Annotated in this window: 36 protein-coding genes, 2 tRNA genes, 1 rRNA gene, 1 other RNA gene and 2 pseudogenes; 16 read left to right on the top strand and 26 right to left on the bottom strand. The window is 72.4% G+C overall.

Annotated elements, in window-relative coordinates; all coding sequences use genetic code 11:
- Positions 1-165: 165 nt before the first annotated feature.
- Positions 166-1,626 (bottom strand): MFS transporter, encoded by a 1,461-nt coding sequence (locus tag ACFOW4_RS15660; RefSeq protein WP_377528253.1) that lies wholly within the window; start codon positions 1,624-1,626, stop codon positions 166-168.
- Positions 1,627-1,734: 108 nt separating this feature from the next.
- On the opposite strand from ACFOW4_RS15660, the gene ACFOW4_RS15655 reads away from it, so the two are divergent.
- Positions 1,735-2,391: an HNH endonuclease family protein gene (locus tag ACFOW4_RS15655; RefSeq protein ID WP_377528251.1), complete on the top strand. Its 657-nt coding sequence runs from the start codon at positions 1,735-1,737 to the stop codon at positions 2,389-2,391.
- Positions 2,373-2,867 carry a hypothetical protein gene (locus ACFOW4_RS15650; RefSeq protein ID WP_377528249.1) on the top strand — a complete coding sequence of 165 codons (495 nt, stop codon included), beginning with the start codon at positions 2,373-2,375 and terminating at the stop codon, positions 2,865-2,867. Before ACFOW4_RS15655 ends, ACFOW4_RS15650 begins: the two co-directional genes overlap by 19 nt.
- A gap of 60 nt (positions 2,868-2,927) precedes the next feature.
- Here ACFOW4_RS15650 and ACFOW4_RS15645 read toward each other — a convergent pair whose 3' ends face one another.
- The 7 genes from ACFOW4_RS15645 to ACFOW4_RS15615 form a co-directional block, all read right to left on the bottom strand.
- Positions 2,928-4,028, bottom strand: a complete 1,101-nt coding sequence (locus ACFOW4_RS15645; RefSeq protein WP_377528247.1) for an ABC transporter ATP-binding protein — start codon at positions 4,026-4,028, stop codon at positions 2,928-2,930.
- Positions 4,025-5,011 carry an ABC transporter ATP-binding protein gene (locus ACFOW4_RS15640; RefSeq protein WP_377528245.1) on the bottom strand — a complete coding sequence of 329 codons (987 nt, stop codon included), beginning with the start codon at positions 5,009-5,011 and terminating at the stop codon, positions 4,025-4,027. Before ACFOW4_RS15640 ends, ACFOW4_RS15645 begins: the two co-directional genes overlap by 4 nt.
- 43 nt (positions 5,012-5,054) lie before the next feature.
- Positions 5,055-6,014, bottom strand: a complete 960-nt coding sequence (locus ACFOW4_RS15635; protein ID WP_377528263.1) for an ABC transporter permease — start codon at positions 6,012-6,014, stop codon at positions 5,055-5,057.
- A gap of 65 nt (positions 6,015-6,079) precedes the next feature.
- Positions 6,080-7,087, bottom strand: coding sequence for an ABC transporter permease (locus tag ACFOW4_RS15630; RefSeq protein WP_377528243.1), 1,008 nt, complete (start codon positions 7,085-7,087; stop codon positions 6,080-6,082).
- Positions 7,088-7,186: 99 nt separating this feature from the next.
- Positions 7,187-8,863, bottom strand: coding sequence for an ABC transporter substrate-binding protein (locus ACFOW4_RS15625; RefSeq protein WP_377528241.1), 1,677 nt, complete (start codon positions 8,861-8,863; stop codon positions 7,187-7,189).
- Positions 8,864-9,091: 228 nt separating this feature from the next.
- A complete protein-coding gene (gene recR / locus ACFOW4_RS15620) occupies positions 9,092-9,685 on the bottom strand; it encodes a recombination mediator RecR (protein ID WP_377528239.1) in 594 nt (197 codons plus the stop codon).
- An 8-nt stretch (positions 9,686-9,693) separates the two neighbouring features.
- Entirely contained in the window at positions 9,694-10,002 is a 309-nt protein-coding gene (locus ACFOW4_RS15615; protein WP_334627955.1) for a YbaB/EbfC family nucleoid-associated protein, read from the bottom strand.
- Positions 10,003-10,160: 158 nt separating this feature from the next.
- Between ACFOW4_RS15615 and ACFOW4_RS15610 the strand changes: the two genes are divergently transcribed.
- Complete coding sequence (locus tag ACFOW4_RS15610; RefSeq protein WP_377528237.1) at positions 10,161-11,231, top strand: DUF2332 domain-containing protein; 1,071 nt, start codon at positions 10,161-10,163, stop codon at positions 11,229-11,231.
- Between the two features lie 124 nt (positions 11,232-11,355).
- Here ACFOW4_RS15610 and ACFOW4_RS15605 read toward each other — a convergent pair whose 3' ends face one another.
- Together ACFOW4_RS15605 and ffs are read right to left on the bottom strand one after the other, a co-directional pair.
- Positions 11,356-13,992 carry a DNA polymerase III subunit gamma and tau gene (locus tag ACFOW4_RS15605; RefSeq protein ID WP_377528235.1) on the bottom strand — a complete coding sequence of 879 codons (2,637 nt, stop codon included), beginning with the start codon at positions 13,990-13,992 and terminating at the stop codon, positions 11,356-11,358.
- Between the two features lie 181 nt (positions 13,993-14,173).
- Positions 14,174-14,263, bottom strand: an RNA gene (ffs, locus tag ACFOW4_RS15600) — signal recognition particle sRNA small type.
- An 82-nt stretch (positions 14,264-14,345) separates the two neighbouring features.
- On the opposite strand from ffs, the gene ACFOW4_RS15595 reads away from it, so the two are divergent.
- A tRNA-Ser gene (locus tag ACFOW4_RS15595) sits at positions 14,346-14,430 on the top strand.
- 251 nt (positions 14,431-14,681) lie between these two features.
- Positions 14,682-15,056 (top strand): PH domain-containing protein, encoded by a 375-nt coding sequence (locus ACFOW4_RS15590; RefSeq protein WP_377528233.1) that lies wholly within the window; start codon positions 14,682-14,684, stop codon positions 15,054-15,056.
- 12 nt (positions 15,057-15,068) lie between these two features.
- Here ACFOW4_RS15590 and ACFOW4_RS15585 read toward each other — a convergent pair whose 3' ends face one another.
- A complete protein-coding gene (locus ACFOW4_RS15585) occupies positions 15,069-15,260 on the bottom strand; it encodes a pentapeptide repeat-containing protein (protein ID WP_377528231.1) in 192 nt (63 codons plus the stop codon).
- A complete protein-coding gene (locus ACFOW4_RS15580) occupies positions 15,196-15,444 on the bottom strand; it encodes a pentapeptide repeat-containing protein (protein ID WP_377528229.1) in 249 nt (82 codons plus the stop codon). The genes ACFOW4_RS15585 and ACFOW4_RS15580 overlap by 65 nt, the downstream gene beginning before the upstream one ends.
- Positions 15,445-15,812: 368 nt before the next feature.
- On the opposite strand from ACFOW4_RS15580, the pseudogene ACFOW4_RS15575 reads away from it, so the two are divergent.
- Together ACFOW4_RS15575 and ACFOW4_RS15570 are read left to right on the top strand one after the other, a co-directional pair.
- A pseudogene (locus tag ACFOW4_RS15575) lies at positions 15,813-16,417 on the top strand (hypothetical protein).
- A 32-nt stretch (positions 16,418-16,449) separates the two neighbouring features.
- A complete protein-coding gene (locus ACFOW4_RS15570; RefSeq protein ID WP_377528261.1) occupies positions 16,450-16,932 on the top strand; it encodes a hypothetical protein in 483 nt (160 codons plus the stop codon).
- A gap of 56 nt (positions 16,933-16,988) precedes the next feature.
- Here the strand turns inward: ACFOW4_RS15570 and ACFOW4_RS15565 are convergent.
- Positions 16,989-17,075, bottom strand: a tRNA-Ser gene (locus ACFOW4_RS15565).
- 75 nt (positions 17,076-17,150) lie between these two features.
- On the opposite strand from ACFOW4_RS15565, the gene deoD reads away from it, so the two are divergent.
- Entirely contained in the window at positions 17,151-17,858 is a 708-nt protein-coding gene (gene deoD / locus ACFOW4_RS15560) for a purine-nucleoside phosphorylase (protein ID WP_377528227.1), read from the top strand.
- A gap of 141 nt (positions 17,859-17,999) precedes the next feature.
- On the opposite strand, the gene ACFOW4_RS15555 is transcribed toward deoD, so the two are convergent.
- The 4 genes from ACFOW4_RS15555 to ACFOW4_RS15540 all read right to left on the bottom strand — a co-directional run bounded on the left by ACFOW4_RS15555 (position 18,000) and on the right by ACFOW4_RS15540 (position 19,963).
- Positions 18,000-18,455, bottom strand: coding sequence for a nucleoside deaminase (locus ACFOW4_RS15555; protein WP_377528259.1), 456 nt, complete (start codon positions 18,453-18,455; stop codon positions 18,000-18,002).
- 196 nt (positions 18,456-18,651) lie between these two features.
- Complete coding sequence (locus tag ACFOW4_RS15550) at positions 18,652-19,179, bottom strand: tRNA adenosine deaminase-associated protein (protein WP_377528225.1); 528 nt, start codon at positions 19,177-19,179, stop codon at positions 18,652-18,654.
- Positions 19,180-19,297: 118 nt separating this feature from the next.
- Positions 19,298-19,465, bottom strand: a complete 168-nt coding sequence (locus ACFOW4_RS15545) for a hypothetical protein (RefSeq protein WP_377528223.1) — start codon at positions 19,463-19,465, stop codon at positions 19,298-19,300.
- A gap of 111 nt (positions 19,466-19,576) precedes the next feature.
- Positions 19,577-19,963 carry a hypothetical protein gene (locus tag ACFOW4_RS15540; RefSeq protein ID WP_377528257.1) on the bottom strand — a complete coding sequence of 129 codons (387 nt, stop codon included), beginning with the start codon at positions 19,961-19,963 and terminating at the stop codon, positions 19,577-19,579.
- Positions 19,964-20,030: 67 nt separating this feature from the next.
- Between ACFOW4_RS15540 and ACFOW4_RS15535 the strand changes: the two genes are divergently transcribed.
- A complete protein-coding gene (locus ACFOW4_RS15535; protein WP_377528221.1) occupies positions 20,031-20,792 on the top strand; it encodes a M23 family metallopeptidase in 762 nt (253 codons plus the stop codon).
- Between the two features lie 29 nt (positions 20,793-20,821).
- Positions 20,822-21,892 carry a PHP domain-containing protein gene (locus tag ACFOW4_RS15530; protein WP_377528219.1) on the top strand — a complete coding sequence of 357 codons (1,071 nt, stop codon included), beginning with the start codon at positions 20,822-20,824 and terminating at the stop codon, positions 21,890-21,892.
- On the opposite strand, the pseudogene ACFOW4_RS15525 reads toward ACFOW4_RS15530, so the two are convergent.
- Positions 21,775-22,949: pseudogene (locus tag ACFOW4_RS15525) on the bottom strand (DMT family transporter); the annotation flags it as partial. The gene ACFOW4_RS15530 and the pseudogene ACFOW4_RS15525 overlap by 118 nt on opposite strands.
- A gap of 212 nt (positions 22,950-23,161) precedes the next feature.
- On the opposite strand from ACFOW4_RS15525, the gene ACFOW4_RS15520 reads away from it, so the two are divergent.
- The gene (locus ACFOW4_RS15520) at positions 23,162-24,832 is read left to right on the top strand and encodes a DUF885 domain-containing protein (RefSeq protein ID WP_377528217.1); all 1,671 of its coding nucleotides are present in this window, start codon (positions 23,162-23,164) and stop codon (positions 24,830-24,832) included.
- A gap of 66 nt (positions 24,833-24,898) precedes the next feature.
- Here ACFOW4_RS15520 and ACFOW4_RS15515 read toward each other — a convergent pair whose 3' ends face one another.
- From ACFOW4_RS15515 to ACFOW4_RS15505, 3 genes are all read right to left on the bottom strand, one after another.
- Entirely contained in the window at positions 24,899-26,398 is a 1,500-nt protein-coding gene (locus ACFOW4_RS15515; RefSeq protein WP_377528215.1) for a DUF6114 domain-containing protein, read from the bottom strand.
- A 77-nt stretch (positions 26,399-26,475) separates the two neighbouring features.
- Positions 26,476-27,099, bottom strand: coding sequence for a DUF6230 family protein (locus ACFOW4_RS15510; protein ID WP_377528213.1), 624 nt, complete (start codon positions 27,097-27,099; stop codon positions 26,476-26,478).
- Positions 27,100-27,464: 365 nt separating this feature from the next.
- Positions 27,465-28,676, bottom strand: coding sequence for a DUF3068 domain-containing protein (locus tag ACFOW4_RS15505; RefSeq protein WP_377528211.1), 1,212 nt, complete (start codon positions 28,674-28,676; stop codon positions 27,465-27,467).
- 111 nt (positions 28,677-28,787) lie between these two features.
- On the opposite strand from ACFOW4_RS15505, the gene ACFOW4_RS15500 reads away from it, so the two are divergent.
- Positions 28,788-30,065 (top strand): acyltransferase family protein, encoded by a 1,278-nt coding sequence (locus ACFOW4_RS15500; RefSeq protein WP_377528210.1) that lies wholly within the window; start codon positions 28,788-28,790, stop codon positions 30,063-30,065.
- Positions 30,066-30,154: 89 nt separating this feature from the next.
- On the top strand, positions 30,155-31,351 hold the full coding sequence (locus tag ACFOW4_RS15495; RefSeq protein ID WP_377528208.1) for a glycosyltransferase family 4 protein: 1,197 nt from the start codon (positions 30,155-30,157) through the stop codon (positions 31,349-31,351).
- Here the strand turns inward: ACFOW4_RS15495 and ACFOW4_RS15490 are convergent.
- Genes ACFOW4_RS15490 through ACFOW4_RS15480 form a run of 3 tightly spaced genes read right to left on the bottom strand, consistent with a single transcriptional unit; the run spans position 31,336 to position 35,141 of the window.
- A complete protein-coding gene (locus ACFOW4_RS15490; protein WP_377528206.1) occupies positions 31,336-31,530 on the bottom strand; it encodes a hypothetical protein in 195 nt (64 codons plus the stop codon). The two genes, ACFOW4_RS15495 and ACFOW4_RS15490, sit on opposite strands and share 16 nt — an antisense overlap.
- Positions 31,531-31,565: 35 nt before the next feature.
- On the bottom strand, positions 31,566-33,263 hold the full coding sequence (locus ACFOW4_RS15485; protein WP_377528204.1) for a hypothetical protein: 1,698 nt from the start codon (positions 33,261-33,263) through the stop codon (positions 31,566-31,568).
- Positions 33,264-35,141 (bottom strand): hypothetical protein, encoded by a 1,878-nt coding sequence (locus ACFOW4_RS15480; protein ID WP_377528255.1) that lies wholly within the window; start codon positions 35,139-35,141, stop codon positions 33,264-33,266.
- Between the two features lie 167 nt (positions 35,142-35,308).
- Here ACFOW4_RS15480 and ACFOW4_RS15475 point away from each other — a divergent pair, with 167 nt between their 5' ends.
- Positions 35,309-39,676, top strand: coding sequence for an alpha-(1->3)-arabinofuranosyltransferase family protein (locus ACFOW4_RS15475; RefSeq protein ID WP_377528202.1), 4,368 nt, complete (start codon positions 35,309-35,311; stop codon positions 39,674-39,676).
- Entirely contained in the window at positions 39,673-40,926 is a 1,254-nt protein-coding gene (locus tag ACFOW4_RS15470; RefSeq protein ID WP_377528200.1) for a polysaccharide biosynthesis protein, read from the top strand. Before ACFOW4_RS15475 ends, ACFOW4_RS15470 begins: the two co-directional genes overlap by 4 nt.
- 6 nt (positions 40,927-40,932) lie before the next feature.
- On the opposite strand, the gene nudC is transcribed toward ACFOW4_RS15470, so the two are convergent.
- Positions 40,933-41,847, bottom strand: a complete 915-nt coding sequence (nudC, locus tag ACFOW4_RS15465) for an NAD(+) diphosphatase (RefSeq protein WP_377528198.1) — start codon at positions 41,845-41,847, stop codon at positions 40,933-40,935.
- A 157-nt stretch (positions 41,848-42,004) separates the two neighbouring features.
- Here nudC and ACFOW4_RS15460 point away from each other — a divergent pair, with 157 nt between their 5' ends.
- Complete coding sequence (locus tag ACFOW4_RS15460; RefSeq protein WP_377528196.1) at positions 42,005-43,825, top strand: VanW family protein; 1,821 nt, start codon at positions 42,005-42,007, stop codon at positions 43,823-43,825.
- A gap of 772 nt (positions 43,826-44,597) precedes the next feature.
- Here ACFOW4_RS15460 and rrf read toward each other — a convergent pair.
- Positions 44,598-44,714, bottom strand: a 5S ribosomal RNA gene (gene rrf, locus ACFOW4_RS15455).
- Positions 44,715-44,847: the final 133 nt, after the last annotated feature.

Below are 44,847 nucleotides of genomic sequence, written 5' to 3'. Positions count from 1 at the left end.
CCGTCACCAGCTAAGCCACCGCGTTGCAACGACCCCTCGAATCCGCCGCCTGGCGTTGTACAAGGGGCCCTTCTTAACGCGCAGCCGGAGGGTCGGTGCGCTTCGCCGAGGCGCCGGCACCCGATGCCGGGGTGTTAACAGGGGGCCCTTCCTCTACCGCAGGCGTTAACAGGGGGCCCTTCCTTTCACTTCTGCGGGTCGCTGGATCAGCACGGCGGCCAGCACCGCGCCGGTCAGCAGCAGCCCGGCGCACCAGGTCATCGCGGCCCGGAACGCGTCGGTCAGCTCCGCCTTCTGCTGGTACCCGCCACCGGAGAGGCCCACCAGCAGCGGCAGCGCGGCCACCGCCAACAGGCCGCCGGCCCGGGACGCGGCGTTGTTGAACCCGCTGGCCACCCCGGAGAAGCGGTCCTCGACCGCGGCGAGCACCGACGCGGTCAGCGGTGCCACCACCAGGGTGAGTCCGGCGCCGAAGAACAGCACCCCGGACAACACGTCCCGCCAGTAGCTGGCGCCCGGGTCGATGCCGCGCAGCAGCAGCAGACCGGCGGCGGCCAGCACCGGCCCGACGGTCAGCGGCAGCCGCGGGCCGATCCGCGCCGACAGCGCGCCGGCCCGGGCCGAGCCGACCAGCAGCAGCACCGTCAGCGGCAGCAGCGAGACGCCGGCGAGGAAGGCCGACCAGCCCACCACGTTCTGCAGGTAGACGGCGAGGAAGAAGGTGAAGCCGCTGAGCGCGGCGTAGACCACCACGGTGAAGACGTTCAGCACCGAGAAGAGCCGGCTGCGGAACAGCCCGAGGGGCAGCATCGCGGTGTCGCCGCGCCGCCGCTCCAGCAGCACGAAGGCCACCCCGGCCGCCACTCCGAGCAGCGCCGCCACCAGCACCGGGGCCGAGCGGTAGCCGCGTGCCGGCGCGTCGATCAGCGCGTACGTGACGCCGGCCAGCGCGAACGCGCCCAGCAGTGTCCCGGCCAGGTCGAACCGGCGGCGGGTGCGGCCCGGCCCCCGGGTACGCGACACGTTCTCGTCGCGGCTCTCCGGCACCCAGCGCAGGGTCGCCAGCAGCACCGGAACCGCCAGCAGCAGGTTGATGAAGAAGATCCACCGCCAGGACAGCGCGTCGATCAGCCAGCCTCCGATGAACGGGCCGAGCGCGGTGGACACCCCGGACAGCCCGGACCAGGCGCCGATCGCCCGTCCCCGGTCGTCCGGATGGAAGCTGGCCTGGAGCACCGAGAGCGACCCCGGTGTCAGCAGGGCGCCGCCGGCACCCTGGAGGAAGCGGGCGGCGATCAGCCAGCCGGTCCCCTGGGCCAGCCCGCACAGCACCGAGGCCGCGGTGAACCAGACCACCCCGAGCAGGAAGATCCGCCGCCGGCCGAACCGGTCGCCGAGATAGCCGCCGAGCAGGACGAACGCGGCCAGCATCAGCAGGTATCCGTTGACCGTCCACTGCAGATCGGCGACGTTCGCGCCGAGTTCCTCGCCGAGCCGGGGCAGCGCCACGTTGACGACGGTGCTGTCCAGGAAGACCATGCCGGAGGCGAGTACCGCGGCGAGCAGGGTGCCGCGACCGGCGGTGGTGCCCATCCGCAGTGCGGCCGCCGGTGGGGGTGCGTTCATGGTCACCAATCTGCCCTGCACCATGTGGGAGACGCCACGAAACGCCGAAACCCTGCCGGGGTACTGTGCGCAATCGCCGGGAGCCCGCAAGCTGGAGAGGTGTCGTCTGTGCGTACCAGATCAGGACCGCGCGTGGCGGTGGCCGCGCTCGTCGCGGCGCTGGCGCTCGGCGCGGCAGGCTGCGTCCCGTCGGACGAGCCGGACACGCCGCCGCCGAGCGGCGGTGGCAACGTCCTGCAGATGCTGGGCCAGCTGACCGTCGCGGGCGCCGGCTCGATGAAGGGCTACAGCCGGGAGCGGTTCCCGCACTGGCGGGACACCGGCAAGAACTGCGACGTGCGGGACAGCGTCCTGCAGCGCGACGGCAAGAACATCAAGCTCTCCGGCTGCAACGTGGTCGCGGGCCGCTGGGAGAGCGTGTACGACGGGCGCGTCGCGACCGATCCGTCCGAGGTGGACGTCGACCACATGGTGCCGCTGGCCAACGCGTGGCGCTCGGGCGCCGACGAGTGGGACGACGCGAAGCGCGGCGACTTCGCCAACGACACCACCCGACCGCAGCTCATCGCGGTTTCCGCGAGCTCCAACCGGGCAAAGGGTGACCAGGACCCGTCCCAGTGGAAACCGGCGAACCGGTCGTACTGGTGCCAGTACGCCGAGAACTGGGTGACGGTCAAGCATCACTGGCGGCTCACGGTGACCAGCGCCGAGAAGGCCGCCCTGACCGACATGTTGGAGGGCTGCACATGGGCGAGCAAGCCGTGACGGGGGCCGGGGCGAGCCCGGCCCCGGAGCAGGTGCCGGACGCGGGCGGCGACGACGCGGCCGCGGCGACCGGCAGCGCGCCGGCGGGGCCGGCCACCGCGGGCATGACCGTGGACGGCACGACGGGTACCGCCGCCGTGGTGCCGGGGGCCGGGATGAGTGCGGACGGCCCGAACCCGACCGCCGCCGCGTCGCCGGGCGCCGGGATGCAGGCGGACGTGGCCAGCGCCGGCACCCGCACCGCGGACCTCCTCGCGGGCCCCGGTGGGGTGATGACCGACGAGGTCGGCGTGGTCACCGGTGAGCTGACCCTGCGCAGCAGCTGGGCCGACGGGCGGGTCACGCTGAGCGTGCAGTACAAGGACGCCGACGAGTGGTACGCGGTGACCGGCGGTTCGGTGCCGCTGGCCGACCCGGCCGGGCTGGACGCGGTGCACGGCGTCGCGGTGGCCCTGCTACACCGCCCCGAGGGCTGATCCGGCCCGTCTAGCCGTACCGCGGGGGGCCGCCCAGGAAGTGGGCGACCCCCTGCGGCGTCACGGCGTCGGGATCAGCTCGCCCGGCGGGTCGACCGGGCCGGTGCCCTCGGCCGGGCGGACCAGCTCCACCTCGACCTCGTGCGGCCGGATCCGACCGGCTGCGATGTCCTCGGCGAAGTGGCAGGCGACCCGGTGCCCGCCGACCACGTCGCGCAGCGCCGGCCGCTCGTCGGCACAGCGGGTCGGCTGCGCCCACGGGCACCGGGTGTGGAACCGGCAGCCGGACGGCGGGTTGGTCGGCGAGGGCAGGTCGCCGGCGAGCAGGATCCGCTCCCGTCGGTCCTCCACCACCGGGTCGGGCACCGGCACCGCGGACATCAGCGCCCGGGTGTACGGGTGCATCGGCTCGCGGTACAGGTCGTCGCTGGACGCCTCCTCGACGAGCCCACCCAGGTACATCACGCCCACCGTGTCGGCGATGTGCCGCACCACCGCCAGGTCGTGCGCGATGATCAGGTACGTCAGGCCGCGCTCGTTCTGCAGGTCCTCCAGCAGGTTGAGCACCTGGGCCTGGATCGACACGTCCAGCGCGGACACCGGCTCATCGGCGACGATCAGGTCCGGGTTGAGCACCAGCGCCCGGGCGATGCCGATCCGCTGGCGCTGACCGCCGGAGAACTCGTGCGGGTACTTGCTCAGCGCGGAGGCGGGCAGGCCGACCGCCTCCAGCGTGTCGCGCAGCCGCCGGCTGGTCTCGGCCTTGTTGCCGGCCAGCCCGTGTGCCTTGAGCCCCTCCATCAGCAGCGACTCCACTGACTGGCGGGGGTCGAGGCTGGACAGCGGGTCCTGGAAGATCATCTGCATCCGTCGGCGGGCGTGGCGCATCGCCTCGCCCTTGAGCGAGCGCACGTCGGTGCCGTCGAAGACGATCTCGCCGTCGGTCGGCTCGACCAGCCGCAGCAGGCCGCGGCCCAGCGTCGACTTGCCGCAGCCCGACTCGCCGACCAGCCCGTACGTCTCGCCCTTGCGGATGCTCAGCGACACGCCGTCGACCGCGTAGACGTACCCGATGGTGCGGTCGAAGAGCAGCCCGCTCTTGATCGGAAAGTGGACCTTGACGTCGCGCAGTTCGACCAGGGGTCCGGTCTGTTCGGTCACGGGACCGCCACCTCCTCGGAGACGGGGTTGTTGCAGCGGAGGTCGCCGCCGGTTGCGGTGGGTTCGAGCGGCGGTGGGCCGTCCAGGCAGGCGTCCACGACGTTGTCGCAGCGCGGCGCGAACGCGCACCCCTCGGCCCACGGGATGTTGTCGGAGACCGACCCACGGATCGCGTGCAGCCGCTCGCCCCGGGGCGAGTCGAGCCGGGGCACCGAGCTGAGCAGCCCGTGGGTGTACGGGTGCCGCGCGTGCGCGAACAGCTCGTGCCGCCGGGCCCGCTCGACCACCCGGCCGCCGTAGAGGACGTTGACCGTGTCGCAGAGGCCGGCCACCACGCCCAGATCGTGCGTGATCATGATGAGCGCGGTGCCGGTCTCGTCGACCAACTGCTTGAGCAGGGTGAGGATCTGCGCCTGGATGGTCACGTCCAGCGCGGTGGTCGGCTCGTCGGCGATCAGCAGCCGCGGCTTGCAGGCCAGCGCGATGGCGATCAGTGCCCGCTGGCGCATCCCGCCTGAGATCTGGTGCGGGTACTCGCTGAGCCGCCGCTGCGGGTCCGGGATACCGACCGCGTCGAGCAGTTCCCGGGCCTCCCGCAGCGCCTGCTTGCGGTCCCGGCCCTGGTGCCGTTCCAGCACCTCGGCGACCTGGACGCCGATCGGAATGACCGGGTTCAGCGAGGAGAGCGGATCCTGGAAGATCATGCCGATCTCCCGGCCGCGCCGGTCCCGCATGTCGTCCGGCCGCAGCTTCAGCAGGTCGGTGCCCTCGAAGAGCACCTCGCCGGTGACCTTGTTGCCCCGCTTGGGCAGCAGGCCCATGATGGCGAGGCTGGTCACGCTCTTGCCACAGCCGGACTCGCCGACCAGGCCGACGGTCTGCCCCGGTTCCACGGTGAAGCTGACCTTGTCGACGGCGGTGAAGGGCCGCTCGCCGCGTCGCTGGAACACGACGCTCAGGTCTCGGACGTCGAGCAGGCTCATCGGATCACTTCCTCACTGCACAGGTCGTTCGCTCGCACCGTCGTCACCGCCGGTTCTTCGGGTCGATCGCCTCACGCATCGCCTCACCCAGCAGGGTGAAGCCGAGCGCGACCACGACGATCGCGAGCGCCGGGTAGTACGCCAGTTCCGGGCGGACCTCGAAATAGCGCTGGCCGTCCACGCCGAGCATCAGGCCCCACTCGGCGCGGTTGATGTCCGGGTCACCGAGGCCCAGGAAGGAGAGCGCCGCGGCGTCCAGGATGGCCACCGCGAAGGTCAGGGTGGCCTGCACGATCACCGCGGTCAGCGAGTTGGGCAGCATGTGCCGGAGCACGATGTTGCGCTCCTTGACGCCGAGGGCCCGGGCGGCGAGCACGTGGTCGCTCTCCCGCTGGGCCAGCATCGAGCCGCGCAGCAGCCGGGCGAAGATCGGCACATTCACGATGGCCACCGCGAAGATCACCGTCCACTGGCTCGACCGGCTGGCCATGGCGACCAGGGTGATCGCCAGCAGCAGGCTCGGCAGGGCCAGCATCACGTCGGTGAGCCGCATCAGCAGCACGTCGACCCAGCCGCCGAAGGCGCCGGCGACCGCGCCGACCAGCACGCCGAGCGCGAGACCGATGAGCGTGGCGAGGACGCCGACGAAGAGGGTCTGCCGGGCACCGTAGATCATCCGGGACAGGAAGTCCCGGCCGAGCGGGTCGGAGCCGAGCGGGAACTCGCTGCTGGCGCCGGGGATGCTGTCCACCGTGAGGTTCTTGGTCAGCTCGTCGAACCGGGCCACCGGGTCGTGCGGGGCGATCAGCGGGGCGAAGATCGCCACCAGGATGAACAGGCCGACGATGGTGGCGCCGACGATGGCGACCGGGTTGCGGCGGAGCCGGCGCACGGCGTCCCGGACGAGGCTGATCCCGCCCCGGTCGGCCGCGCTGGCGCGGGCCAACTCGTCCAGCCGCGCCTTCTTACGGTCGCCGAGCACGCCGATGCTGCGCTCGCTCATGCCCGGGCGCGGCTTGTCGTCCCCGCTACGGGGAGCCGGCGCGCCGGCCTGGGTGATCGGGTCACTCATCGCACACGCACCCTCGGGTCGATGAAGGCGTAGGAGAGGTCGACCAGCAGGTTGACCACCACGAAGATCAGCGCGGCGAGCAGGATGATCGCCTGGAGCACCGGGTAGTCCCGGCCACCGGTGATGGAGTCGGTGATCAGCGTGCCGATGCCGCCCCAGTTGTAGACCTTCTCGGTGAGCACCGCGCCGGAGAGCAGCGCGCCGGTCTGCAGGCCGATGGTGGTGACCACCGGGAGCAGCGCGTTGCGCAGGATGTGTCGACCCCGGATGGTGCGGTGCCGCAGGCCCTTGGCCTCGGCGGTACGCACGTAGTCCTCGTTGAGCACGTCCAGCACGCTGGCCCGGGTGATCCGCACGATCACCGCGAGCGGGATGGTGGCCAGCGTGACGGCCGGCAGGATCAGGTGCCAGAGCGCGTCGGCGCTGGCGTCGAACTCCCGGGTGAGCAGGCCGTCCAGCACGAAGAACCCGGTCACTTCGGTGTTGTCCAGGCCGGTGGTGAGCCGTCCGGACGGCGGGAACCAGTGGATGTTCTGGGTGAAGACGTCCTTGAGCAGGTAGCCCAGGAAGAAGATCGGAATCGAGATGCCGAGCAGGGTGCCGGCGATGGTGAGGTTGTCGAGGAACCGGCCACGCCAGCGGGCGGCGAGGTAGCCGAGCGGCACCCCGAGCCCCACCGCGATGATCATCGCGGCGAGCGCCAGCTCGATGGTGGCCGGGAACGCACGGCCGATGACCTCGGTGACCGGGTCACCCGACCGGATCGAGTTGCCGAAGTCGCCGGTCAGCACCCGCTGCATGAACTTGCCGTACTGCACCAGGATCGGCTGGTCGTAGCCGAGCGCCTTGATCAGTAGGGCGCGGCGCTCCGGGGTGGCACGCTCGCCGAGCAGCGCCTCGACGGGGCCGCCGGGCAGGTTCCGCAGCCAGATGAAGATCAGCGCCGACAGCGCTATCAGCGTCACCGCCAGCTGTAGCAGGCGGCGGACTATGACTCGCAACATCTCTCACACACCAGACTCTCGATGATCGCGGAATCGGCCCGGGCCGGGAGGAGCCCCGGGCCCGGGCCGATCCACGCCTACGGCGTCAGCCGACGAACGTCACTTGCTGACGCTGACCGTGTTGAACCGCTCGTCGGTCAGCGGGCTGGCCACCAGCCCCTTGACGTCCTTGGTGACGACGATGGCCGGCGGCGCGTGCCAGAGCGGCACGGCCGGCAGCCACTTGGTGGCGATGTCCCGGTTGACCTGCTCCCAGGCCGCCTTCTTGCCGGCGTCGTCGACAGTGGCGTCGGCCTTGGTGATCGCGTCGAACATCTCGGTCATCGACTGGTCGCCAAACTCGACCTTGCCGCGGCCGAAGAACGTGCCGACGAAGTTGCCCGGGTCGTTGTAGTCACCGGTCCAGCCCAGGATGTGCAGGTCCTGCTTGCCGAACTGCTGCACGTCGTCCTTGAAGCCACCGTTCCACGGACGCGGCACGCCGTTGACCTTGATGCCCACGGCCTGCAGGTCGTTGGCCAGGACGGTGAAGATCTCCTGCGGGTTCGGCATGTACGGCCGGGTGACGTCCGGCGGGTAGTAGAAGTTCAGCGTCAGACCCTCGGCGCCGGCCTCCTTGAGCAGCTGCTTGGCCTTGTCCGGGTTGTACTCGTACTTCTGCACGTCCGGGGCGTAGCCGAGCACGGTGTCCGGCATGAACTCGTCGGCGACCTTGGCCCCACCCGGGCCCTTGGTCTGCACCAGCTGCTGACGGTTGAGGGCGTAGGCGAGCGCCTGGCGCACCCGCAGGTCCTTCAGCTTCGGGTTGTTCTTCTGGTTGATGCCCAGGTAGAGGATGTTGAACGCCGGGCGGGCGATGACCTGGAAGCCCTCACCCTCGAGCGCCTTGCGGTCGGCCGGGGCCGGGAAGTCGATGCCCTGGACGGTGCCGGCACGCAGCTCCTGCTTGCGGGTGCTCTCGTCCTTGATGATCTTGATGATCATCTTGTCCACCTTGGCCTTCTCGCCAAAGTAGTCCGGGTTCCGGTTCAGGGTGATCTCGTTCTTGGCCTTGTCCCAGCCGCCGAACGTGAACGGGCCGGTGCCCACCGGGTTGGTGGTGGCGAAGGCGCTGTACTCGAAGGAGTCGCCGTTCTGCTTCACCGTGTCGGCGTCGTACTTCTTCAGCGCGTCCGGGCTGGCGATCGAGAGCGAGGTCAGCGCGAAGGCACCCGGGAAGGCACCCTTGTACTGGTTGAGGGTGACCACGGCGGTGCCGTCGTCCTTCGCCTCGCACTTGTTGTAGAGCGGCTTGCCGGCGTCCGGGTTCTCGTTCTTGGCGAAGCCCCCGAAGACGTCCATGTAGTAGATCATCTGGGACTGGGCGGCGGCGCCCTTCATGTTGTACCAGCGGTCGAAGTTGTAGCAGACCGCTGCCGCGTTGAACGGCGTCCCGTCGTGGAACTTCACGCCCTGGCGCAGCTTGAAGGTCCAGACCTTGCCCTCGGGGTCGTGCTCCCAGCTCTCGGCCAGGCCACCCTGCAGCTCCGCCGTGCCGGGCTTGTGGCTGACCAGGGTGTCGAACATCTGCCGGACCGGCCGGAAGGACTCGCCGTCGTCGTTGAAGATCGGATCGAAGTTCTTCGGGTCACCGGCACCCGCGAAGATGAAGGTGCCGCCAGTCTTGGCCTCGCCACTGTCGCCGCCGCGCTCGCTCTCCGCGCAGCCGGCCGCGCCGACCGCCAGAGCGGCTACGGCCGCGATGGTCACAGCCGTTCTAAGCCTTCTCGCCTGCATCTCTCACCTCTGTCATGCGCATGACCACGCCGAGTTGTGGCTCGGTCCGTGTGCCGGAGGCTATGACACGTCACACGTAAGCGGAACGCCCGTCAGGCAATCGCTATCAACCCGACACCTTGCGCCCGGGTCTGACAGTCGGCGGCACGCCCGAGACACCGGGCGACACATCGATGCGTGCGAAGGGGGTGGCACCGACGAAGTCAGCACCACCCCCCGCGGTACGACTCAGACGGCCCGGCGCCCCTCGAAGGCCCGGCCCAGGGTGATCTCGTCGGCGTACTCCAGGTCGCCGCCGACCGGCAGCCCGCTGGCCAGCCGGGTCACCGCGATGCCCATCGGCTTGACCATCAGCGCCAGGTACGTGGCGGTCGCCTCGCCCTCGGTGTTCGGGTCGGTGGCCAGGATCAGCTCCCGCACCTCGCCGCCGCTCAACCGGGTCATCAGCTCACGGATGCGCAGATTGTCCGGCCCGATGCCCTCCAGCGGATTGATCGCCCCGCCAAGGACGTGGTAGCGGCCCCGGAACTCGCCGGTCCGCTCGATCGCCACGACGTCCTTGGGCTCCTCGACCACGCAGAGCACCTCGTCGGTACGGCGCTGGTCACGGCAGATCCGGCACTGCTCGGACTCGGCCACGTTGTAGCAGGTCGTGCAGAACCGCACCAGCTCCTTGACCTTGCGCAGCGCGCCGGCCAGCCGGTTGACGTCGGCAGGATCCGCCGACAGGACGTGGAAGGCGATCCGCTGGGCGCTCTTCGGGCCCACGCCGGGCAGCCGACCCAACTCGTCGATCAGGTCCTGGATGGCACCTTCGTACATCTGCCGGCTCAGAAACCGGGCAGGCCGAGGCCGCCCATGCCGCCGGCGACCGGGCCCATCTTGCGCTCGGTCAGCTCCCGCGCCGCCTCGGCGGCGTTGTGCACGGCCGCGACGACCAGGTCCTCCAGCGTCTCCACGTCTTCCGGGTCGACGGCCTTCGGATCGATCTTGATGGCCTTGAGCTCGCCGGAACCGGAGACGGTCGCGGTCACCAGGCCGCCGCCAGCGGTGCCGGTCAGCTCCGCCTCGGCCAGCTCGGCCTGCGCGGCGGCGATCTGCTGCTGCATCTTCTGCGCCTGCTTCAGCATCTGCTGCATGTTCGGCTGTCCACCTGGGCGCACGGATGGCTCCTTCTCGCACTCGTCTGCTCGGCCGCCGCCCAGCCTATCCGCTGTGACCGACCACGCCCCGCCCGGTGCTTCCGCCCACGCCGGGTTCCGGAGGACGATCCCGGGAGCCACCAGAGGAGGTGCCGATGTCCCGCGAACAGGCCGCGGCGGTCATGGACCGGCAGGCTCGCGCCTGCGCGGCGCTGGCCGCCCCGCTCTACGCCGACCTGCTCACCCGCGCTGCCGTGGACGTCCGGGCCGGCGGCCCGTGCGCCGAGGTGATCGCCGACCACTTGGACGCGCCGCCCGACGCCGCGGTGCCACTGCGGCTCCTCGGTGGGGTCCACGCGCTGGTGCTCACCGGCCGCGCGCCGGAACTCGCCCGCTGGTACCCGAGCGCCGGCGGAAGCTACCGACCCGACGACGCGGCGGACTGCTGGGCCGCGTTCCGCGCGGTCGTCGCCAACGATCCGGGAACGCTGCGCGGCTGGCTGCGCCGCCCGCCGCAGACCAACGAGGTCGGCCGGGCCAATCTGCTGCTCGCCGGCCTGCTGTACGCCCTGGACGCCGTCGGCGACCGGCCGGTCCGGCTGATCGAGCTGGGCGCGAGCGCCGGTCTGAACCTGCGCGCCGACCGGTTCCGGGTCGAGGCGAGCGGCTTCGCCTGCGGCCCGGCGGACTCCCCGGTGCGGTTGCCCGACGCCTGGCGGGGCGGAGGGCCCGACTGGCTTCGCGACGCGGCGGCCCGCCACCCGGAGCTGACCGTGGTGGAACGGCTCGGCTGCGACCCGACCCCGTTGGACCCGGGCAGCGACGACGGGTCGCTCGCACTGCGGGCGTACGTCTGGCCGGAGCACCGGGCCCGCGCGGAGCGGCTCGCCGGGGCACTCCACCTGGCCCGGCGGGTGCCCGCCCGGGTGGAGCCGGTGGGCGCGGCGGAGCTGCTGGCCGGCCTGGAGCCGCAACCGGGCACGCTGACGGTGGTCTGGCACTCGGTGATGCGGCAGTACGTGCCGGCCCCCGAGTGGGCCCGGGTCGACGCCGAACTCGATCGGCTGGCCGCGGCGGGCCGCAGCGACGCCCCGGTGGCACACCTGCTGTTCGAGCCTGACCTCACGGACAGGGGACGCTTCCAACTCCGCGCGCGGATCGGGGACGGCCCGCAGCGGCTGCTCGCGGAAGCGCACCCGCACGGCCTGCCCGCTTGGACCCCGTGACCGACCCGCTCATCCCGCCGGTGCCGCCGGCGGGCACCGCCCTGGGCATGGCCAGCCACACGTCGCACCCTTCCCGTTGCCCGCACGCCCCGCCAGCCGGTGGGCTTCGTGAGCCGAGTCGGGCCTAGCGGGCGTCCGCGTCGCTGATCTTCTCCGCGCCAAAGGCCTCCCGGAGCAGCCGTACCGCCTGCTCCTCGCTGGACTCCCGAGCGGTCTGCTCGTCGATCACCTCGTCCAGCGGCTCGTCGCCCGGGTCGAAGCCCTCGTAGGTCTTGGTCGCCGGGGCGGCGCCGCCGCGCATCGGGCCGTCGAAGTCCGGGTCGTACGGCGGCTCGCCGGCCCAGTCGGCGTCCGCGGTCTTGCGGGCCGGCTGGGCGGGACGCGGACCGCGTCCGGCCGCCGCGGCACGGGCCGCCGCGATGGCGCTGCTGACCGGTGCGCCGTTACTGCCGTTGCCGCTGGACCCGGCCGCCTGCCGGGGCGCGGCGGCAGGCTTCTGCGCCGTCGCCGGCCCGGCCGGTGCCGTGGTGGCGGCGGCCGACGGTGCGGCTGCCTGCGGGGAGACGCCGGCGGTGGGCGTGTCGGCGTCGGACGCCGATCCACCGGGACGGGCCGCCTCGGGCCAGTGGTCGTCCGACTCACCAGCCGGAGTGGCGGCGGGCGCGGATCCGGCGCCACCGAGGCGGGCTGGCTCGGGCCAGCCTTCGTCGTCATCCGGAGCGGTCCCGCTGGCGGAGGCGCCACCCGGCCGCCCGCTGCCGGCGGGGAAAGCGTCGGACCGCGCCGGTCCGCCGGACGCGGTCGCCGGAGCCGGGCGTGCCGGGGCGGGGGTACCCGGAGCCGGGCGTGCCGGGGCGGGAGCACCCGGCGCGGGAGGCGCCGGAGTCGAGGCCGTCGGGGCGGGAGCTGTCGTGGCGCGCGGGCCGCCGAGTGACATGCCACCCCGCTCGCCGGACACCTCGCAGCGGATCTGCCAGCGGCCGCCCAACTCCTCGTAGAGCGCGTCGGTGAGCACCGCCGCGTGGTCCGCCATCATCTTGGCCAGCACCGTCGACTTGACCGTCAGCACCAGCGTGTCGCCGTCGAGTTCCCGGACCACCGCGTCGCGCATCAGGGCGGCGATCCGCTTGTTGGTCCGGTTGACCTTGCCGACCACGTCGGGCCAGACCCGGCGTACGGCGACCGCGTCCAGCGCCCCGGCCGGCGCGGCACCCGGTCGGGGTGGCTCGGGGGTCGCCGGGTCGGGGAGCACCGCCGACGGCGGCACCACCCGGCGGGGCGCCGGCGAGCCGACTCCCGCGCCGGGCACGGCCGGCGCACCGGAGGTCGGCCGGTCGGCGGAGGGCGAAGCCGGGAGGTCGGTGGTCGAGGCCAGAGCGTTCGACGCGGGACGGGAGCCCGCTGTGGCCGGCCCTGCGGCGGCATGGTCCGGACCGGAGGCGGCCACCCCGGTCCGGGCGGCGGCAGCCGCCGGCGTGCCGGCGGTCTCCGGGTGTGGCGCGGCGGCAGCCGCGGTCGGGGCGGGACCCGCTGGGCGTACCCCTGGGGTGTGGGTGGCCGGCGCGGGGCCGGCGGCGGCCAGCGGCGCGTCGGTGCCGGCCAGGGTGAGCCGGCGCTCCATCCGTTCCAGGCGTTGGAGCAGGCCGCCGGTGGAGTCGTCCGCGCCGGGCAGCAGCATCCGGGCGCAGATCAGCTCCAGCAGCAGCCGGGGCGCGGTGGTGCCGCGCATCTCCACCAGGCCGTCGTGCACGATGTCGGCGCAGCGGGAGAGCGTGCCGGGGCCGAGCTGCTGGGCCTGGGCGGCCATCCGCTCGATCTGGTCGGCCGGGCCGTCGATCAGGCCCTTGGCGGCGGCGTCCGGCACCTGCTGGAGCACGATCAGGTCGCGCAGCCGCTCCAGCAGGTCCGAGGCGAACCGGCGGGCGTCGTGCCCGGCCTCGGCCACCCGGTCGACGGTGGCGTACGCGGCAGCGCCGTCCCCGGCGGCCAGCGCGTCGCACATCTCGTCGATCAGCGCCGCGTCGGTGACGCCGAGCAGCGCCGCGGCCCGGGCGTAGGTGACGCCCTCCGGGCCGGCGCCGGCGATGAGCTGGTCGAGCACCGAGAGGCTGTCCCGGGCGCTGCCACCGCCGGCGCGGACCACCAGCGGGAAGACCGCCGGCTCGACGGTGACCCCCTCGGCCTGGGTGAGCTGCTCCAGGTACGGGCGGAGCACCTTCGGCGGGATCAGCCGGAACGGGTAGTGGTGGGTCCGCGACTTGATCGTGCCGAGGACCTTCTCCGGCTCGGTGGTGGCGAAGATGAACTTGACGTACTCCGGAGGCTCCTCGACCAGCTTGAGCAGGGCGTTGAAGCCGGCCGACGAGACCATGTGCGCCTCGTCGATGATGTAGATCTTGAAGCGGCTGCTGGCCGGCGCGAAGAAGGCACGCTCGCGCAGCTCGCGGGCGTCGTCGACGCCGCCGTGGCTGGCCGCGTCAATCTCGATCACGTCGATCGAGCCGGCGCCGTCGGTGGCCAGCGAGCGGCAGGAGTCACACTTGCCACACGGCTCGGGGGTGGGGCCCTGCTCACAGTTGAGCGAGCGGGCCAGGATCCGGGCGCTGGTGGTCTTGCCGCAGCCGCGCGGGCCGGAGAAGAGGTAGGCGTGGTTGAGCCGCCCGCTGCGCAGCGCCTGCGACAACGGCTCGGTGACGTGTTCCTGCCCGATGACCTCGGCGAAGGTACGCGGCCGGTACTTGCGGTAGAGCGCCAGCGTCACTCGTCCCGCCTCCTCTCGACCGAGCCATTCTGCGCCGGTCCGCTGCGGGTGACCACCCACCCCGCCGGCCTGTCCGGGTTGCCCCGCTTGATCAACTCGGCTTGCCGGAAGTCGCGGTGTCGGTCCGCCCGGGACACCCCGACATCACGGAGGTCGAGTGGATCAACCGGCCCACAGACAGAAAGGCCTCCCGTGCACCCGGCAGAGCTCGCTTATCCTTGCTGCCTTCCGGCCCTGGGGAGGTTCACGAGATACCGCCGCACGGGAGGTGACGCCCAGCCTACCCGACCGCTCGTCGATCTTCAGGGGGTGGTGGCGTGTCCCGGCCGACACGGGCCTGTATCCTGGCTCGCGGAGGATTCGCCTAGAGGCCTAGGGCGCACGCTTGGAAAGCGTGTTGGGTTAACACCCTCACGAGTTCGAATCTCGTATCCTCCGCTCGCTTGAGCAGCACGAACGTCAGGGTCGGCCCCATCGGGGCCGGCCCTGAGTCGTCTCCACGTCGCTCTCGCCCAGTTGTCGTCCCACCTGCCCCGTCCGGCCCGTCCGGCCACCCGGCACCAGGCAGGCGGCCCGCCCGACAGTCCGCGACAACCTGATTCGATCAGCCATCACCGGCTGGCCATCCACCCTTGAACGGGGGCCGATTGGTTGATCTTCCGGCCCAGCAGCCCGGCTACGGTGGCGCCATGATCGACTTCTCCAACGGTTCCGTGTTCAAACTGAGTCCGTGCAATCCAGCCGACATCGCCCCTGCGATCGCACCCCTGCTGATTCCTGGCGAGCAGATGGTGTCGTGCTTCAAGGCCGCTCGGGACTTTGTCGTGTTCACGGACAAGCGTCTGATCGCGGTTAATGTTCAAGGAATTACCGGCAAGAAGCGAGACTTCACCTCTCTTCCGTATAGCAAGATTCAGGCATTCTCGATCGAGACTGCCGGCACCTTCGATCTCGACGCCGAACTCGACCTGTGGTTCAGCGGGCTCGGGAAGGTTCGGCTGGAGTTCAAGGGGAACTCGGACATTCGGCAGCTCGGGCACATGGTCGCCTCCTACGTGCTGTAAGCATGGACACCGTCAGGGCCGGCCCCACCGGGACCGGCCCTGCATCGTCTGCACGACTGCTCTCCGCAGGTCGGTCCTGTAGAGCTTGGCCGAATTGAGAACGGCGTGCTGGAGATCAGCCCCCTCCAGAATCGCCTCGTCATGCTGCGCCGCAAACAGCCGCGCCGCACGGAAGCGTGCATTCCGGGCAGAGCAGCCGACCATTTCCGCCTTGACCAGATCCGCACCGGAAGAAATCAGCGCCCTGCAGGTGGGCGTTGTTCAGGTTCGCGTCGCCGAGATTGGCCTCCTCGAACCGGACGCCCGCCAGATCCGAGTTGGCGAGGTAGGCGCCGGTCAGATCGAGACGGCTAAAATCCGCGCCCCGGAAATCGAGGAAATCGCCCACAGGTAGGCCCTGTCCGAGGACGCGGCGAACCACTCCTCGATCGCCGCCCTGGCGTCCGGGCTGGCCGGCCAGCGGATCACGTCGACGCTGCTCCGCTTGTACCTGAACCCCACCCTGCCGTCCCATCCCCTACGAGCGGCGACCCGCGCATCGAGAGCGGCCAAGGCACTCGGCAACGGGGTTGCGGAGTCGAGGATGACATTCTGCCCATAGGCACGCCGGCCAGGCGGCCCCGGCCGCAGCCAGCCTCACCGCCGGCGAATCCGCGGCCGGGACCCGACGGGTACGGTCCGGGGATCGATGACGGCGGACGCCGATCCGTCGTACACATGTTCCATCCACAGGCTGTGGATGCCGGGGGGATCTCGATGGCTTACCAGCTCAGCGCGGTGGTCGCGGACGCTGACCTGCTCCGCGAGCGGACCGCGGACCTGGACCACGCGGTCCTCGGCGAGCTGCGTCAGGACTTCGGGTCACGCCGCAACTCGTCGTGGAGCTGACCGGGTCACTGCCCGACTTCGCGGTGGACGAGCCCGGCCCGGAGCGTCCGTTCCACCTGGTGCTCTCCCCGGCGCTGGTGGCGGTGCTGGCGGACTGGTCGCGGCAGGGTCCGGTCGCGTACCTGGAGGCGGAGTTCGGCGGTGGCGCCGGCTACCAGTCGGCCGTGGTGTGGCTGGGCGGGGCCCCGGTCTGGGGGCCACGTTTCGACCAGCTCTTCGAGGCCCCGCGACCGCACTGGCCGATCAACGCGGCCCTCGCCGAGCTGGGCGCCGAGCCCGGGGACTGGATCGACCTCTTCGCCGAGCTGGGGCTGCACGTCGAGCGGAACACCACCGGCTGGCTGGCGCACGGCCGCCGGCGGCTCAGCGCCGACTACTGGGACGAGCTGGCCGACGAGTGGGAAAACCGGCAATCCGTCGAGCGGCAGCAACCTGATCGCCCCGGTCCCGTTGGGGACTGGGGGATTCCATGAAATCGCGACAATTCGTGTTCATTGCCATGCTGCTGACGGCTGCCTCGATCGCGGGCAGCGGCAGCCAGCCACCCGGACCGGGGGCCAGCGGGGCGGTCGAGGTGGTCAACCTGGAGGGCCTGCCGGAAATCGAGTTCGGCGACACCGAGGGTGAGTTGACCCAACGTGGCGCGCTGCGCACCGACGTGACCCTGTGCGGCCCGACGCTGACCGATCACGACGAGGTCAGTCCGGTCTTCGTCGAGGAACGGCTGGTGCTGCTCTGGGCCGGCGACCCGATGCGGACGCCGGAGGGCGTCACCGTCGGCACGCCGGTCGCCGAGGTCTGGTCGCGATATCCGTCGGTACGCCACCTGCACGCTCCACGGGGGACGTACCGGCTCGACGGGCTGCTGGCCAGCCAGGGCGACCGGGCGTACCTGTTCCTGCACGACGGGGAGACGGTCCGCAAGGTCATCGCGGGGTACGCCGACTGGGCCGAGCGCCTCTTCGACGAGGGCCAGGGCCCCTGCTGACCGAAAACGCCCGGCCGATCCTCGCGGATCGTCCGGGCGTTCTCGCTGTTCACGAGCGGTGGCGGCGGGATTTGAACCCGCGGAGGGCGTTAACCCTCACACGCTTTCGAGGCGTGCTCCTTAGGCCACTCGGACACGCCACCGCCGACGAGGGTACAGGACGCCGGGTTGCGACGCCGAACCGGTATCGCCGGAAGCGGCCTGGCAGGATCGTTGGCATGAGTACGCACATCGGCGCGAAGCCGGGCGAGATCGCCGAGCGGGTCCTGATGCCGGGCGACCCGCTGCGGGCCAAGTGGATCGCGGAGACCTACCTCGAGGGCGCCACCTGCTACTCGACCGTCCGGGGCATGCTGGGCTTCACCGGCCGCTGGAACGGCGTCGAGGTCTCCGTCCAGGGCTCCGGCATGGGGATGCCGTCCGCCTCCATCTACGCCCACGAGCTGATCAACGAGTACGGCGTGAAGACGCTGATCCGGGTCGGCTCCTGCGGTGCCCTCAGTGAGGACCTCCAGCTGCGCGACGTGGTGGCCGCGATCGGTTCGTCCACCGACTCGAACATGAACCGGATGCGCTTCGACGGGCTGATCGACTACGCCCCGGTGGCCGACTTCGGGCTGCTGCGTACCTCGGTCGAGGTGGCGGAGCGGCGCGGCATCACCATGCGCGTGGGGCCGATCCTGGCCGCGGACGCCTTCTACACGGACCGGCCGGACCTCTACGACACGCTCGCCGACTACGGCGTGCTGGCGGTGGAGATGGAGTCCGCGGCGCTCTACACGATCGCCGCGAGGTTCAAGGCCCGGGCGCTGACCGTGCTGACCGTCAGCGACCACATCAAGACCGGCGAGAAGACCACCTCCGCCGAGCGCGAGCAGACCTTCAGCGAGATGGTCGAGATCGCCCTGGACACCATCATCGCCTGACCGTCGGGACGGCAGCACCACCAGGAGCGTGATGACTGTGCGGCATGAATATGCCCCACAGTCATCACGCTCTTTCGCATCACGCCCGCCCGACCGCCCGGTCGGACAGCCGCCTCCCTCGGGGAGAGCCGAGCGGTGCGGTCAGCGGAAGAAGGCGCGCAGCACGGCGGCGGTCTCGGTCTCCAGCACGCCGCCGTAGACCTCGGGGCGGTGGTTGAGCCGGCGGTCGCGCAGCACGTCCCAGAGTGAGCCGGACGCGCCGGTCTTCGGCTCCCAGGCGCCGAAGACGACGGTGGAGACGCGGGCCAGCACCAGCGCGCCCGCGCACATGGTGCACGGTTCCAGGGTCACCACCAGGGTGCAGCCGTCCAGCCGCCACCGGCCGGCCCGTTCGGCGCCCCGGCGCAGCGCCAGCACCTCGGCGTGCGCGGTCGGGTCGCCGGTCAGCTCCCGCTCGTTGCGAGCGGCCGCCAGTTCCGTACCGTCCGGGCCGTAGAGGACCGCGCCGACCGGGATGTCGTCCACCGGGTCGGCGTCGGTGTCGGCTTCGGCGGCACCGGAGGGGCCGGTGACCGCGACCTCCAGGGCCCGGCGCATCCACAGCTCGTGCCGTTGCCGGCGACCGGCCTCACCGAGATCGGCCAGGCCCTCGTGGGCGCCCGGTCCCACGCGGCGCACCGCGCCGGGGGTCGGCTGCCCCGGCCGGACCGTCTCCAGCGCCGGATCGGTGGCGTCGGCCGGCTCCGAGCCGCCCAGGGGCAGGGACCCGCCGCCCGGGTCGGCGCCGGTGGGATCAGACCTCACGCAGTTCCTCGACCTCGTCGGCGCAGCCGAGCACCTGGCACACCTCGGCGGTGACGTCGGCCGGCAGCATGCCTTCCAGGGCGCAGAGGGCCAGCAGCTTCTGCGCGGAGACTCCCAGGTCGGCGAGGAGGTCGGCGTCGCCCACCGGGTCGGCCTCCGGGTCGACCGCGGGCTGTTCGCTCTCCTCGTCGCCGCCGGCGGCCGGACGCGGCTCGTCGCCGTCCTCGATCCCGGTGACCGACGTCTTCAGATCCCCCACCAGCAGCGCACCGAGCCGGGACTCTTCGGCGTACGCCGAGTCCGACCCGAAGACCCGCAGGTCCTCGCCCTCGTCGAGCCGCAGGATCACCAGGTACGCGTCATCCGCCTCGACGAAGAGCAGCGACACGTCGGCGTCCTGGTCGACGTCGCGCAACCGGTCGGCGACCTCGTCAATGTCGTTGGCACCGCGCAGACTGACCTCGGCGGCGGTCCAGCCGCTGTCGTCGCGCACCACGGCCGCAGCGAAGTACGACACGGTCCCCCCAATAGCCTCGGCACAGCACGCCGACTCGTTACGCGTGCACGTTAGCCGGTCGGGTCGGCAGGCGACCGGTCAACGCCCCGAAGGGCCGGCCATTCCTGACAAAGTCGGATCAACCGGCTACCCGGCGACGGGTGGCGATCAGCTGTCGCAGGCGCTCGCTGCGCAGCCGCTGCGGCCGCTCGCGCTGGCGTACCGTTCGGGCTCCCGCCAGCTCGGCGAGCACCTGCAGGCGGCGGCGACTCCGGTCGGGGTCCAGCCGCGGGGTGTTCCAGGCCATAGTGCCGAGCGTGCCGAGTCTCGGCGGCCACGTCAAGACGGCGTTCGCTGCGCAGCCGACCCGCCACGCCGCGCAGTCACCGCCGCCGGTTCCCGCCCGTGCCGGCCTCGCTCACCAGAGCGGCCAGTCGCCGCTGGTGGCCCAGCGGACCGCCACCACGGCGGCGGCGATGCTCCAGCCGCCGGCGGTGACGATGGCGACCCCGGTGGCCACCCCACGGTCGCCGAACCGGACCAGCACCAGGGCGACCAGCCAGGCCAGCAGCCCGGCCACCACAGTCCACCACGCGTAACTGGCCACGTCAGTGCCGAGCAGGCCGAAGAGCAGCAGCCACAGGGTGGCCGCTCCGCCACCGGCGGCGACGCCCGCTCCGGTGACCGGGTGGGGCTCGCGGTAGGTGGGGCGCGTCGGCGGACCGGCCGGGAAGAGCCCCGACGGGGTACGCGGCACCGGGCGCGGAACCGCCCCGTGCTCCGGGGCGGGGAAGGACGGGTCGATCGCCACCGTCGCTGCCTCCCCTCGCGCGCCGCTCGTGCCCACGGTACCGGTCTGCCAGGATGGCCGGATGCCCTCGCCGATGATCGGCCGTCGGGTGCGCGCCGCGTACCCGATCCTGTTGCTGCTCGCCCCCGTGCTGGCCGCCGGCTGCGCCACCACCCGGCCGGGTGTGCCGGACGGCGCCGCGCCGACGCCACCGGGCATCTGGGCCACCGCCGACCAGCCCTCGTCGCCGTCGGCCGCACCATCGTCCGCCGTGCCGGCCACCCCGGCGCCGTCGTCGGCCAAGCCGTCGACCGCCGCACCCCGCGTCGGGCTGCGGCACGTCTTCCCGGTACGCGCCGGCAACGTCGCCTACCACCCGACGCACTCCGCGTACCCGGGGACGGACATCTTCGCCGACTGCGGCGAGCCGGTCGTCGCGGTGACCGACGGGACGGTGCTGGAGGTCAGCCGCACCGACCGGTACGACAAGCGGGGGCCCCAGGGTCCGAACAACGGGGGCCTGTCGGTGTCCCTGCGCGGCGACGACGGGGTGCGTTACTACGGCTCGCACCTCAGTGTCGTCGCCGGCGGCGTGCAGCCGGGCGTACGGGTCAGGGCCGGCCAGCAACTCGGCAAGGTGGGCCGTACCGGCAACGCGAACAACGTCTGCCACCTGCACTTCGGCATCTCGCCCGCGTGCACGGGCCGCGACGGCTGGTGGATCCGGCGCGGGGTGGTCTGGCCGGCGCCCTACCTGGATTCCTGGCGCCGTGGCGGCAACCGGGAGCCGGCCGCCGAGGTCACCGCCTGGCAGCGGAAACACGGCTGCCCGAAGGCTCCCTGAGGGCCGGCGCAGCGGCTAGGTTCGGTGGGATGAACGCCCGGGACCCCATCGCCGACCTCCGCCGGATCGCGTTCCTGTTGGAGCGCGCGAACGAGGCCACCTACCGGGTCCGGGCGTTCCGCTCGGCGGCCAAGGCGCTGGCCGGCCTGCCGGCGGCGGAGCTGGCCGAGCGGGCCGGCAACGGCACCCTCACCGAGATGGCCGGGGTCGGTGACGTCACGGCCCGGTGCGTGGCCGAGTCGCTGACCGGCGAGGAGCCGGTCTACCTGCGCCGGTTGATGGCCACCGAGGGCAGCGACCTGGACGCCGAGGCCACCGCCCTGCGTACCGCGCTGCGCGGCGACTGCCACACCCACTCGGACTGGTCCGACGGCGGCTCGCCGATCGAGGAGATGGCGCTGGCCGCCGTGGAGCTGGGCCACGAGTACCTGGTGCTGACCGACCACTCGCCCCGGCTGAAGGTGGCCCGGGGGCTGACCGCCGACCGGCTGCGCCGGCAACTGGATCACGTGGCGCAGGTCAACGCAGCGCTGCCGGACGGGTTCCGGATCCTCACCGGGATCGAGGTGGACATCCTGGCCGACGGTTCACTGGACCAGGACGAGGAGCTGCTGTCCCGGCTGGACGTGGTGGTCGGCTCGGTACACAGCGGGCTGAACGACGAGCGGTCGAAGATGACCCGACGGATGCTGGCCGCCGTCGCCAACCCGCACCTGGACGTTCTGGGCCACTGCACCGGCCGGATGGTGTCGTCCCGACCGGCCGGGGTGACCGGGCCCGGCGACCGGGGTCACCGCGCCCGGACCCGGGGGGAGAGCGACTTCGACGCGGACGCCGTCTTCGCCGCCTGCGCCGAGCACGACGTCGCCGTGGAGATCAACTCTCGGCCGGAGCGGCAGGACCCGCCGAAACGGCTGATCCGTCGGGCCCTGGAGGCGGGCTGCCGGTTCGCCATCAACACCGACGCGCACGCCCCCGGCCAGCTCGACTGGCAGCGGTTCGGCTGCGAACGCGCCGCCCGCTGCGGAGTGGGTGCCGACCAGGTGATCAACACCTGGTCGGCGGAGGAACTCGTCGCCTGGACCAACGACCGCCGCTGACCTGATCGGCGGGACCTTATTCCGTCGCGCGACCAGCGCGCGGTCAGTGCGGCCCCCGCGCCCAGCCAGCGCGCGGTCAGCGCCGGACGGGCTCCGCCGCCGGGGCTGCGGGAGCGCTGGCGCCGAGCACCGGCCGGGGTCGGCGGCGACCCAGCACGCCCTGCGACACCGCGACCCCGAGCAGCACGATGAACGCGCCCACGGGCTGGTGCCAGTTGAGCCGCTCGTCGAGCGCCAGGGCACCGATGAGCACCGCGAAGACCGGGATCAGGTAGGTGACGGTGGAGGCGGTGCTCGCCCCGGCCACCCGGATGTTGCGCATGTTGATGACGAAGGCGACGCCCGTGCCGAGCGCGCCGAGCATCAGGACGCTGGCCACCACCCCGGCCGAGAGCTCGGTGGGCAGCGGCGGCGTGCCCGCCACGAACGGGGTGACGATTGCGAGCTGCGCGGCGGCGAGCAGCAGCTGTGCCGCCGAGAGCGAGAGCCCCGAGTGCGAGCTGCCGGCGATGAACCGCTTCTGGTACGGGATGGCGACGCCGTAGCAGGCGGCCGCGCCGAAGCACATCAACTGCCCGGTGAAATGGGCCCCGCCGATGCCCTCCCAGACGCCGAGCACCACCAGCACCCCGAGGAAGCCCAGCCCGAGACCGACCGTGCGCCGCACGGTCAGCCGCTCGGTGCGGAAGACCAGCACCGCCAGCGGCAGCACGATCAGTGGCGTGGTGGCGTTCCAGATGCCGGCCAGCATCGACTCGACCCGCTGCTCCCCGTAGCCGAAGAGGGTGAACGGCACGGCGACGCCGAACGCGGCGACCACCATGAGGTGCGCCCAGACCCGGGGCTCGTTGGGCAGCCGGTCGCGCAGCACGGCGAGCACCAGCAGCAGGGTCAGCGCACCGGCGGTGACCCGGTAGAGGGTGAGCTGCACCGGGTGCAGCTCGGCCACCCCGACCTTGATGAACAGGAAACTGGAGCCCCAGATCGCGGCGAGCGCGAGGAAGCCCGGCAGCCAGGCGCGCAGCGGCGCTCTGTCAGGAGTGATGTCGGCGGTCACCCCTGACACTCTGCCGGAGCGGTACGACAATGTCCCCCCGACTTTCGGACACGGTGTCGGCCGCCACAGTGCCCTTTCCGTACGGGTACGGCGGGGCGGCGACCGACCCGGTCGGCGTGTCGACCCGGGCCACCGGAAACCCGCCCAACCCGCCGTCCGAACACGACAAATGCCGTCGACATCGGGGCCCGGTGGTCCCGTAGGGTCGAAGCGTGGGACGAATCGATGAACTAGCCAACCGCTACGTGGCCGAGTGGGCGCCGTTGAGCCCGACCGGTGCGACCTATGTCGGCATCGCCGGCCATGACGACCAGCTCGACGACCTGTCGCCCGAGGGTTACCGGGCGCGCGCCGACCTGACCCGTCGGACGCTCGCCGACCTGGAGGTGATCGAGCCGGAGACCGAGGCGGAACGGATCGCCAAGGAGGCCATGCAGGAACGGCTCGGCCTGGACGTGGCCCGCTACGAGGCCGGCGAGGCCACCAGCGAGGTCAACGTGATCGCCAGCGGGCTGCACGACATCCGCATGGTGTTCGACCTGATGCCGACCGCGACGGCCGACGAGCAGGCCAACGTCGCCGCCCGACTCAACGGCTTCGCCGGAGCGCTCGAGGGCTACAAGACCACGCTGCGCGAGGCGCTCGCCGCCGGCCAGGTGAGCTCGAAGGTGCAGCTGGTCGAGGTCGCCAAGCAGTGCGACATCTGGACCGACCCGGCCGGGGACAACTTCTTCCACGGGCTGGTCGAGCGGTTGGGCGCGGACGGCACGCTCGGTGCCGAGTTGCGCCGGGGCGCGGCGGCGGCCACCGCGGCGACGGCCGAGTTCGGCCAGTTCCTGCGCACCGAGCTGGCCCCGCACGGGCGTGACAAGCAGGCCGCCGGCCGGGAGCGCTACGAGCTCGCCTCGCAGTACTTCCTCGGGGCCAGGGTCGACCTGGACGAGACCTACGCCTGGGGCTTCGCGGAGCTGGCCCGCCTGGAGGGCGAGATGCGGGCCGTTGCCGCGCGCATCGCGGGTCCCGGTGCCAGCGTCGACGAGGCGGTGGCCAAGCTGGACGCCGACCCGGCCCGGACCATCCAAGGCAAGGAGGCGTTCCGGGACTGGATGCAGGCGCTGGCCGACAAGGCGATCGGCGAGCTGCACGGCACCCACTTCGACATCCCGGAGCAGGTACGCCGGATCGAGTGCTGCCTGGCTCCGACCAGCGACGGGGCCATCTACTACACCGGGCCCAGCGAGGACTTCTCCCGTCCGGGTCGGATGTGGTGGGCGGTGCCGCAGGGCATCACCGACTTCTCCACCTGGCGTGAGGTGACCACGGTCTACCACGAGGGCGTACCGGGCCATCACCTCCAGGTCGCGCAGACCGCGGTCCGGGCCGACCTGCTCAACCGCTGGCAGCGGCTGCTGTGCTGGGTCTCCGGGCACGGCGAGGGCTGGGCGCTCTACTCGGAGCGCCTGATGGATGAGCTGGGCTACCTGGAGGACCCGGGCGACAAGTTGGGCATGCTCGACGGCCAGGCGATGCGGGCGGCGCGCGTGATCGTGGACATCGGCATGCACCTGGAGCTGGAGATCCCGAAGGACAACCCGTTCGGTTTCCACCCGGGTGAGCGGTGGACGCCCGAGTTGGGCTGGGAGTTCATGCGGGCGCACTGCCGGGTGCCGGACGCGAACCTGCGCTTCGAGTTGAACCGCTACCTGGGCTGGCCGGGCCAGGCGCCGTCGTACAAGGTCGGTGAGCGGATCTGGTTGCAGGCCCGCGAGGACGCCAAGGCCCGCAAGGGTGCGGACTTCGACCTCCGGGAGTTCCACCGGCAGGCGCTCGACCTGGGTTCGCTCGGGCTCGACCCGCTGCGTCGGGCGCTGGCCCGGCTCTGAGTCGTACCGGCAACGGTCGGAAGGGCGGGAACGGCTGCGGGCGCTGGCGCGCGGCCGTTCTTCCGCTCAGCCGAGGGTCAGCGCCAACGCCGGCCGGGCGGTCAGCGTGTCGCTGGTGACGTACGCCAGGTCGATGACCGGGTCGGTGAACGTGATCGGGATGGGTGAGGTGATCGGGATGCCGCCCGGCAGCGGCAGGTCCGGGGTCAGCGTGATCTTGATCCCGAGCAGTCGGCCGACGAACCGGGTGGCGTAGAAGGCGACGTTGCCCCGCACCGTCAGCCGGTCGGTCGCGTACCGCTGGGTGCGCCCCTCGGGACCGTCGGCCCGCAGCAGGAAGTCGTCGGTGACCGCCTGCCGCATGCTGAACTTCAGCACCTTCAGGGTGCCCTTCTCGGTCCGCAGGTCGGTGATCCCGTCGAACCGCAGCCCGGTCATGGTGACCTTGGAACCGGTGAGCTTGGACGGCGTCTGCGCCACCTTCGGCAGGGTCCGATCGGCGGCGATGCGCGGCAGCGGCTTGCCGGGTTCCACCTTGCCCGGCGCGGTCGGTGCGCCGGGTCGGGTCGGTTGGGGTGCCGGGCAGGCCGTGGACCCGGGACGGGGCGTCGGCCTGCCGGTCGGGCTCGCCGTCGGGGTGGCGATCGGGCTCGCCGTCGGGGTGATGGTCGGTCGCGCCGACGGCGTGGCGGTGTCCTTGCGACCGCCACCGGTGAGCAGGTCTCCGATGCCGTCCAGGATGTCGGTGATCACGTTGCCGCCCGAGGTCTGCTCCGGTTGCGGACCCGGGCTGACCGTCGGCGTCGCCGGGGACGGGCTGCGGCTGGGTGGCGTGGACGGGGTGGAGGCCCTCGACGGGGTGGGGCAGGCGGCCGCAACGGGCAGGGTCGGCGCGGCCCGCACGGGTCGGGGCTGGGTGGCCACCAGGCCGGTGGCGGACAGGCCGAGCACCACCAGCGCGACGGCGAAGGCTCGCGGCTCACCGGAGCCGCCCGGTCGTTCGGGTGGTACGCCCGCCCCGGCCGCGGTGTCCTCGCCCTGCGGGCTGCCCGGCGTCGCGTCCCGCGCCCCGCTGCCCGCCATCAGCTCGTCGGTCAGGTCCGGGTCGTCGGAGCCCGACCGGGCCGGGTCGCCCGACGCCGATGCTTCGGCTCCGGTCCGCTCCGGCCCGGGTGCCGCGGTCGGCGTCCAGGCGAAGGCGAGGGCGCTGCCCACGATGCCGAGCAGCAGGCCGAGGAAGAAGCCGCTCAGGTTGAGCCCGATCAACGAGTAGACCGCGGTCACCGCCGCGACGATCGAGTAGAACAATCGCTGCGCCGGCGTGAACCAGAGCAGCAGTCCGCAGGTCACCAGGATGACGGGGATCAGCAGGGAGAGCAGACCGGTGGCTCCGCTGTGGAAGCTCAGGCCGTTGAGCGTCATCCGGGTGGAGCCGAACATCTCCACCCCGGCCAGGGCGACGATCAGGCCGCCCCAGAACGGTCGGCTCTGCCGCCAGCGGCGGAAGCTCCGCCAGGCCTGGGCCGGACCACCGGGCCGGGCATGTGACGGGTTGGCGGTTGTCACGTACTCCTCCTGGCGCAGCGGGGCGGGGGACACGGACCGGGCCCGCGGCGGTTGCCCACCGCGGGCCGCGGCTCAGCTCAGAAGCACTCCTTGCCCTTGGCGTCATCGCCCACGTTGACCTTCAACCGGAGCCCGACCAGGTTGAAGGTGGCCGCGGTGGTGTACCGGGACACCTGCTGGAGGTTGGTGATGGTGACGTGGTCGGAGTTCTGGCCGAACGAACCGGCCTGCGCCGTCGGGTTCAGGTCGGTCGCGTCCCGGCCGATCCTGATGTTGGTGAACGTCGCGTTGCCCTTCAGCGAGTCCATCGCGATCAGCAGGTCCTTGGCCCGGGCGGGCTCCCTGCCCTCGCCGGCGTTGATGGTGAGCACCACCGGCAGGCCCGGCAGATCGGCGCGGACGGACTGGCAGAGCTTGTACAACTCCGCGCTGCTGATCTCGGAGAGGGCGACCGGGTGGACCTCGCCGGGCTTGCCGTCCTTCCCCTTCTCGCGCACGATGCCGCCGTACTGCTTGAAGCCGTCGCCCTCGAGGCGCTCAGCGCCGATCTTGAACGTCTGCCCGGACACGGTGAGGTCGGACGCGATCGCGCCGGTCGACATGCCGAACAGGATGGCGCCGGCGGCGGCAGTCGCGGGCACCATCATGGCGGCGAACCGCCGCCACCGGGTACGACCGGGGTTGTCGATCCGATCCTGCACGGTTCCTCCTCAGGGGATGCGCGCGGTGCCGGTCTCGGACTGGCGGCCCGCACCGGGCCCGTCACCTGTTACCGGCTGGTAACGAACGAGCATGATGGTGCACCCGAGGAGGCGCGCGTCACAACCCCCGGCCTACCCGCTGGTAACACCTGCGGGCCATAGAGCGACGCGTCTGTCACGCCGGCGCACACGGCGCCGCCCGGCAAAGACTCCATAGCGGACAATCACCAACAAGATCCGTCACGTTCGGTAACCGAATCATTGATAGGTAACAATCGGACAACGACAACGTGGGGCGCTTTGTAAAGCACCGAGGGGTGGACCGCAACGGTCCACCCCTCGGGTCGCGCACACTCACACGACGATCAGCGCTTCTCCACCTCGTCCGCGGCGGGACGCTGGGTCGGCACGGATGGGTCGTCGGCCTTCCAGTTCGTCGACGCCGGCGGAATCTCATCGCTGAGCGGACCGCCTGCGGGCTCGGTCCTGGGCTGCTCGAGCGTTGCGGAGTCGTCGCGTACCGGCTCCTGGTCCACCCGGGTCGACGCCGGGGCGGCGGCCGACGCGGCCGCCGCGGTCTCGGCGCGGTGCCGGGCGGTGCCGCCGTTGGGCCGCGTCACCAGCCACACGCCGGCAACGAGGGCGAGCAGACCGAGGACACCGGCGGCGATCGGACCCCACACCTTGATCAGGCCGATCTTGAAGCGGTTGTCCTTGACGGTCTCGGCGCTACGGCTGACCGTCTCGTCGGTGTAGTTGAAGTCCGCGTCCAGCAGCACGGTGGGGGCGCCGGTGTCCGGGCGCAACTCCTTGCGCTGCTGCTCCCGGACGTTCACGTAGGAGCCGGTCACGGGGTCGACCCAGAGCGTCCGGGTGTTGCTGTAGACGATCTGGCCGCTGGTGGCGCCGGGAGCGAACTTGCCGACCAGCGTCTTGAGGCTGCTCTCCGGGGTGGCCAGCACCTCGTTCTCGATCCGCTGCTCGAAGCGGTACGTCTCGACGCCCTTGATGGTCTCGGTGCCCTTGAACTTCGCCGGGAGGGCCTTCTTCAGGTCACGGTCGAAGACCTGGTAGTCGCGCTTTCCAGTGCCGAACGGGAACTTGTAGATCTGGCCGGCGTACGTCACGTTGCCGGCCGGGGTCTCCTTCGCCCCGGTCTCGTTGAGCCACTGCTCCTTCCACGGGGCGGCCGCTCCGGAGATCCGGTAGAGGGCCAGCTCAGTGCTGTACTGGCTGACCACGTCCTGGTTGTCGGCACGCCGGACCGTCTGGTAGACGTCCCAGATCACCGCGTCGCCCTTGAGTTCCTTCGGCAGCCGGTCCTTCGTGTCCTCCGGTTGCGGAATGACCTCGACGTTGGACAGCAGGGTGGCCTGCGGGACCTCGATGCTCACCGAGCTTCCGTTGGCGGTGATCTTCAGGAACCGGGCGTCCTTCGCTTCCGCGACGGACTTCGTCGGTTCGAGGTCATAGGGCAGCTTGGTCACGGCGGGGGCTACGTAGAACGGCAGCCCGGCCGCGAAGACCAGCAACAAGACGCCCAGCCCGAACAGCGCGGCGCCCACGCGAAGCTTCACTCATCCTCCTGTAACCTGCCGCCCTACGACCTGTTGTCCGGGGCACCCGATCCTTAACATGGCGGGAGGTTACTCTCCGGTTACCCTCAAAGCGACCCCCTGGATGTCCAGATGTCCACAGCCGCCGCGCCATCCGCTTCGGAGCCTTCGGTCACCGGCCGGCTTCCCGCCCTCGACGCGCTGCGTGCGATCGGCGCCGCCGCGGTCGTCGGCCACCACGTCGGATTCCACACCGGCGTCAGCATGAACACGTCCTGGGGCGGCTGGCTGGCGCGGCTCGACGTCGGCGTCGCCATCTTCTTCGTACTCTCCGGTTTCCTGCTGTTCCGGCCGTGGGCGCTCAACGCCGCGACCGGGCGACCCCGGCCACCCGCCGGGAGGTACCTCTGGCGGCGGGCGCTGCGGATCCTGCCGGCCTACTGGCTGGCGGTCGTGGTCTGCCTAATCGTCCTGCCGCAGAACCGGCCGGCGTCCGCCGGTGACTGGATCCGGCACCTCACCTTCACCCAGATCTATCAGGCCGGCCAACTGCGCCACGGGCTCAGCCAGACCTGGAGTCTCGCCACCGAAGTCGCGTTCTACCTGATCCTGCCGCTGGTCGCCGTGCTCGCCGTCGGCCGGACGTGGCGTCCCGTCCGCACCGTCCTCATCGCCAGCGGGGGAGTCCTCGTGACGGCGGGGTGGCTCACCATGATGGCCTTCGGCTGGCTCGACGCCGCCCTGCACACCATGTGGCTCCCCTCGTACGGCGGCTGGTTCAGCGCGGGCATGGCCCTGGCGGCGGCGCACGTCGCGCTGCGGACCGGGACCGCGCCGCCCGCCTTCCGGGTGCTCGACGACCTCGCCTCGGCACCTGTCGCCTGCTGGGTCGCGGCCGTCGGCCTCCTGGCGATCGCGACCACGCCCGTCGCCGGGCCCCGCGACCTCGCCGAACCGACCGCCGCCGAGTTCGCGGTCAAGCTCGCCCTCTACCTCGGGATCGCCGCGCTGATCCTGATTCCGGTGGCGTTCGGTGGGCCGAGCCGGGTCAAGGAGACATTCGGCAACAGCTCGGCCCGGTGGCTCGGTGCGGTCTCCTACGGCCTGTTCCTGTGGCACCCGATGGTCCTGGAACTCATCTACCTGGTGGACGACCGGCCACTGTTCACCGGGGGGTTCGTCAGCACCTTCGCCCTCACCATGGTCTTCGCCCTGATCTACGCCGCGGTCAGCTACCACGGCGTCGAGCGGCCCATGCAGCTGCTCGGCTCGCGGTGGGGCCGCCGGCCGGCCGGAGCGGGCCGGGCGCCCGGAGCGCCGGCCCTCGACGCGGCCGCGGCTTCCCCGGGCGCTCCGCCGTCCGCCGTCGGGACCGGCACCCCGGCACCGACGGTCGGCACGTCACGCTGAGCAGCGCTGGCCCATCGGGGCATTGCCGGCCGTGAGGTCCAACCCCTAATGTGACGCCCGTCGCTAAATTACCTGAGAGTAGGGTTCGCGTGGAGCGTTGCGTCGGCACGCCGGGACACGTGTTGTTCCTCAACTGGCGGGACACCCGAAACCCCGAGGGTGGCGGTTCCGAGGTGTACGTGGAACGGATCGCCGCCGAGCTGGTGGCGCGCGGTTTCCGCGCCACCCTGTTCTGCGCCGCCCACGGTCAGGCCCCGGCCGACGAGGTCAACGAGGCGGGTGTACGGCTGGTGCGGCGCGGTGGCCGGCACACCGTCTACCTCTGGGCGGCGCTCTGCTACCTGGCCGGCGCACTGGGCCTGGGCCCGCTGGCGGCCCGGCGGGGCGGCCGGCCCGACATCCTGGTCGACGTCTGCAACGGCCTGCCGTTCCTCGCTCCACTGTGGGCGCGACGGCCGGTGGTCAAGCTGATCCACCATGTGCACCGCGAGCAGTGGCCGGTGGTGCTCCCCCGGTGGGCCGCCCGGTTCGGCTGGTGGGTCGAGTCGTCGCTCGCCGTACGCGTCTACCGGCGGTGCCGCTACGTCACCGTCTCCGATGCCACCCGTCAGGAACTGGCCACGCTCGGCGTACCGCCGGAGCAGGTCGCGGTCGTGCACAACGGCACGCCCGACCTGCCCCGCACCGACGCCGAGCGGGCGCCGTTCCCGCTGCTCGTGACGCTGAACCGCCTGGTGCCGCACAAGCGGGTGGAGGTGGCGCTGCGGGCCGTCGCGGCCCTCGCCGGCGAGCTGCCCCAACTTCGGCTGGTGGTCGCCGGCCAGGGCTGGTGGGAGCCGCACCTGCGCGAGGTCGCCGCGGAGCTGGACATCACCGACCGGGTGGACTTCCGCGGCTTCGTGACCGAGGAGGAGAAGGCCGCCCTGCTCGCCTCGGCGTGGGTCGCCCTGACCCCGTCACTGAAGGAGGGCTGGGGCCTGACGATCGTGGAAGCGGGATCGGCGGGCACGCCCACGGTGGCGTTCCGGGAAGCGGGCGGCGTGGCCGAAGCCGTCGTCGACGGGCGCACCGGCCTGCTGGCCGACGACATCGACGACTACCTGGCGAAGGTGCGCACGCTGCTGCACGAGGACGAGATGCGACGCGAGATGGGCGCTCACGCCCGCGAGCACGCGGCGAGCTTCACGTGGCAGGCCGCGGGTGGACGCTTCGCGGCCCTGCTGGAGGGTGCGGAGTCGCCCCGCCCAGTGCAGCGGCGGGGCGAGCCGTCCTACCTGATGCCGTAGACCTCGGGGGCGTACGGGTCCTGCTTCCCGGCCTGCTTGGCCGCTTCCGAAGCGCTCCTGGCCTCCGCGGCGGCCTCGGCTTCCGTGGCGGTCGCGGCGGCTGAGATACCGCCGAGAGCCAGGATCCCCAGCAACGCCGCCACCAGGCCGGACGCGACCAGGGTCATACTTCTACGCATGCCGATCCTCCAATGGCGAGACGTGCGAGCGGACGTTACCACGCGGTAGCCCGCCTGCGTAGCGCCGAAAGGACGGCAGCCAGGACCACCAGAAGGGCGGTACCGAGCGCCGCCACCACGGCCCAGCGGGCGGGCCGCGCCGCCGCCGGTCCGGCCGGTACGGCCGGGTTGCGGTAGAGGGTCAGAGACGGTCCGTCGTGGACGACCTGGAGGCCGGCGAGGGCCGCCGGGTCCACGCCGCCGGAGACCCGGTGCTGCACGACCACCCAGCGCACGCCGGTGGCCGCGACGGGCCGCCCGTCGGCCAGTGTCCGGCGCACCTCGCGGAGCCGTGGATTCTCCCCGGCCACCGCGACGTCGCCGACCCGGAGCGTGTCGTCGGTCAGCACGGTCCCCGGCAGGTAGCGGGGCGCGGGGTCCAGGACGACCCGACCGGGATTCCACGGGTACGCCCGGTAGGCGCTCAGCGGCAGCGCGAGGATCTCACCCGGTTCGCCGTGCACGCGCTCGGCGACGAGCCGCCAGTCCGCCGGGTAGCTCACCGGACGGAGCCGGCCGGCACCGCCGAACGCGAGGTCCGGCAGGACGGCCACCGGCAGGAACAGCAGACCGACCAGGACCACCCCCGCCACCTCGCGGTCGACCCGGGCCACCAGCCGCTCGGCGCCCAACGCCGCGCACACCACCAGCAGCAGGGCGTACGGGGCCAGGAACTTCTGACCGTCGCGGAGCAGCCCCGCCCCCGGCAGGTGCACCACCGCCCAGCGCAGCGCGGCGTCCCCGCCGGGGAGCACCCCGAGGGCGGCGAGGAGGAAGCCCGCCCCGGCGAGCACCGCCAGCCGCACCGCCGTACCCGCAGGCAGTCGGCGGCGCACCAGGCCGACGCCGACACCGGCCAGGACCAGCAGCACCAGCGTCGCCAGCGGCACCAGCGGGGCGGCACGACTGGCGGGAGTGGCCTGCGCGTTCCAGATACCGCCGGTGCCCGCGAGTGCCACCAGCGGGCCGGCCCAGTTCTCGGCGCGCGCCGCGAACGCCGCCACCCCGGCCGGGTCGGAGGAACCGCCCGCACCGGTGACCAGTGCGGCAGTCACCCAGGGGGTGTTGAGCAGCGCGACACCGGCCACCGCGAGCGCCGACCGGCGCGGACGCGTCCGGTCGGGCACCAGCAGGACCACCGTGCCCAGCGCGATCAGCCCGCCGGTCGGGGTGATGGCGGCGGGCGCGGCGGCGAGCACCACCCGGGCGAGCGCCCCGTCGCGTCCCGCCCGCAGGTCCAGCGCCGCCCGCACCAGCCAGGGCAGCGCGGCGTACGCGAGAAGCAGCCCCCACTGCCCGATCAGCAGCCGTTCGGCGAGGTAGGGCGTCCACGCGTACGCCACCGCGGCGAACAGCCGCACTACGCGCCGGTCGGTCGGCACCAGCCGGCCGGCGCCGACGGCGGCCAGGAGGACCGCACCGCCCAGCACCAGCCGCTGCACCAACCAGCCCGGCACGAGCTGGGTGACCAGGGAGACCAGCGCGTCCATCGGCACCGCCCGGGGCAGGCTCTGCGCCGGGGCGACGAGATCCCAGCTCAGCGGCTGCCGGGGTACGAACACCATGTCGTACAGCAGCGCGTAGCCCGGCGCCGCGAGCGGGGCCAGCACCAGCACCGTGACGGCCGCCGCCACGGCGTACAGCGGCAGCCGGTCCCGCGCCGACCCGTTCACGCCGGCGGGCCGCTCACCCATTCACGGTGCCGGCACCACCCGGCCGACGGTGATCAGCTTGGTGCAGAGGCCCACGCCAGGGGTGCGGATGGTGACCTCGACCGCGTCCCCGGCGCCCTCCAGCGGGAAGTACAGCTGGTTCAGCCCACGCTTCACGGTGATCTCCCGGGTGGCGTTCCCGAGCCGCACGAGCGCGGTGGAGTCGCCCGAGCTCAGGTAGCCGAAGTGCACCACGTAGGGCCACTCCTCCAGGTACCCGTCCAGCGGGACCCGGGTGGGCCGACCACCCTGCGCCAGGTGCCCGCAGTCCCCCGCCGGCCCGGGGAGGATCTTCCGTCCCTCCACCACGGCCGGGCGGATCCGCCCGTTCACGTCGAACGTCGACGGCTGCTCGGCCTCCGCCACGAACACGGGTCGGCGTTCCGCCGGGCGGAAGAAGTGCGACTGGAGATTGTCCGGCCAGAAGTATCCGGCGACGACGCGGTCCGGGACGACCGTGTCGAGGAAGACGGTCCCCGGCGGCGCGACGGCCAGCTCGGCCTGCGTCGTCGCGAGGTACTCGCGTCCGTGCTTGGTGCTCCAGTTCTCCCCGAACCGGGCCGTGCTCCACAGCGTCCCCACGGAGATGGTGGCCAGCAGGGCGATCATGGCGACCAGGCCGACCGCGAAGGCGCCCGGCTCCCGCAGGACCGTCGGCACCGGCCACGCCGCCACGTCGTCCTCGTCGGTGTCCTTCGTCCCGAGCAACGCCGCGCCGACACATATCGCGGCGACCAGCACCACGTCCGCGACATAGCGGGGCACCAGGCCGATCAACGGACTGAGCGCGCCGCCGAGGCGGGTGGCGGCGAAGAGCACGCCGACCAACCCGAGGTACGACGCGAGCAGCAGCCAGGCCCGGCCCGCCGACGGGCGCCGCCGGACGGTGACCACGACCAGCGTCGCCAGCACGGCCCACGACAACCACTTGGCGATGTCGTACGGGTCCACCAGCGGTGGCCCGTCCCCGGCGTACGTCCAGCGCCAGGGACCGCCGAGCAGACCCGGCACCAGGGTGTCGCCGACCAGGTCGCCGAAGAAGGTGAGGATCTGGCCGACGGACGTCCCCGCGGTCACCTCACCGGCGGGCCGGGGCAGGTAGACCGCCAGGTAGCCCGCCGACAGCACCGTGAGCACCAGCCAGGCGGGCCAGTACTGGCGCACCGCCGTCCCCACGCTGCGCCAGAGTCCGCCCCGGGTGAAGAGGAAGACGGTCAGCAGGAACAGCAGCGGCACGACGAGCAGCGACTTGGTGTCGAAGAGCAGGCCAAACACCACCCACACGGCGACCGCCACGAGGTGCCGGAGCCGACGGGTACGCACGTACCGGACCTGGGCCCCCACCGCGAGGACCAGTGCCAGCTGCATCGGCAGGACGAGCAGGCCGACCAGCCACAGCGAGGACACCTCCAGCGTCAGCGGGCTGAACAGGAACAGGCACAGCGGGACGAGCAGCCCCCAGCCCGGCCGGAGCAGGTCACGCAGCAGCCGGTAGAAGGCGATGCCGACCGCCGCCTGCCCGAACGCCAGCAGCAGCACCCAGGGCCAGGTGATGAAACCGGCCGCCCGCACCATCAGCCACGCCACCAGCAGACCACCCGGCATGAGGTGGTTGTTGAAGATCCCGAGCAGGAAGTCCGCGTCCGGCCGCGTGTCGAGGGCCTGGGCGGCGATGACGAACTCGTCCTGGGAGAACCAGCCACGGGTGGCGAGGCCGGCGCGCCAGGCGACGGACACGACGATGAGGGCGATCGCGACCGCGCGGACACGGTCGGCCCGGAGCCACCGGCCGACCGGTCCCGGGCCGTCGCCGTCGGAGGCGACGTCCTCCGGACGCGGTTCGGCCTCAGCTTCTGGCATTGACATGGTCGGCAGCCTGCCACACGCTTACACGCCGTGGGGACGGCCGTTCTCCCGATAACGCCACCGCAGCGCCCCAGGTCGCCCGTCCGTGCCCGGTCCGGATAACGTCGCGCGACAGTCGTCGGCTGCCGGTGCGCGTCGGGCCGACGGAGACAGGAGCCGAAATGCGTGCAGAGGTGACCAGTGGTGCCGGTCCGGGGTCCAGTCGCACCCGGCGTACGGCGCGACGGTTCCGGCACCTGACCATCTGCATCGCGCTCACCGCCCTGGCCTTCCAGCAGGCCCCGGGTCAGATCGTCCCCGACACCAAGGTCGACCTGAACGTCAACCCGGCCGGGTGGCTGCTCCGCTCGCTGCACCTGTGGGACCCCAACGGCACCTTCGGCCAGCTTCAGAACCAGGCGTACGGATATCTCTGGCCGATGGGCCCGTTCTTCCTGCTCGGGTCGGAGCTCGGCCTGGCGCCGTGGGTGGTGCAGCGACTCTGGTGGGCACTGCTCTTCTGTGTCGCGTACCTGGGTGCGGCTCGGCTGGCCGGCCGGCTCGGCATCGGCACACCCGCCGGCCGCATGATCGCCGGCGTCGCCTTCGCGCTGTCGCCCCGGATCCTCACCCAGCTCGGCTGGTCCTCTGTGGAGGCCTGGCCGAGCGCCATCGCCCCGTGGGTGCTCATTCCGCTGGTGGGCCTCGCCCGAGGCGCGCCGCTGCGGCGGGCCGTCGCCGGGTCGGCCGTCGCCGTCGCCTGCGCCGGCGGGGTCAACGCCACGGCCGTGTTCGCGGTGGTGCCACTCGCCCTGCTCTGGCTCGCCACCCTCCACCCCGTACGCCGCCGGGTCACCGCCATCGCCGCCTGGTGTGGCGCGGTCGCCCTGGCCACGGCCTGGTGGTTGGTTCCGCTGCTGGTCCTGGGGCGGTACAGCCCACCCTTCCTGGACTACATCGAGACGGCCCGGAACACCACGAGCGTCACCGACGCGGTGACCACACTGCGGGGCGCCTCCTACTGGGTCGCGTACCTGGCTTCCCCGTTCGGACCGACGATCCCGTCCGGCGCCCGCCTGGCCAACGAGGCACTGCTGGTCGCCGCCACCCTGGCGGTCGCCGCCCTCGGTGTCCTCGGACTGTCCCGGCGCGGGATGCCGCACCGCCGGTTCCTGGTCACCGGTCTGGTGCTCGGCGCGGCGCTCGTCGGCCTCGGGCACGTCGGCGACCTGCCGAACATCCTCGCCGGACCGCAGCAGGAGTTCCTCGACGGTGTCGGCGCCCCGCTACGCAACCTGCACAAGTTCGACGTCCTGCTGCGCCTGCCGCTGGCGCTCGGTGTGGCGCACCTGGTCGGCCTGGTCGTCCGCGCGGCACGTACCGCGCCCGCCCGGCACCGGCCGCGCACCGTCGCACGCGCCTGGCTCACCGCCGGAGTGGCCATGGTGGCCGTCGCGGCGGTCGCGACGCCGGCGCTCGCTGGCGGACTCGCCACGCCGGGCAGTGTCAAGAAGGTGCCCGGCTACTGGAACGAGGCCGCCGACTGGCTCGACGCGAACACCGGGCGGGGACGCGTGCTCGTCGTTCCCGGGGCGCGCTTCCCGTCGTACGACTGGGGCAGCACCACCGATGAGATCACCCAGCCGCTGCTGAACAGCCGGTGGGCGGTACGCAACGCCATCCCCTTCACCCCGCCCACCACGATCCGGCTGCTGGACGCGATCGAGTCGACGCTCGCCAACGGCTCCGGCTCGACCGGCCTGGCCGACCTGCTCGCCCGCTCCGGGATCAGCCACGTCCTGTTCCGCGCCGACCTCGACCACGGCCGCTCCGACACGGCCCGCCCGGCGGTGGTCCGCCAGGCGTTGGAGCGCTCACCCGGGCTGACCCGGGTCATCGGCTTCGGCCCCGAACGAGGCGGACCGTCGGGCCCCGGCAAGTTCCGCGACCAGGGGCTCGACGTCCCCGTACGCGCACTCGAGGTCTACCGCGTCGACCGGCGCGTCGAGCCGGTGGTGGCCTACGACCGGGACGACGTGGCCACCGTCGTGGGCGGTCCCGAGTCGCTCCTCGACCTCGCCGCGGCGGGCCAGTTGAGCCTGGCGCCCACGGTCCTGGTCGGCGACGCGCCGCCCGGCGACGTCGACGGGCCGGTCGCGATGACCGACGGGCTGCGCAGGCGGAACGTGTCGTTCGGCCGGCTCCGCGACAACGCCTCCCAGACCTTCACCGCCGGCGACACCTTCGACGTCTCGGCACCCGCGCACGACTACCTGCCCGAGTGGGGGGCGGAACGGTCCACCGTCGCCCGCTTCGAGGGCATCAGCACGATCCGCGCGTCGTCCGCGCGCTCGCAGGTGGACGCTCCCGGCGGCGCTCGCCCGGAGCACCAGCCGTACGCGGCGATGGACGGCGATCCCGCCACCTCCTGGCAGTCCGCGCCGTACTCGGCGAGCGAACGGCAGTGGATCGAGGTGGGCCTCGCGAACCCGACGCGGGTCACCCGGGTGGACGTCCGGTTCGACCTGAAGGCCGACTCCCTGCCGACGAGGGTGACCGTCACCGCCGGGTACGAGAGCCGGACCATCGAGCAGTTCAGCGACCACATGGTCTTCGAACTCCCCGGTGTCCACGCCACCCGCGAGGTCCGGATCTCCGTGGACGCCGCCTTCGGTGTCCGCCCGTTCGGCAACGGAGCGGTGGGCGTCGCCGAGATCAGCATCCCCGGCATCCGGACCAGCCGGACCCTCCAACTTCCCGCCGCACCGGTCACCGACCGGCCGGCGACCGTCGTCGTGTCGGCGGCCCCGACCACTCCGGCCTGCTTCACCGTCGACGGACGGCCCCGTTGCTCCACCGACGCCGTCCGCGGCTCGGAGGACGGGCGCACCATCGACCGGACCCTGACCCTGCCGGCCGCCGGGGCGTACGCCGCCCAACTGTGGGCCCGACCGACGCCCGGTCCGTCCCTGGACGCGGCGCTCGACAAGCTGGTGGTCGACGCACAGGCGCTGCGCCTCGCGCCGGAGATCACCGCCTCGTCGACGGCCGTGTCCGACCCGGCTGGCCGGCCCGGCACGGTGCTCGACGGTGACCCGACCACCAGTTGGTCACCGGCGGCCAACGACGAGGCGCCGATCCTGCGCCTGAAGTGGCTCCGGCCGCAGGTCATCAGCGGGCTCCGCTTCACCGTCGACCCGGCGGCCGCCGCCACTCGGCTCGGCAGCGTGCGCGTGGTCGGCGACGACGGTTTCCGCAGCAGCCTGCTGGGCGACGACGGCCTGCTCAGGCTGGACCCGCCGATGCGGACGGACGAGGTCACCATCCAGTTTCTCGACAAGCCGTCCGCCTCCAGCACCGATCCGTACAAGCTGCGACTGCCGGAGTCGTTGCCGATCACGGTGGGCGAGGTGACCGTGCTGCCGGGTGCGCCCTCCGTTCGGCCACGCCTCGACACGCCGCTGAAACTGGCCTGCGGATCGGGTCCGACGCTCCAGATCGGCACGGCCCGCGCGCCGACCACGCTCGGTGGCACCCTGCGCGACCTGCTGGAACTGCGGGAAGTGCCGGCCACGCCCTGCGGCCGGGGCACGCCCCGGCAACTCGAGCTGGACCGTGGCGAGCACCGCCTCGTGACCACACCGAGCGCGCTGGCGTCACCCACCCGGGTGGCCCTGGTGCCGCAGGCCGCCGCGCCGGCTCCGGCGGTGACTCCCAGCGCCGTCGAGGTCGACTCCTGGGCGGCCACCGAACGACGGGTACGGATCGCCGACCACCCCGTCGACCGGGTCCTCGCCGTACGGGAGAACACCAACATCGGCTGGCAGGCGACCGTCGGCGGGCGGACGCTGAAGCCGGTGGTGGTGGACGGCTGGCAGCAGGGCTGGATCCTGCCCGCCGGCGCCTCCGGCGAGGTGGTGCTGCGCTTCGCCCCGGACACGACGTACCGGGCGGGCCTACTGCTCGGCGGCGTCCTGCTGGTGGCGGTGATTCTCCTCGCGGTGCTGCCGGAGCGGCGCCCCGCCGGGTCCACCCCGTCGGCGGCCGTTCCGCGCGGCCGGCGCCGCTTCGTCCGCTCCCTGCCGCTGCTGGCCGTGGGCGCCGCCGCGCTGGTGCTGTCGAGCGGCCTCATCGGCGGCCTGCTGGTCGCGGCGGGGTTCCTGCTGGCCGTACCCGGTCCACGCCGCATGCCCTGGCTGGCGGACCCACGGCGGGCCAGGACGATCAGCCGGGCCGTCGAGACCTGGCTCCCCGCCGGGCTCGTCCTGCTCGCCGGGTGGCTCCACCTCAGTTCGGAGCAACGGCACACCGACCTCCTTCCGCAGCTCGCGGTCGTCGTCGCCCTGGGTGCCCTCTGGCTCTCCACGGTCGCCCGGCGACGACCCGTACGCCGGACCGCGCCGACTCCGGTCACCCCACCCGCGAAGGCGACGGACCCGGCGGAGGCGGCCGGTGCGGCGGAGCCGGTGGTGCCGGGGCAACGGAGGCCGGACACGGCGTCGTCGGATCCGGTGGACGGGCACGGTCCCACCTTCTCCGAGATCACGTGAACCCTCGGCGACCAGCCCGCCCACCGCGGTCGGGCCGACGAAGCACCGGCCTGGGCGCGGCGGGCGCCGCCGTCACCCTGGCCGGCATCCTCGTCAACGGCCTGGCCTACCTGGTGCCGGTGCTGGCTGCCCGGCGGCTCGACCCGGCCGGACTCAGCGCGCTCGCCACCGCTCTCGGCCTGGTGGCCATCGCCAGCGTGCCCGGGCTCGGGCTGCAACTGGCCGTCGCCGTGCACCACGCCCGGCACGGGTCGTCCGACTCGCGGCGACTCACCGCGGTGACCGCCGCCATCTGCGCGGGGACGCTGATCGCGGCGACCCCACTGCTGGTGGCCGCCCTGGACCTGCCGGTCGGGGTGCCCACGCTGCTGGCGGTCACCACGGCGGCGGTGGTGCTCTCCTCCCGGTCCCTCGGGGAGCTGCAGGGCGGCCAACGCTTCCTGCGACTCGCCGCCGGGATGGCCCTGCTCGCCGCGGGCCGCTACGGCGGGGTCGTCGCCGGGCTGCTGCTCGGCGCGGGACTGACCGGCTCGCTGCTGGCCGGCGCGCTGACCGCCGCGCTGGCTCCTGCGGTACTGGCCCGACTCGCCCGGGCACCCGGACGCGCGCCCACCGCTCCGGCCCTGCCGCGGCTGACCGCCGCCCAGGTGGTGACCGGCTGCGGCGCGACCCTGGCGATGCTCGTCGTCTCCTACGCCGACCTGCTCCTGGCCCGTCAACTGCTGCCCCCGGCGGGGTCCGGGGCGTACGCGGTGGGCACGGTGCTGAGCAAGGGTGCGCTCTGGGCGCCACAGGTCGCCGCCGTCCTCGCCCTGCCGCGTCTGGCGCGGGGCGACCGCCGCAGCCGCACCGTGGCGATCGCGGTGACCGCCGGGTGCGGCCTGGTCCTGGTGCTCGCGTCGACGCTCGCCGGTGGGCTGGCCTTCCGCCTCGCCGGCGGCCCCGACTACACCCACCTCGGCCGGTACGCGCCCCTCTTCGCCGCGGTCGGTGCGCTCTACGCGGTGGCGTTCGTGCTGCTCAACGACCGTGTCGCGGCCGGTGTGCGGTGGGCGGCCGCGCCGCTGTGGCTGGGCGCGGCCGGCCTGGTGACCGTCGCGGCGATCGTCCGTCCCCGCACGGTCCCCGGCCTCCTCCTCGCGGCCCTCGGCACGGCCACGGTCACCACGCTGGTCATGGCGGTGACCGCCCGTCGGCCGGGTTCGGCGCCGCTGGCCGTGGACCCGGCGTCCGCATCCCGGTCGGGCTGAGCCCGGTCAGCTCTCCGCGAGCCAGCCGTGCAGCAGGTGGTGGTCGATGGCGTCGACCCGGCCGAGCGTACGACCGGAGGCAACCCGCTCCCGCAGTTCCGCGCGGGTGAACCAGCGTGCCGCCAGCAGCTCCACGCCGTCGACGCGTACCTCCTCCGACGCGGCGGTGGCCCGGAAGCCCACCATCAGGCCGGCGGGGAACGGCCACGCCTGCGACCCCTGGTAGGTCACGTCGGTGACGGTCACGCCGGCCTCCTCGGTCATCTCCCGGCGGACCGCGTCCTCCAGGCTCTCACCCACCTCGACGAACCCGGCGAGCGTCGACCACCCGTCCTCGGACGCTCCGGCGTGCCGCGCCAGCAGGCAGCGACCGGGCGGGCCGGGCGCCTCGACCAGCACGATGACCGCCGGCTCGATCCGAGGAAACAGGAGCCGCCCGCACTCCCCACCGGTGCAGGTCCGGACGTGCCCACCGCCGTCGGCGACGGCCGGCGCACCGCACGCGCCGCAGTACCGCTGCTGTCGGTGCCAGTGCAGCAACCCCCGCGCGTACGCCTGCACGGCCGCGCCGTCCGGGTCGAGCCGCCCGACCAGGGCCCGTACGTCCACGGCTCGCACCGCGCCAGCCATCTCGACGGCGGCCTGCTCAGTGAGCGCGGAGAGGTCCACGGCGAACACGGCGGCGTCCCCGTCGAGCCCCAGGAAGACGGTCTCACCGGCGGACCGGACCAGAGCCGCCCGGTCTCCGGTCAGCCGGACCGGGCCGTCCCCGTCGACGAGACAGCGGTCCCGCCAGAGAGGCAGCACCGTGGTGGCGGGGTGCGTCAGCAGTTCCTCGATACGGCCCGGGTCGGCACGGAGCCCTCCCGACCGGTCCAGCCGACCACCGCCGTACGCCAGGACCGCCTCGCCCATCCGCATGATCACACCCTGCCATGCCCGGCCACGAGCGGCGGCACCGATCCGAGGGGCGCGACACGCCCGCCGACACGCCGTGGCCACGGGGCCGGGAGCACAGTGCCGTCACGCCCCGGGGTTGGTTACCGTAGTTGTCTTCCGTGGTGTGTCCCCGATCGAGGTGCCTGTGACGCTGTACGGCGAAAAACCCAGCCCCGCCGACGACCGACCAACCGTGCGGGTCGCCGCGGTCACCTGGCCCATCGAGGATCCGGCCGTCCCGGTGCCGGCGGGTCCTCCCGTCGGTGGCGGGAAGCATCCGCGCCGCACCAGGCTGCTCGTCGCCGCCGGGGTCGCCACGGCGGTGCTGGCGTCGGTCGGGGGAGTTGGCGCCTGGGCGTACGCCGGTGACGTGCCGCGCGGCACGACGGTGCTCGGCGCGGAGCTCGGCGGCCGGAGTCGCGCGGACGCCGTCCGGGAGCTGCGTACGGAGCTGGACCGGCGCTCTGCCACGCTCACCGCCCCACTGACCGTCCGCGTCGGGGAGCGCACCGCCCAGCTGGACCCGGCGACGGTGGGTCTCGCCATCGACGTGGAGGCGACCGTGGCGGCGGCGGCGAAGGCCCGGGCGCACGCGGTGGATCGGCTGGTCGGTTCGCGTGCGGTCGAGCCGGTGGTCACCGTCGACGTGGCGCGCCTCGACGACGCGCTGAAGAAGGTCGTCGGCGACCAGGGCCGCAGGATGACCATGCCGGCGATCTCCTGGAAGGGCACCACTCCCAAGGCCACGCACCCGCAGCCGAGCCGGGAGGTGGATCCGGAGCGCGCCGCCGAGGCCGTCCGCGCCGGCTGGCTCGCCGGGCAGCCGGTCGACGTACCCCTGGTCGAGTCACATCCGGCGACGACCGCCGAGGAGGTCGACCGGTTGGTGGCCGAGCTGGCGAAGCCCGCGGTCGCGGCGCCGGTGAAGCTGACCACCGACCGTGGTTCGGTGACCATCCCGCCGCAGGCCATCGCGAAGAGCCTCCGGTTCACCGCCGACCAGGCCGGGAAGCTGACGCCGCAGGTGGACGTGAAGCGTCTGCGGGCGGCGCTCGGCGCCGACCTGGCAAAGGTGGAGGTACCGCCGAAGGACGCCACCATGACGATCGCCGGCGGCAAGCCGAAGGTCGTGGACGGGCGGCCCGGCCAGCAGCTGGACACGAGCACCCTCGCCGCGGACCTGCTCGCCGTGCTGCCGAAGACCACCGGCCGCGAGGTGAGCGGCGAGCTCAAGCCCAGCCAGCCGGAGCTCACCGCGGAGAAGCTGGCCGGTCTGGGGATCAAGGAGCGGGTCTCCAGCTTCACCACCCGGTTCACCGGTGGGCTCTCCTCGCCCCGCAGTCAGAACATCGCCACCGTGGCCAAGGAGGTGGACGGCACCGTCGTGCTGCCCGGGGAGACGTTCTCGCTGAACGGTCACACCGGTGAGCGCGGCTACGCCCAGGGTTACCGGGACGCGCCCGTCATCCTCGACGGCAAGCTCGTACCCGGCGTCGGCGGCGGCACCTCACAGTTCACCACCACGCTCTTCAACGCCACCTACTACGCCGGGCTGCAGGACGTGGAGCACAAGCCGCACTCGTACTGGTTTGACCGGTACCCAGCGGTCATCGAGTCCACGATCTTCTGGCCCGACCTGGACTTCAAGTTCCGCAACAACACCCAGTACGGGCTGCTGCTCGACACCTCCTACACGTCGAGCACGGTGACGGTGTCGGTCTGGAGCACGAAGATCTACGACAGCGTCAAGACGGAGTACGGCCCGCGCCGCAACGTCACCAAGCCGAAGCTCATCCACCTCACGCCCGGCCCGACCTGCATCCCGAGCAACGGCATCGACGGCTTCACGCAGGACGCCTTCCGGGTCATCAAGAAGGACGGCAAGGTCGTCAAGCGGGAGAAGTTCACCTGGCGCTACGACGCCGAACCGCGCTACGTCTGCGGCCCGGAACCCTCCTGACCGCCGTCTCCCACCCGCTCGTCACGGCCCCGCCGGCTCCGCGCCGGCGGGGCTTTCCTTTCCGGTACGCACACCGCGCCCCGCCGAAGCCACCACTGCCCCGTTGAGGGCCGACGTTCCAGACCCGCTCGCGAGCCCGCGTCCGCGTCCCTCAGCGCGGTCAGGTCGTCCGGATCGACACCCGGCGGCGCTACCGGCCCATCCGCCACCCCGAGGCCTCGACACCATCCGCGCTCCGGTGCTCCCCGATGACGAGGACCGCGCCTCCGCTACCAGCGGGCCGGGCTGGGCCGTGCACGCGTATAGCCGGCCGCAGTCGTGGTGCCCTGGTCCGGTGGCCCTGGGTCGCGCGGGCCGTCGTCACGCAGCCGACCGCGGTCGTGGTCCGGTGGCCGTGCATTGGGCGGCCGCCGCCGCGTAGGCGGCCGTGGCCCTGGCCGGGACGGGCCGTCGCCCAGGCCGGGACGGGCCGTCGCCCTCGTCGGGGCGGCCGTCGTCACGGAGCCGGCCGTCGCCATGGGCCGGGATGGGCCGTCGTCGCGCAGCCGGCCGTGGCCCTGGCCAGGTGATCGGGTCGGATCGGATCGTCGTGGTGGCCGAGTGGTCGCGGCCGGGCGATGATCGGCTCGACATCGGTGATATCGGGGTATCCGAGCCTCGGGGACCCCCCGATATCGCCGACCTGGTGTTGATCAAAGCCGGTGGACTCGTCCACTGGGCCAGAAACGCAATTAGGGCCACCCCTGATGGGATGGCCCTAATTGGAAAGGTTGTCCGGCGGTGTCCTACTCTCCCACACCCTCCCGAGTGCAGTACCATCGGCGCTGGAGGGCTTAGCTTCCGGGTTCGGAATGTAACCGGGCGTTTCCCCTCCGCCATGACCGCCGTAACTCTATCGACATATCAAACAACCAACCGCGCCACCCAGGGGGTGTCGACTTGGTCTTGTTGTTCGTTTGCCGAGAGTTGCACAGTGGACGCGTAGCTTCTTTGTAGTCAAGTCCTCGGCCTATTAGTACCGG

This window comes from Micromonospora sp. GCM10011542 (assembly GCF_042650685.1).
GTDB lineage: Bacteria > Actinomycetota > Actinomycetes > Mycobacteriales > Micromonosporaceae > Micromonospora.
Note: the sequence above shows the minus strand (reverse complement) of the source record. Positions and strands in the feature narration are given on the sequence as shown.

Excerpts from the sequence above, each read along its gene's own strand:
- ACFOW4_RS15660 (WP_377528253.1), bottom strand. The coding sequence starts at position 1,626 with ATGAACGCACCCCCACCGGCGGCCGCACTGCGGATGGGCACCACCGCC.
- ACFOW4_RS15650 (WP_377528249.1), top strand. The coding sequence starts at position 2,373 with ATGGGCGAGCAAGCCGTGACGGGGGCCGGGGCGAGCCCGGCCCCGGAG.
- ACFOW4_RS15640 (WP_377528245.1), bottom strand. The coding sequence starts at position 5,011 with ATGAGCCTGCTCGACGTCCGAGACCTGAGCGTCGTGTTCCAGCGACGC.
- ACFOW4_RS15635 (WP_377528263.1), bottom strand. The coding sequence starts at position 6,014 with ATGAGCGAGCGCAGCATCGGCGTGCTCGGCGACCGTAAGAAGGCGCGG.
- ACFOW4_RS15630 (WP_377528243.1), bottom strand. The coding sequence starts at position 7,087 with ATGTTGCGAGTCATAGTCCGCCGCCTGCTACAGCTGGCGGTGACGCTG.
- ACFOW4_RS15625 (WP_377528241.1), bottom strand. The coding sequence starts at position 8,863 with ATGCAGGCGAGAAGGCTTAGAACGGCTGTGACCATCGCGGCCGTAGCC.
- recR (WP_377528239.1), bottom strand. The coding sequence starts at position 9,685 with ATGTACGAAGGTGCCATCCAGGACCTGATCGACGAGTTGGGTCGGCTG.
- ACFOW4_RS15615 (WP_334627955.1), bottom strand. The coding sequence starts at position 10,002 with ATGCAGCAGATGCTGAAGCAGGCGCAGAAGATGCAGCAGCAGATCGCC.
- ACFOW4_RS15610 (WP_377528237.1), top strand. The coding sequence starts at position 10,161 with ATGTCCCGCGAACAGGCCGCGGCGGTCATGGACCGGCAGGCTCGCGCC.
- ACFOW4_RS15590 (WP_377528233.1), top strand. The coding sequence starts at position 14,682 with ATGATCGACTTCTCCAACGGTTCCGTGTTCAAACTGAGTCCGTGCAAT.
- ACFOW4_RS15585 (WP_377528231.1), bottom strand. The coding sequence starts at position 15,260 with ATGGTCGGCTGCTCTGCCCGGAATGCACGCTTCCGTGCGGCGCGGCTG.
- deoD (WP_377528227.1), top strand. The coding sequence starts at position 17,151 with ATGAGTACGCACATCGGCGCGAAGCCGGGCGAGATCGCCGAGCGGGTC.
- ACFOW4_RS15555 (WP_377528259.1), bottom strand. The coding sequence starts at position 18,455 with ATGCGCCGGGCCCTGGAGGTCGCGGTCACCGGCCCCTCCGGTGCCGCC.
- ACFOW4_RS15545 (WP_377528223.1), bottom strand. The coding sequence starts at position 19,465 with ATGGCCTGGAACACCCCGCGGCTGGACCCCGACCGGAGTCGCCGCCGC.
- ACFOW4_RS15535 (WP_377528221.1), top strand. The coding sequence starts at position 20,031 with ATGCCCTCGCCGATGATCGGCCGTCGGGTGCGCGCCGCGTACCCGATC.
- ACFOW4_RS15530 (WP_377528219.1), top strand. The coding sequence starts at position 20,822 with ATGAACGCCCGGGACCCCATCGCCGACCTCCGCCGGATCGCGTTCCTG.
- ACFOW4_RS15500 (WP_377528210.1), top strand. The coding sequence starts at position 28,788 with ATGTCCACAGCCGCCGCGCCATCCGCTTCGGAGCCTTCGGTCACCGGC.
- ACFOW4_RS15490 (WP_377528206.1), bottom strand. The coding sequence starts at position 31,530 with ATGCGTAGAAGTATGACCCTGGTCGCGTCCGGCCTGGTGGCGGCGTTG.
- ACFOW4_RS15485 (WP_377528204.1), bottom strand. The coding sequence starts at position 33,263 with ATGGGTGAGCGGCCCGCCGGCGTGAACGGGTCGGCGCGGGACCGGCTG.
- ACFOW4_RS15480 (WP_377528255.1), bottom strand. The coding sequence starts at position 35,141 with ATGCCAGAAGCTGAGGCCGAACCGCGTCCGGAGGACGTCGCCTCCGAC.
- ACFOW4_RS15475 (WP_377528202.1), top strand. The coding sequence starts at position 35,309 with ATGCGTGCAGAGGTGACCAGTGGTGCCGGTCCGGGGTCCAGTCGCACC.
- nudC (WP_377528198.1), bottom strand. The coding sequence starts at position 41,847 with ATGCGGATGGGCGAGGCGGTCCTGGCGTACGGCGGTGGTCGGCTGGAC.